Raw genomic sequence first — 54,954 nt, 5'->3', positions numbered from 1 at the left:
CCGGCGTTGCAGCGGTAGAGCGCCCGCGAACCGGACCAGGACGGCGGGTCGGCGTAGATGTAGCCGAGGAAGCCGAGCGACTGCTGGCCCTCGCACTTGCCGCTCTGGTCGGGCGAGGTGAACCAGTCCTTCTGGTCCTTCACCTTGCAGGCGAACAGCTTCCGCGTGCCGGGCTCGGCCGTCGCGACCAGTTCCCCGAAGAGGCCTTCCATCTTGAAACCGCCCGGCGGGCCGACCTTCTTCGTCCCGCTGAAGTGGCCGCCGTCCGGGTGGTGGAAGCGGACCAGCGGCACCTTGACCGGATCCGGTTTCGCCGTGGTCGACGTCGGCGCGGTGGAACTCGCGGACGTGCTCGGCGACGGGCTGGGTTTCTTGCTGTGCTTCGTGGTCGTCGGTGTCGCGGAGGACGTCGGCGTGGGCCCTGGCGCGCCCACCGCGACCGGCGTCGTGGCGTCCGGCTTGAGCAGGAAGACCGCGGCCAGCGCGGCGACCAGCACCACCGCGGCACCGGACAGCACCCACGGCAGACGTCGTTTCCGAGGCCGCTGCCAGTCCACTGTGGTCGGTGACGGCGCGGCGACCATCGCCGTCACCGGCTCGAAGACGACCGTCGGCAGGTCGCTCGGGTCGACGGTCCGCGTCGGCGCGACGGTGATCGTGGTGCGCGCGGTTTCCAGCAGCCCCCGCAGCCCGGCCGCATCGAGACGGTCCGAAGTGGACTGGTTCAGCAGCCCGAGCACGGCGTCGGCGAGCGGGCCGCGGCAGCGCTCCAGCACCGGGCGGTCGTACATGATCGCGTGCAGGGTCGCGGCCGTCGTCGTGCGCTGGAACGGCGCCCGGCCTTCGGCGGCGTGGAACAGGGTCGCGCCGAGCGACCAGAGGTCGGACGCGGGAGACGGGCCGGCCCCGGCGAACAGCTCGGGCGCCATGTAGCCGGGCGAGCCCATCACCCCGCCGGTCTGGGTCAGGCCCGGGTCGTCCATCGCCCGCGCGATGCCGAAGTCGGCGAGCTTCACCCGGTCGCCGGGCAGCACCATGATGTTGCTGGGCTTGACGTCCCGGTGCACGATCCCGGCCGCGTGCGCGCTTTCCAGCGCGCTCAGCACCTGCAGGCCGATCTCGGCGACGCGGTCGTTCGCCAGCGGCCCCTCACGCCCGACGACGTCGGCGAGCGTCGGCGCGATGACCAGCTCCATCACGATGAACGTGGCGCCGTCCTCGCTGACGACGTCGTACACCGTGACGACGCCGGGGTGGTTGAGCCGCCCCGCGGTGCGGGCTTCGCGCAGGACGCGTTCGAGGTGCACCGGCGAGGCGCCCGGCGGCGTGGCCAGCTCTTTCAACGCCACCGGCCGCCCGAGGAACTGGTCCTCGCCGCGCCAGACGACGCCCATCCCGCCACGGCCCAATTCGGCCGAAATCGCGTACCTGCCCGCGACAATTCTCATTCGTCGCCCCCTGAGCTCGGGGGCCGATGCTAGAAGACGACCAAGGAGACGCCGGGAGAGGGCCCGGCGCCTCCCCGGTCTCAGGCGGCGTCCCAGAGGGTCAGGAACGCCGAGGCCTCGCTGCGGGCCCAGGGCCGCAGCCGTTCGCGGTCACGCGCCGAGAGCTGGTACTCCTTCGCGCGGCGGACGTCGATCACCAGCGCCTCGCCGTCCGGGAGGATGTCCGGCATCGCCTGTTCCAGCACCCACAGCGCGAGCTGGGCCGACGCCTTGCTCAGCGGCTCCTCCTTGAAGTAGAGCCAGGTCGCGTAGCGGCGGCCGTCGCTCTTGCGCAGGCCGAGCTGCGGGCTGACGCCGATCTCGAGGTCGCCCAGCCGGCACCGGCCGCGGCCGACCTCGACCAGCCGCGGCGACCTGCGGCCGAGGTACCGCAGCCAGCCCTCGGCGATGGCGCTGTAGTGCGGTTTCGTCTTCTCGTCCGCCGCGTTGACGAGCGCCCGGAGCGCCACTTCGTCCTGGTTCGCCGCCCGTCCGGAGCGCACCGCGTTGGCCGCCCGCCGGTAGTAGTTGAACGCGGCCCGCGCCGGGTCCTCGTACAACCGGCGCTGCCGCCGGACGAACGACGACCGCGACGGTCCGGTGCTGGCGCTATAGCCCACGAACGTGGGCAGGGTGATGTAGGCCATGGCCCTGCCTTCCTCCATCACGCCACCCGCGGTCGCGGGCGGCATCTCCCCTGTACAACGCCCATTTTAGAACATATGTACGACAGTTTTCGGGGGCTTGACGGGTGACAGTCGCCGGTCGCGGTGGTCAGGGGTCGGCCAACCGGGGGTCGGCTATGGTGAACGGGTGTCGGTGCACTTGAGGGACGGGAAACCGGAGAAGCCGGAGAAACCGCCCCAGCCCCTCACGGTCCACGAGGCCTGGCTGCCCAGGGACCACTCGATGTACCGCCCGCGCCACGGCCGCCAGCGGGCCGCTCTGATCTGCGCGGTCGTCTTCTTCCTGACGCCGGTGGTGTCGCTCGGCCTGTTCGGCCGCCCCGCCGAGTTCGAGAACCACCAGCTCCACGACTTCCCGAGCCTGTCCGACGGCTGGGGCTTCTTCGCCGGGCTCAGCCAGTGGGCCACCGACTGGCTGCCCGGCCGCCAGGCCGCGGTGCAGGCCGAGGACGGGATCAGCCGCGGCGTCTTCGGCGAGCCGCCGGCGCTGGGCGCCAAACCGGCCCAACCCGGCGTCGGGCCGGTCACCGGCCAGCCGCCCGCCCTCCCGGAGACCGGCCAGTCCCAGGGGCAGACGAACAGCAACTACCCGCCGGTGGTCGAAGGCCGCGACGGCTGGCTGTACCTGGGCAACGACCTGTACGCCAAGTGCAACCCGATGATCCCGGCGGCGACCGTGATCGACGAGCTGATCGGCTTCCGCAAGGCCGTCGAGGCGTCGGGCCGCCGGCTGGTGCTGATCGTGCCGCCGGACAAGTCGGACATCTTCCCGCAGTTCCTGCCGGACCAGTACGCCGGGAAGGACTGCGCGCCGGTCGCCGCCCGGACGATGTGGCAGCGGCTGAACACCGACGTCGGCTACCTGGACCTGCGGCAGCCGCTGCTCGCCGAGTCGCAGCGGCGGGGCGCGCCGATCTACTTCAAGCAGGACACGCACTGGCAGTTCCACGGCGGCCTGACGATGGTCCGGGCCCTGGCCGAGGACCTGCGGCCCGGCGTGACGAGCACCTGGCGGACCGCGCCCAAGGAGAAGTTCGACAAGCAGACCGACCTGCCGCCGCTGATCGGGCGCACCGGCAGCGAGCCCGCCGAGCTGGAGAGCCTGGCCCCGGACGGCGGCGCCGACCGGACGCGCACGTTCTTCGGCCAGCCCAACACCGTGCCGATCGAGCTGCACGGCGGCGCGACCGTCGGCACCGTCCCCGACAAGGTCGCGATGATCGGCGACTCGTTCACCGGCTTCGCCAACATGTACCTCGCGGCCACGTTCACCGACATGACGATCATGCACTCGGACTACGTCCAGCAAAGCACCGACGCGGCCGCGGCGAAGCTCGCCGGCAGCGACGTGATCGTCCTCGAAATCGCGGAACGCAACCTCATCGGCGGGCAAAGCCCTATCCTGGCCCCGGCCGTGGTGAAGACGCTGAGCGAGCAGCTCGCGAAACACCCCAGGCGATGAGCGCTTCGCAGCGCAGGAACGAAGGAATCGGATGATCGTGCGGGAGCTGCCGTGGCTCGCCGGTGTGGACGCCGGCAGTGCCTCGGTCACGGCCGACCGGATCTCGGTCGGCGGCTGGCTCGTCTCCCCGAGCGGCCCGGACGGCAGCACCGTCCGGCTCGGCGGGCAGGTCGCCAGGGTGCACTGGGAGCGCGGCACCACGGCCGTGCCCGGGGTGCCGGAGGACTGGCCGACCTGGGTGTGGCGGGCGGAGGCCGAGGTGGACCAGCCGGTCGGCGTCGAGGTGACGATCACCGCGCCCGACGGCACCGAGCTCGGCCGCACCGCGGTCTGGCCGGAGAGCACGTTCCGGGTGCCGTCGCCGCTGGGCGAGATCGACTTCCCGGCCGCGGACGCCGACCTCACCGGTGACCTCATGGTCGTTTCGGGCTGGCTGCTGCTCGACGGCAGGCTGCCCAGCCGGATCGAGGTGGAGGTCGACGGCGCCGCGCCGCAGCGCGCCCGGCTGATGCTGCCGCGGCCGGACGTCACCAGCGCGCTGCCCGGCGAGATCCGGCAGGCCGGGCTGAGCGGGTACGAAGCCCGCGTGCCCCTGCCGATGGCGCCGGGCGACCGGCGGAAGGTCACCTTCCGGGTGCGGGCCTGGACCCGCGACGGCCGCGAGTGGAGCTCGCCGACCCGATACGCGACGTTGCGGCGGCGGCCGGTCGACCGGCGTGACGCCGAGGCCGCGGCCCGCGCGTCGGCGTTCACCGGCGAGCTGCTGGCCCGGGTCAAGGCCGCCGTGGACACCGACCACGTCCTGGTCGTCACGCACAGCCTGCGCGTCGGCGGCGGCCAGTTCTGGCTCAGCGAGCTGCTGCGCCACCTGGCGGGCCCGCACGGCCACAAGGTCACCCTGGTCTCGCCCGAGGACGGCCCGCTGCGCGCGGAGCTGGAGGACCTGGGCGTCACCGTGCACGTCACCGGCCACCACCGCGTCCAGGACGCGGTGCAGTACGCCGCCTACGTCGGCGAGCTGGCCATGCTGGCCACCGCGACCGGCGCCGGGGTCGTGCTGGTGAACACGCTCGGCATGTTCGCCGGGGTCGACGCGGCGATGCGCGCGGGGCTGCCGGTGGCGTGGGTGATCCACGAGAGCTTCAGCCTCGAGGACTTCGCCTACCTGAACTGGGGCATGGACGGTCTCGACCCGCTGGTGCGGGAGCGCTGGGAGCACTGCCTGGCGCACGCGGACCAGCTCGTGTTCGTCGCCGACGCCACGCGCGAGATGTTCCTGCCGAGGTCGCGGTCGCGGCGGTGCGTCACCGTCCGGTACGGCATCGACCTCGTCCCGGTCGAGCAGGCACGGTACGACTCGAAGGAAGCGGTCCGGCGGGAGCTGGGCCTGCCGGAAGACGCGACCGTGCTGCTCAACATCGGCGTCAGCGAGCCGCGCAAGGGCCACGCCCCGCTGCTGCTGGCCTTCGAGCAGGTGCGCTCGACGCACCCGGACGCCCACCTGGTGATCGTCGGGATGCACGAGTCGCCGTACTGCGACGCCCTCGAGGACTACGTCGAGGCGGCCGGGCTGACCGGCTCGGTCAGCCTGGTGCCGATCGTCCGCGACCCGCTGCGGTGGCTGCGCGCGGCGGACGTGTTCGTCAACAGCTCGGACATCGAGTCGCTGCCGCGCTCGATCCTCGAAGCGATGGCGTTCCGGGTGCCGGTCGTCGCCGCCGACGTGTTCGGCACCCGCGAGATCATCAGCGACAGCGAGAGCGGCTGGCTGTTCGTGCCCAACGACCTCAGCGCCCTCACGGTCGGGCTGCTGCGGGCGCTGGACACCCCGCCCGCGGCCCGCGAGCGGATCGCCGAGCGCGCGCTGGCCGGCGTCGGCGCCTTCCTGGACTCCACGCACTACGGGCAGGAGTTCTCCACCATCCTGAAAGGCCTCGCCCGAGGCACCGGTACCGAGGAACGGGACGCATGAGCTCCGAAGAAGGCCCGAAGAACCCGGCCCCGCGCGACGACGAACCGGGCGAGCCGGTCGAGTACGCCGTTCCGGCGTCCGTGCGGGCCGAGCTGCTGCAGCTGCGGGCCGAGCGCTCGGTGCTGATGACCGAGCGCGAGCGGCTGCTGGGCCGGCTCCGCGGCGCCGACGCGGACCTGCGCGAAGCCCTCCGGGTGCAGGAGCGGCTCGTCGAGGACGCCCGCGCCAACGACGATCTGCGCCGCCAGGTCGACGAGGCCTCGGAGGCGCGCGTCGAGCTGGACGCCCTGCGCCGCGACCGCGACCTCGCCCGGCAGGAGCTGGAACGCACCCGCACCGAACGCGACCAGCTGCGGATGGACCTGCTGCAGGCCGAGCTCGCCCTGCACGGCGCCGACCTGCCCGAGGTCGTCGAGCACGACCACCGGGAGGCCGAGCAGCTGCGCCGCCAGGTCGCCGACCTCTCCCACGAGCTCGACGCGCACCGCCAGACCATCAGCTGGAAGGTCACCGCGCCGCTGCGCACCGTCCGCCGGAAGACCCGCTGACGGTGGCCGCACCCCGACTGGTGCTGGCGTCCGCGCCGGGTGGCAGCGCCTTCATGGAGGAGCTCTTCGAGGTCGTCGCCGACGCGGTGCGGTCGGTGGGCGGCCGGGCCGAGACCCACACCGGGCCACTACCCGAGTCCGAGGACGACGACGCGGTGTTCGTCGTCGTCCCGCACGAGTACCTGGTGGTGCTGCCCGAGAAGCAGCGCCCGCGCCCGGACCAGCTGCGCCGGACGATCGCGTTCTGCGTCGAGCACCCCGGCACGCGCACCTTCGACACCAGCGCCGGCCTGCTGCCGCAGTTCGGCGGCGCGGTGGACATCAACGCCGACTCCACCGGCGAGCTGGTGCGGCGCGGCCACGACGTCCGCCGGTTCCAGCTCGGCTACACCCCGCTGTGGGACCGGTGGGGCGGTGACCTCGACAGCCCGCGTGACGTCGACGTCACGTACCTGGGCACGGCCGAGCACCGCCGCTCGGCGTTGCTGGCCCGGGCCGCGCGCGACCTCGACGGGCTCGAGGTGCGGCTGCTCACCCCGCCGCACGAGCCGATGGTGAAGCCGCGCCCGGACTTCCTGATGGGCCGGGCGAAGCACGAGCACCTGGCCCGCAGCCGCGTGCTGCTGAACCTGCACCGCGAATCCTCGAAGGCGCTCGAGTGGGTGCGGGTGCTGGAAGCGGCCTGCAACGGTTGCGTCGTCGTCACCGAACCCAGCCGCGACCTCGCGCCGTTCACCGCCGGGCAGCACCTGCTGGTGGCGAGGGAGACGGTCGTCGGCGCGGCCACCGCGGCGATGCTGCGTGACGGCGCGCTCGAACGGTCGATCCGCGCCGAGGCCTACCGCTTCGTCCGCGAAGAGCTGGACATGGCGCCGTCGGCCCGTGCGCTGGTGGACCTGGCCGCCGAGCTGGCCGAGCGGCACCCGGCGCCGGCCCGCTCCGGCCGCCCGGTGCGGACGTCGGCCGCGATCGCCGTCCCGGCCGACGGGCCGCTGGCCGTCGACACCCCGAGCTGGGACCCCCGGTTCCGCGGTGCCGAGTCCCTCGGCGCCGACCCCGGCGCCGACCGGCGGCTCGCGGCCCGGCTCACCGTGGAACGCGCCGAAACCGCGCGGCGCACGGACGGCGTGGTCCGCACCCCAGCCGCGCTGCCGCTCGCGCCGAGCGGCGGGACGCGGGCGGACGACGTGGACGTGCTGATCGTGCGGCGGATCGGCGACCCCGGGGTCGCCGCGCTGGTCGACGACCTCGCCCGCGGGACGACCGTGCCCGCGGGGGTGTTCGTCTGCGAAGACGGCACGGTCGAGCCCGGCGGCCCGAAGCCCTACGACGTGCTCCACCACCCGGTCGCCCGCGGCGCCGGCCACGCGTACAACCGGCTCCTGGCCAGTTCACAGGCCGACCTGCTGCTGGTGCTCGACGCCGGTATGCGATGCTCCCCCCACCTCGTGGCACGGCTGCTCGGCGCGGTGCGGGCGGGCGCGGACCTGGCCCACTGCCCGGTCGCGGACGCCGAACTGGGGCTCGTCGGCGCCCTTCCCCCGGAGGCGCGGCGGCTGGCGCGGCTGCCCTACCTGGGGAGCGGTTACCTGGTGCGGCGGACCGTGCTCGAGGAGCTCGGTGGCTGGCCGGAAGACCCGTGGTCGGAAGGCCTCGAACACCACGGCTTCTGGCTGGGGATCGCCGACCGGGGCGACCGCACGGAGCTGGTGCAGCAGGTCCTGCTGTCCCGCGTGGTGCCCGACCCGCCGGCCCGGCCGGTCGACCTCGATCCCCAGCGCGCCTGGGCCGCGACGAACGCGAAACGGTAGGACATGGACAGCACCGAGACCACGGACGTGCTCCCGGCGATCACGCCCGAGCACCGCCCGCCGGAACCACCCGCCAAGCCGGCGGCCGCGGAGACCCGGGAAAGCGGGGCGCTGCCGTCGTTCATCCCGCAGCTGACCGGCGTCCGCGCCCTGGCGGCCCTGTGGGTGCTGGCGTTCCACTTCCGCCCGGAGCTGGTTTCGTCGTTCCCGTTCCTCGGCCGGCTGGCGCCCCTGTTCGACGCCGGGCACCTCGGCGTGGACCTGTTCTTCGTGCTCAGCGGCTTCATCATGACCTACACCCACCTCGACCGGATGACCGAGCCGTGGACCCCGCGCAAGGCGCTCGGGTTCCTCTGGCTGCGGCTGAGCCGGATCTGGCCGGTGATGTTCCTGGTGCTGCTGGGCTGGGCGCTCTACCGCGCCTACTCACTGCAGGCCAACGCCGACGCGAGCATCCAGGCCGCGGCCAGCCCGGCCCGGTTCCTCGAGCACGTCCTCCTGATCCAGGGCTGGTTCATCGAACCGGACCAGTGGAACCCGGTGGACTGGTCGCTGAGCGCGGAGTGGCTGGCGTACTTGGTCTTCAGCGTCGCGATCGCGGTGCTCGCGAAGATGCTGCAGACCGTGCGCCTGCGCTCGCTCGTCCTGTGCGCGCTGGTCTCGGTGTTCCCGATCGTCGCGATCGGGGTGACCATGGAGGACGGCAGCGACCTGCTGCTGTTCCACAACGCGCTGGTGCCGGGGATGATCCCGCTGCGCGTCCTCACGGAGTTCTTCGGCGGCGCGTTCACGGCGCTGATCGTGATGCGCTGCGGCCGCGCCGCGCGGCTGCCGTGGTTCCTGCGCCCGACGGTCGTCTTCGTGGTGATCGTCGCGGTGATCTTCCTGGTGCAGCACTTCGACCCGTTCCGCCGCTACAACATGGGACTCGACTGGCGCATCAACGGGCACCTGATGTGGGGCTCGGCCGAGACGGTGGTCGTGGTGCCGTTGTTCCTGCTGCTGATCGGCTCGCTGGCGATCAGCACGAAGGAACCGATGTCCTGGCTGCTCCGGACGAAGCTCCTGATCTGGGGCGGGAAGATCTCGTTCGCGCTGTACCTGGTGCACTGGCTCGTCATCGACGTGATGCGGCACGTCATCCAGACCAAGCTGCACATCACGGACATGCCGACGAGCTGGGAGTACCGGCTGATCGTGCTCGGCTTCCTCGCGCTGACGGTCCTGATCGCCCACGTCCTGCACCGCTTCTTCGAGGAGCCCACCCGGCGCGCGATGCGGCGGATGCTGCCGGAGTCGATGCGGGCCTGAGCGGCGTCAGTTCTCGGACGGTTCGGCCAGCCGGACCGTCCAGGCCCGCTCCAGCTCGGCGGTCCGTGCGGCCAGGTAGTCGGGGTCGCTGCGGCCCGCCTGGCGGACGGCCTGGAAGCGGGCCTCCGCCGTCACGCCCCGCAGCACCGCCGCTTCCTCGAGGCCCAGCCGATCGCACAGGTCGCGCACGACGTCCGCGACGGTCGGCCCCACCGGGTGGCCACCGCGGGCCAGCTCGTCGGCGGTGATCAGGATTCCGCGGTTCACGACGTCGTCCGCGGTGCAGCCGTCGACGTGCCATTCGAGGTCGATGGGGACCAGCCCGGACGCCGTCACGAGGACGTTCTGCGGCGTCAGGTCCCACAGCCGCGGGCCGAACTCCCCGGCACGGGCGACCACGAGATCACGCCAGCGGCCGAGCAGCTCGGTCAGCCGCTCGGGGTGCTGCCGCGCGAGACCGAGCAACGTCGGCGCGTCGACGACGTCGTCCACAGTGGACACGATGCGGACGCCGTGCGCCGGCGCGGGGTGCGCGGCCAGCGGGGCCCGGCGCACGCGCAGGGTGTCACCTTCGCGCTCCACAACGGACTGGGTGCAGAAGTCGGCGGCGCGGTCGGTGCTGAAGAACGACGCCAGCACGCCGTCCGGCCAGAGCCGCTGTTCGCCGTCTTTCGCGGCCAGCACGAGGAACGAGTTGCTGTGGTGCGCGGCCAGCCCGGCACCGACCAGCTCCGTCCACACGCGCTGCTCGTCCGCCACGCGCTCCCCCGCGCCCGCCCAGTCCGGGCTGGGGAAGCTGGGAAGCTGGGCGGCCAGCCGCGGCCGCGTCCCGAGCAGTTCGTCGGAAAGCAGGGCCCGCGTCAGCTTGTAGTCCGGGAAGGCGCCGAGCACGGTCGTCCCGGCGAACCCGGCGCGGTCCACCAGACCGAGGAGCCGCTTGCGGGAGAACGTCCGGGCGACGCCGCCCGCCGGGTAACCGGTGACGCCGTCCCACGGGATCCCGGTGTGGTCTTCCGCGGCACCGCAGAGGTACTTGACGCCCAGCTGGTTCTCGATCGCGAGCACCAGCGTCCCGCCCGGGCGCAGCCGGGCGTGCGCGGCGCGCAAAAAGCCTGCGTAGGCCTCGTCTTCGTCACCACCGGCGCCGACGTATTCGAGCACGCCGATGACGACCACGACGTCGTACGCCTCGACCGCCGGGACGTCGTCGATCCCGCCGACGAAGACCTCGACGTCACCGAGGTCGCGGGTGCGGGCCCGCGCCCCGCGCGCGCGGCTCGCCACCGGCTCGACGGCGTCCACGGACCGGCAGCGTTCGGCGAGGTAGCTCGTCACCGCGCCGGTTCCGCAGCCGATCTCCAGCACCGCCGCTTCGGCGGGCAGCCGGAGGGTGCGCAGCACGTTCGCGCGGCCGTGGTCGAGGTGGTACCGCTCGGGCCAGGTCCGCGCGGCGAGGGTCAGCTCGTCACTGAGCGACCCGCGGTCCTGCGCGTTCTCCAGCAGAGCGGTGACCAGGTCCTCGGCGCCGTCCGCGTAGTCGGAGACGCCGGTCGACAACACCGTGCAGCCGTACTCGTCCTGGTCGACCCGGGACCGGAGTGGCGTGGTCACCTGGGCTCCGGTCACGAGTTCGGAACGTTCTCCAGCATCGCCTTCATGACGCCCTCGAACTCCTTGGTCACGGCCGTGTCGGTGGCCGGGGCCTGGTTGACGTCGACGCGGATCACCGCGACGCCCGAGACGTACACCGCGCGGTAGGTCGTGTGGTCGGACTGGACCGCCTTGAAGACCGAGACCGACTGCGGGAGCCCGGAGTGGTCGGCGACCGGCTGGAGGCCGGTGCTGCCGGCGGGCTTCTGCAGGGACTGCGCCAGCCGGTTGGCGTCCGCGACGCTCGGGGTGTTGACGAGCAGCACCGTGTAGTCGAACGGGGAGTTCGTCGACGCCTGGCACGTCACGTACGAGGAGCCGGCGGCCTTGACCGAGGTGCCCTCGGCGGCGACCAGGAACTCGTTCTGCACGGCCTCGTCGACGCTCATCGTGCCGTTCTTGGAGCTGGCCTTGCCCGGCATCGGCGGCACGCGGGTGGGCGCGATGCTCGGCGGGGGCGGCGTGGTGCTCGGCGCCGCCGACGTGGGATTGCCGGACGACGACGGGTTCGCGACGTTGTTGTTCGAGTCGCCGCGCAGCCCGAACCACCAAATCGCGAAGCCGGCGAGCAGGACCACCAGCACCGCCGCGACGATGGTGATGCCCTTCTTCTTGCCGGAGCTCTTCTTGGTCTCGAAGTAGGACTCGGGCCCCTGGCGCATCCAGTTCGCGTCGTGCTGCGGCGCGGCGTCTTCGGCACCCCACGGCGGCGCGGCGGCGCCGGGCGGCACCTGGTTCCAGCCGGCCTGCGGGGGCGGGGGCTGCTGCGAGTAGCCCTGGTAGTTCGGCTGGTACTCGCCGGTGTTGCGGACGACCTGGGTGCGCTCCGGGTTGTCGTCGACCGGCTGCTGCTGCGGCGGCTGCGCGAACCCACCGGGCGGCGAGAACTGCTGCGACGGCGGCACGAACGCGGTCGCGCCGGCGTTGGGCTGCTGTGCCTGCCACGAAACGGCCTGCGTGCGCTCGGCGTCACCCGGCTGTTGTTGCTGCTGCTGGTGCGGCTGCGGGATTCCGCCGGGCGGGCTGACCGGCGCGATCACCTGCGTCTCGTCGGCGCCGGGTGACGGCGGTTGCTGCGGTTGCGGGTCCTGCACGCCCACCGCGGACGAAAGCACCTGGTCACGTCGGGTCCGATACTCGTCGGCGGACAACTGTCCCGCCGCGAGCTCCTCGTCCAGCCGACGCAGCTCCTCCTGCCAGGACACCAGGAGCCCCCTTTTTCCAGTCTGATCGATCGGCCACGAGCCGACCGAAACGGCCTCGCCTGTTCAACTGACATGCACATTGTGCACTTCTGAGGTGCCCGCCCGCCCCGCGGGTCGGATTGTCACCTGACCTTCGCAAGCGACCGCTCAGCCGGGCGGCAGAACGGCCGTCACGCTCTCCTGGATCGCCTTGAGCCGGGACCGCAGACCGGTCGAATCGGCGGTGCCCGCCTGGGACACGCCGATGCCGACGACCACCGCTCCCGAGGAGTACCAGAGGATGCCGACCCAGCTGTCGTTGCCGCGCTGGGTGTACATCAGGTCGTCCTCCGTCGGCCCGAGGCGGGTCGCGGCCAGCTTCGCGCCGGAGAGGTTCTGCCGCAGGCCGGCCGCGAGGTGTTTCGCGTCGAAGACCGACAACGTCGGGATCGCCATCATCAGGTTGCCGTCGCGGGGTTTCCCCGTGTCGGACGACGCCCGGAAGATGATCTCCTTGGCGTTGTTGTTCCGGATCTGCTTCGCGTCGGCCTCGGTGATCACCTTCGCCTCGAGCGCCTTGTCGATCGACATCGTCGAGTTGTCGGCGTTCGGCTTGCCCGGCAGCGCGGGCAGCCGCTGCTCGAGGGAGAGCGAGGGGTCGATCGCGCCGTTCGTCGCCGACGGCAGCGTCAGCGACGGCACCGGCGACGACGCCACCGGCGGCAGCGCGGTGTCGGCGGGTTCGTCGGACCGGGTGCCGAGCCAGTAGGTGCCGCCGACGACCAGTGCGAGCACCAGTACGACACCGAGGGTCAGGAACAGCCAGGTCGGCCGGCGCGACGATCCCTCGGCGTCGTCGGCTCCGAGGTGCTCCCACCGGTGCTTGCCGCGGGCGTCCGGTTCCGGTGGGTCCACCGGCGGCGCCGAGCCCGCCTCCGCCACGACGGGCGGGAACCGGCTGGGCGTGCCGGGGTGCGTGATCTGCCCGTCGACGCGCAGGTAGCGGGTCGGGACGATGTCGGCCGGGCTCGGCGCGGTGGTCATGTGGTCCGGCAGCGCCGGGATCCCGCTCGGCGGGTGCGTCTTCGCGCCCGGCGGCTGGGTGCGCATCCAGGGCCGTTCCGCGGGTGTCGGCTGCTTCGGCAGCGGACGCGGCTCCGAGACCGGTTCGGACAGCCTGCCGAACCCGGGGTTCGCGCTCTGCCAGGTGCGTTCCGTCGGACGGCGCAACGGCGACGGCACCGGTGACGGCACGGTGGAGCCGGAGGCCGCGGCGAGGAGCTCGTCCCGTTGCTTGCGGTGCGCGGACGGCTCGATCCGCCCGGCTGCCAGGTCCGCGTCGAGTCGGCGCAGATCTTCCTGCCAGCTCATGTTCGACCCCCATCCACCGTTCGGGGCATCAGTCTGGCACGGAGGGCCGACCTGCGAGATTGCGGTTTGTGGTTGATCCGCAACGTAGCGGAAGAAGCGGTCTTTGTGGAGACTCCCAGCGGGTAACCGGACGACCGGCCGCCGATTCCGGTCGTTAGCCCGAAGGTGTGACGTCCGCCGTGTCGATGAACGCCGTCCCACCCCCGGACGCCTACTGAGCAGAGCATCGGCCGGGAAGGAGGCGCCGTGATCTGGATCTGCCTGGTCGCCGTCCTCGCCGTCGTGTTCCTGGTGCGGGCGTTCCGCGTGGTGCGACGGGTCCGGCGCGGCTGACCTGTGGTTGGGTCGACCGCGTGCCCCAGCTCGTGACGCGCCGGATCACGCCGGCCGGTTTCCTGCTCGCTCTGCTGCTCTTCCTCTTCCTGCCGTGCCTGGCCGCGTCCTGCGACGCGCCGGACGGCACCCGGACCGAGGTCGGCTACTCCGGCGCCGACCTGGTCACCGGCCAGCAGAAGATCACCGGCGTCGACGGCCTCGGCCTGACCCCGGCGCAGCAGGCGGCCGTGGCGGACAAGTTCGACATGCCCGTGCTGGTGCAGGTCCTGGCGATCGTCGCCGCCGTGCTGCTGGTCCTCGGGCTCGGGACGGCGTTGCTGCGGACCCCGAAGGCCCGGGCGCTGACGGCGGTCGTCGTCTCCGGGACGGGCGCCGTGCTGCTCGTGGTGACCGAGGTGTTCGCGCTGGGCAACCTCACCGACAACGCGCGCCTGATCTCGGCCACCGTCTCGTCGCTGTCGTCGGGCCAGGGCACCAGCGTCGAGGACGAGGCCGTCGCCGCCGTCGAGCTGCGGCTCGGCTTCTGGCTGTCGGTGAGCTTGCTGCTGCTGGTCTTCCTGCTGAACGTCCTGGTCGCGCTGCGCCGCGCGCCCGTCACGGCCGACGCGGAGTGACCAGCCCGGACTCGTAGGCGAGCACGACCAGCTGGGCGCGGTCGCGGGCCCCGATCTTCGTCATGATGCGGCTGACGTGGGTGCGCGCGGTCGCCGTCGAGATCACCAGGTGGGCGGCGATCTCGTCGTTCGACATGCCGCCCGCGACCAGGCCGAGCACCTCGCGTTCGCGGTCGGTGATCTCCCGGACGGCGCTGGTGTCGATCCGCCGGTTCTCCGGGCGGCCGACGAACTCCTGGATCAGCCGTCGCGTGACGGTCGGCGCCAGCAGGGCCTCCCCGCTCGCGACGACCCGCAGCGCGCGCAGCAGCTCGACCGGCTCGGTGTCCTTGAGCAGGAACCCGCTGGCGCCCGCGCGCAACGCCTCGTAGACGTACTCGTCGATGTCGAAGGTGGTCAGCACCAGCACCTTCGTCCCGGCCAGCTCCGGGTTCGCGGAGATCCGGCGGGTGGCTTCGAGGCCGTCGACGCCGGGCATCCGGATGTCCATCACGACGATGTCGGGTTTGTGCTCGATCGCGAGCGCGACGGCCTGCTCGCCGTCGCCGGCCTCGCCGCAGACGTCGAAGCCGTCCTCGGTCTCCAGCAGCACGCGGAACCCGGCGCGGACCAGCACCTGGTCGTCGGCCAGCAGGACGCGGATCATGCTTCTCCCTCGATCGGCAGTTCGACGAACACTTCGAAGCCGGTTCCGGCCGGCTGGGCCGTGAACCGCCCGCCGAGCGCCGCCGCGCGTTCCGCCATGCCGCGCAGGCCGTGGCCCGGCGTCGGCGGGGCGGCGCCGCGGCCGTCGTCGCGCACCCGCAGCGTGAAGGCGCCCGGCCGGCGCTCGAACCGGACGTCGACGTGGCTCGCCTGGTCGGCGTGCCGCACGACGTTGGTCAGCGACTCCTGCAGGATCCGGTACCCGGCGGCGTCGACCGGGGCCGGGAGCTCGCCGGGCTCGCCCTGGACGTCGACGGTGAGCCCGGCGTCACGCGCGTGGGCCAGCAGCTCGGCGGCCTGGGCGAGGCTCGGCGCGGGCGCCTTGTCCTCCCCGGACCGCAGCACGGCCAGCGTCGCGCGCAGGTCCTTGAGGGCGGACGCGCTGGCCTCCTTGATGTTCAGCAGCGCCTCCTTCGCCTGCTCGGGCCGCCGGTCGGCGACGTGCGCGGCGACGCCGGCCTGGACGTTGATCATGGCGAGGCTGTGCGCGACGACGTCGTGCACCTCGCGGGCGATGCGCAGCCGTTCCTGTTCGGCGAGCCGGTGCCGGTGCTCGTCGGCCTGCCCGCGCCGGGCGGCGAGCGCGTCCAGCTGGTAGCGGACGGCCGTGCCGATCCCGACCACCGCCGTCAGCCAGACGACGAGGAACCCGGCGCCGAACTCCAGGGCGAACGACCCCGAGGTGACGATGTGCCCCAGGTAGAGCGCGGCCAGCGCACCGGCGCCGGTGATCCCGGCGACGAGCGGGCCGCGCTGCCGGGTGAGCACGAACAGGGCGATGGTCGGCACGACGATGACCGGCCCGCCGGGGAACCCCGAGGCGTAGTAACCGAACGCGGACGCCGTCGTGACCAGGAAGAGCGTCAGCGGGAAGCGGTGGACGAGCAGCAGCGTCAGCGTGGTGGCGACGAGCCAGGCCGCGGCGGGCGGCGTCATCTGCGACACCCCGGTCTGCCACCGCGACGCGCCGCTCGTCGCGCCGAGCACGAAGGCGGTCACGACGACCGTGCGGACGACGCGCCCCACCCACGGGGACAGGCGGGTCTGCGGCGGCCTTCTCATGCTGCGAAAACTACCGGTCGGACGGCCGGGGCGCGTCCGTCCTGAAGCGACTCCCCGCGTACGTCCGGTGTCGTAGTCAGCCGAACACGAGCGGCAGCTTGGCCGCCGTCTCCTCGTCGGCCGGGGTGTAGGTCGACACGGTGATCTCCGAGCGGCGGCCGTAGTAGAGGTAGGTGAAGTTGAAGCACAGCAACCCGGCGTCCGGGTGCAGGTACCGCTTCGTGCGGATCGGCTCGGAGTTGACGTCGTGGTGCGGCCAGAGCTCGGCGAACAGCGGCGACTCCGCCTTCAGCCGCTTGACCAGCTGCTTCCACGCGGGTTCGGCGACGTGCTCGGCCATCGCCGCGCGGAACGACGCGATGACGCGCGGGATGTTCGTGTCCCAGTCCAGCATCCGCTTGCGCCACTCCGGGTTGAGCAGGCACTGGACGAGGGTGTTGCGGTCCTCGAACGGGATCGCGTCGACGTCGCCCATCAGCCAGCTGTACGCGCGGTTGTAGCCCAGCAGGTCGCAGCGGGCGTTGCGCACCGCGACCGGGTACGGCTCGAGCTTCTTCAGCATCAGCTCCAGCTGCGGCGAGAGGACCTGGCAGTCCTTCTCGCCGTCCGGCTCCGGGGCGCCGGCCAGCCGGAAGAGGTGGGTGTGCTCGTGCGGGTCGAGGCGCAGCGTGCGCGCGATCGCCTGCAGCACCTGCTCGGACGCGTTGATGTCGCGCCCCTGCTCGAGCCACGTGTACCAGGTGACGCCGACCCCGGCGAGCTGCGCGACCTCCTCGCGGCGCAGCCCCGGCGTGCGGCGGCGGCCCATGAGCGGCAGGCCGACCTGCTCGGGCGTGATCCGCTCACGTCGGCTGCGCAGGAACCTCGCCAGCTCCTGGCGGCGGAGTTCGGATTCGACGGCAGCGGTCATGGTGCCAGGATGACACGCTCCCGAAACTGGTACCAGGTAGTGGCGGTACCCGGATAAACAACAACTGGTACCAGGTTGGATCGAGGCCGATCGTAGTACTCATGACCACGACCGAACTCGCGCCGCACACCACCGGCGTCCCCTCCCGGCCGGGACTGACCCCCGCCGGCCTGGTCACCGTGCTGCTGGGGGCGGCACTCCCGATCATCGACTTCTTCATCGTCAACGTCGCCCTCCCGACGATCGACGCCGACCTCCACGCGTCCACGGCGACGCTGGAGCTGGTCGTCGCCGCCTACGGCATCGCGTACGCGGTGCTGCTGGTGGTCGGCGGCCGCCTCGGCGACTCGTTCGGCAGGCGGCGGCTGTTCTTCGCGGGCCTCTGGCTGTTCACCCTGACGTCCCTGGCCTGCGGGATCGCCCCGACGGCGACCACGCTGGTGATCGCCCGCGCGGCGCAGGGAGCGGCGTCCGCGCTGCTGCTGCCGCAGGTGCTCTCGATCATCCAGGCGACGACGTCCGGCGAAGAGCGGTCCCGCGCGCTGGGGCTGTTCGGCGCGACGGGCGGCCTCTCGACGGTCGTCGGCCAGCTCGCCGGCGGCGCGCTGGTGGCGGCGAACCTGTTCGGCACGGGCTGGCGGCCGATCTTCCTGGTGAACGTCCCGATCGGCCTGGTCGTGCTGGTGCTGGCGCGCCGCCTGCCGGAGAGCCGCGCGCACAACCCGCTGGGCGTCGACCGGCTCGGGACGGCGCTGCTGGCCGTGACGCTGCTGTCGTTCCTGGTGCCGCTGATGGAGGGCCGCGCGCTGGGCTGGCCGGTGTGGACCATCGTGCTGCTGGCCCTGTCCCCGTTCGCCGCGGCGGCGTTCGTGCATGTCGAGCGGCGAATGGAACGACGGGGCGGGACGCCGCTGCTCCCGCCGTCGGTGATGCGCCTGCCGAGTGTCCGCCGCGGCCTGACGGTGGGAGTCCCGTTCTTCGGCGCGTTCGGCGCGTTCATGTTCGTGTTCGCGATGACGCTGCAGGAGGGCCTGCACTTCGGGCCGCTGGGCGCGGGCGCCGTGCTGACGCCGATGGCGGTCGTGTACTTCGTCGTGTCGATGCTGAGCAGCCGCCTGGTGACGCGCTACGGCCAGAAGGTCGTCGCGGCCGGCGGCCTGATCACGGCGGTCGGCATGGTGACGCTGCTGTGCACGTCGCTGGCGCAGTGGCCGAACCTGACCATCCTCGACCTCGCGCCGTCGATGGTGGCGATCGGTGTCGGCAACGCGCTGGCGATGACGACCTTGTTCCGGATCGTGCTGTCCCACGTGCCGACGGACCTGGCCGGTGTGGGCTCCGGCGTGATGACGACGACCCAGCAGACGTCGCTGGCGCTGGGCGTGGCCGTGCTGGGGAGCCTGTACGCCGCGCTGTCGGTGCCGGGCGCGATGGGCGTGCGTGACGCGTTCGCGCTGGTCATCGGCCTGGTGGCGGTGCTGGCGGCGGTGGTCGCGATCACCGCGCGGCGGCTGCCGGACCCGCGGGTCTGAGACCGGCGCAAATTCACCCGTCGGAAAAGTGCGCTCCCGAGCGACGATGAGGGTGTGACGGAACCTCGGGTACGACCGGACCCGGCCTTCGCGCTGCTCGGGCTCTACGAGACCGCGCTGCCGGAGGTCTACGGGTACCTGCTGTCCCGGTGCGGCGACCGCACGCTCGCCGAGGAACTGACGTCCGAGACGTTCCTCGGCGCGGTCGCCGCCTGTCGCAAGGAGTACGCGCCGCCGGTGAGCACCGGGTGGCTGATCGGCGTCGCCCGGCACAAGCTCGCCGACCACTGGCGGCGCCGGGAACGTGAGGAACGCGGGTTGCGGCTGGTCGCCGACACCGCTGCCAGTGACCAGGGCGTCGTGGACCCGTGGGACGAACGGCTCGACGCCCTGCGCGCGAGACAGGTGCTCGAATCCCTCGGGCCGCACCACCAGGCGGCGCTGACCCTGCGCTACGTCGACGGCCTCGGGGTGCCCGAGGTCGCCGGCCACCTGGGTCGCAGCGTGCACGCCACCGAAGCGCTGCTCACGCGGGCCCGCGCCGCGTTCCGGCGGGCCTACCAGGAGAAGGAGGGTCGCGATGCCTGAGCCGTTCGACGCGCTCCGCCGTCCCTCCGAGCGGGTCGACCCCGACCCGGACTTCGCCGCCGAACTGCGCGACAACCTGCGTCGCGCGATCCTGAACGGAGCCGACATGACCACCACCGAAGCACCGGCGACGAACGCCGAACTGCGTTCGCTGGCCCCCTACCTGGCCGTCTCGGACGCCCGCGCCGCGCTCGACTTCTACGTCGACGTCTTCGGCGCGACCCGGCGCGGCGAACCGATCGTGATGGACGACGGCCGCATCGGGCACGCCGAACTGGCCATCGGCGACGCCGTGCTGATGCTCGCCGAGGAGTACCCCGAGATCGGGCACGTCGCGCACGAGGGTGGCGCGTCGGTGCGCGTCGAGGTGCCGGATGCGGACGTCAGCGTGACCCGGGCCCTGGAACTGGGCGCAACGCTGATCCGCGCGGTGAGCGACTCGCCGTACGGCCGCGGCGGCTCGTTCCGCGACCCGTTCGGCCAGCGCTGGCTGGTGTCGCAAGCCGTGGCGAAGCCCGAGCCACAGCCGAAGCCGGGCGAGTCGATGTACTTCACGTTCCAGGTCCCGGACGCGGAGCCGGCGAAGACGTTCTACGGCGCGGTGCTGGGCTGGCAGTTCACCCCGGGTTCGGTCGAGGGGGCCTGGGGCATCGAAGGCGACGGCCGCCCGGGCGGCCTGTGGGGTGGCCCGGGCCGTCAGGTCGGCTGGAAGCTGATGTTCGCGGTCGACGACCTCGACGCCGCCCGTGCGCGCGTGCGTGAGCAGGGCGGCCAGGCGGGCGAGGTCGAGGACCACCCGTACGGCTTCACGGCGGACTGCACCGACAACCAGGGCATCGAGTTCTGGCTCTGGCAGCAGCCGAACTAGCGGCCCGCGGCGTAGCCCTGCATGCCGCGGGCGTTGGCCGCCGCGTGGAGCAGGCCGTCCGAACGAGAGACCGCCGACAGGCGGCCCAGGGCCCAGTCGCCCGCGTCCACCAGCTCGTGGCCGCGGGCGCGCAGGCCGTCCAATGTGGACGCTCCGAGACGGGACTCCACCACCAGCTCGCGCGGGTTCCAGGAGCGCGGGTAGAACGAGCTGGGGAAGGCCGTCGTGTGCCAGGCCGGGGCGTCGATCGACTCCTGGAGGTTCAGGTCGCCGTAGACGTGGGCGAGCCAGAAGCACAGCTGCCACTGGTCCTGCTGGTCGCCGCCCGGGGTGCCGAAGGCCAGGGCCGGGACGCCGTCGCGCAGGGCCAGGGACGGTGACAGCGTGATGCGCGGGCGCTTGCGCGGGGCCAGGGAGTTCGGGAGGCCCTGCTCCAGCCAGAACATCTGCCCGCGCGAATCCAGGCAGAAGCCCAGCGACGGGATCGCCGGGCTCGACTGCAGCCAGCCGCCGGACGGGGTCAGCGACACCAGGTTGCCCGCCGCGTCGACGACGTCCAGGTGGACCGTGTCGCCGCGGGTCTCGCCCTGGGGGCCGACCGTCGGCTCGCCCGTCGCGCCGCCTTCGGCCTTCACTCCTCGCAGCGAGTCCAGGATCGCCGGGAGGCGCGCGGGTCCACGGGCGTCCCCGGGTCGAAGCGCAGGGGACGCCTCGTCGGTGATCAGCGCACGCCGGGAATCCGTGTAGGAGGCGGAAAGCAGCACGTCCAGCGGGACGTCCGTGTCGCCGTACCAGGCCTCGCGGTCCGCGAAGGCGAGCTTCGCCGCTTCGACGGCCAGGTGCACGGTGCGCTCGGACGCCACGCCGTCCACAAAGGACAGCTCGTCGCGGAAGCCGTGCATCAGCAGCGCCTGCTGCAACAGCGCCGGGCCCTGCGTCCAGCCGCCCATCTTCACCAGGCGCCAGTCGTCGACGTCCACGAACGCCGGGTCCTCGTACGACGCCGACCACGACGCCAGGTCGTCGCCGGTGAGCAGGCCCGCGTGGTCGCGGCCGGAGTCGTCGCGGAACGCCTGACGGCTGAACGCGTCGATCTCTTCGGCGACAAAACCCTGTGACCAGGCACGACGGCCCGCGTCGATCTGCGCCTCGCGACCGGAGACGGCCTCGGCCTCGCGCAGCAAACGCTCCCAGGTGTCCGCCAGCGCCGGGTTCCGGTGCCGGCCGGCCGCCGGTTTGCCGTCCGGCAGCCACAGCTGCGCCGACGTCGGCCAGTGCTCGACGAACAGCCGCTCGACGGCGCGGATCGTGTCCCCGACCCGCGGGACCAGCGGGACGCCGTTGCGCGCGTAGCCGATCGCGTACGACAGCACCGTGCGAAGCGGCTTCGTGCCGTAGTCACGCAGCAGGAGGAGCCAGGCGTCCCAGGCGCCCGGGACGGTCGCCGGGAGCAGGCCGCTGCCTGGGATCAGGTCCAGGCCCAGCGAGGCGAAATGCGACGGCGTGGCCCCCGCGGGCGACGGGCCTTGACCGGCCAGCGCCCGCGGGGTCGGGTCGTCCGCTGTCACGAAGAGGCCGGGTACCTGGCCCGCCGGCCCGCAGAGGTGCGGCTCGGCGACCTGCAGGACGAACCCGGCGGCGACCGCCGCGTCGAACGCGTTGCCGCCGTCTTCCAGCACCGCCATGCCGGTGGCCGAAGCCAGCCAGTGGGTCGATGCCACCATCCCGAAGGTGCCGGCCAGCTCGGGCCTAGTCGTGAACATGCCCCGATAGTACGCACTGCTAACGAATTACCAAGAGGACGGACGACGCCGCTCCGGCTCGTACGGCTGCGTGATGATCTCCATCCCGTTGCCGCCGGGATCGAGGAAGTAGACGCCACGGCCGCCGTGGTTGTGGTTGATTTCGCCGACCTGCTTCCCCTGCGGATCGGAGTGGTAGGTCACGCCGGTTTCGACGAGCCGCGCGAAGAGGGCGTCGAAATCGTCCTCGGGAACCAGGAAACAGTAGTGCTGCAGGCGAAGGTCCTGCTCGGGGATGGTCGCGAAGTCCAGGCGGACGCCGTTGCGGACCTCGACCGGGACGAACGGGCCCCATTCCTCCCCGACCTCGAGGCCGAGCAGGTTCGCCAGGAATTCGGCGGATTCCCGGTTGTTCCGGGACGGGACGATCAGATGGTTCAGTTCAACGGAAACGGATACTGACACGGTTGAAATGCCTCCGGGGCACTCCCGCCACCTCCATGCCTCACCCAGCCGGTGACCGACACGCGATGCCGTGCCGACGATCTTAACCAGCGAGACGCCCTCAGGCGACCTTGATTCGCGCCGCCGCCCGCGGCCGCCCGACACCCTGCCAGGACAGCCCGGCCTCGACGATCACCCGCGGGTCCAGCAGGTTCCGCGTGTCGACGACGTCGATGCCGTCCATCAGCTCGGCCATCGCGGTCCAGTCGAGGCGCTTGAACTCGTCCCATTCGGTCAGCACGACGACCACGTCGGCGTCCTTCGCGACCTGGTAGGCGTCGTCGACCACGGTCATCCCGGGCAGCTCGCTGTCGACCGCCGGGTCGTAGGCGACCAGCTCGGCGCCGAGCGCGCACAGCACCGAGGACACGGCGAGCGCGGGCGAGTCGCGCAGGTCGTTCGTGCCCGCCTTGAAGGCCAGGCCCAGGACGCCGATCCGGGCGCCGGCCAGCGTGCCGCCGACCGCGCCGGCGATCTTCGCGACGATCCGGTCGCGCTGGGCGATGTTCTCGTCGATGGCCGAGGTCAGCATCTTGAAGTCGTAGTTCACCGACTCCGCGACCTTGACCAGCGCGCTCGTGTCCTTCGGCAGGCACGAGCCGCCCCAGCCCGGGCCGGGCTTGAGGAACGTCCGCCCGATCCGCCGGTCGTAGCCCATGCCTTCGGTGACGAGGTTGATGTCCGCACCCAGCCGTTCGCACAGCTCGGCGATCGAGTTGACGTAGGACAGCTTGAGCGCGAGGTAGCAGTTCGCGGCGTACTTCACGAGCTCCGCGCTCGCCGCGTCGGAGACGACGACCGGGGCCGCGAGGTCCGCGTACAGCTCGCCGACCCAGCGCGCGGCCGCGAGGTCGTCCGAGCCGACGACGATCCGGTCCGGACCCAGGAAATCGGCGACCGCGGTGCCCTCGCGCAGGAATTCGGGGTTCGACACCACCGGGACGTCGGTGCGGCCGAGCATCTCCTCGATCCGCTTCGACGTGCCGACCGGCACGGTCGACTTGGTGACGAGCGCGCAGCCGGCGGGCAGGACGTCGCCGATCTCGGCGGCCACCGCCTCGACCGCGCGCAGGTCCGCGGAGCCGCCGGCCCCCATCGGCGTCGGCACACAAAGGAACACAGCGGCCGCGTCGCGGACCGCGTCCCGGGCGCCGACGACGAACTGGAGGCGCCCGGCCGCGACACCGCGGCCGACCAGATCCGCCAGCCCCGGTTCGAGGATGTCCACGCGCCCGGCCCGCAGTCTCGACACCTTCGCGCGGTCGACGTCCACGCAGGTGACGTAATGACCGAGACTGGCCAGGCAAGCGCCCGTGGTCAGTCCGACGTAACCCGTTCCCACCACCACGATCCGAGCAGGCGTCATGCTGCTGAAGGTGACAGCCGGAGTTGACCACCGCGCTAACGGAACCGGTCGCCCTCGGGAGCGGTGAGCGAAGACACGAACCCCGCCGATGCGAACGAGCGTTAACCTTGGGCGAATCGAAGGACGAAGGGACCGCATACATGCAGATCACGGACACGGCCGCACTCGTCACCGGGGGCGCGTCCGGCCTCGGCGGGGCGACGGCGAAGGCCCTCGCGGCCAAGGGCGCGCGGGTGTTCGCGCTCGACCTGGCGCCGTCGATCGAGAAGGCCGAGCAGGTCGACGGCATCACCTACGTCGAGGCCGACGTCACCGACGTCGAGCAGGTCGAGGCCGCCGTCGCGACCGCGGCCGGGTCGGGTGTGCCGCTGCGGACCGTGGTGAACTGCGCCGGCATCGGGCCGTCCGCGCGGATCCTGTCCAAGAAGGGCCGCCACGACCTCGCGCTCTACGCGAAGGTCGTCCAGATCAACCTGATCGGCTCGTTCAACGTGCTGACGATCGCCGCCGAGGCGATCGCGCAGACCGAGCCGCTCGACGAGGGCGCCCGCGGGGTCATCGTGAACACCGCGTCCATCGCCGCCTTCGACGGCCAGATCGGGCAGGTCGCCTACTCGTCGTCCAAGGGCGGGATCGTCGGCATGACGCTGCCCGCGGCCCGCGACCTGGCCTCGCACGGCATCCGCGTGCTGACCATCGCACCCGGCATCGTCGACACCCCGATGCTCGCCACGGTCAGCGACGACTTCCGCGCGTCGCTCGCCGCCGGCGTCCCGTTCCCGAAGCGCCTCGCGCGCCCGGACGAGTACGCGCAGCTCGCGCTGTCGCTGATCGACCACGACTACCTGAACGGCGAGGTCGTCCGCATGGACGGCTCGCTCCGCATGGCCCCGCGCTGACCCCAAGGGCGGCACTTTCACGTGAAAGTGCCGCCCCCAGGTGGGCACTTTCACGTGAAAGTGCCGCTTTGGTCAGCGGGTGAGACGGACCTCCAGGCCAACTCCTGCTTGGGTGACGGAACAGCCGCCGAACTCGCTCTCCGCGGCCAGCGCCTCGAACTGCGCCGGGGTGAACGCGCGGCGCCGCAGCCAGCCGAGCGTCTGGCGCACGGTGAAGCCGCTGATCGCGCCCACGTTCATGCCGTCGACCTCACGGTTGATGTCCGCGGCGGTGGCCTCGTGGTTGAGGTCGTGGATCACCGCGAACCCGCCCGGCCGCAGCACCCGGCGCATCTCGTTCAACGCCGTCACCGGCTGCCGGAAGTTCTTGAACGCGGCCTGGCAGACCAGCAGGTCGAACGACTCGTCGGCGAACGGCGCCGTCGTGACGTCCCCCTGCCGGAAGTCGACGGCCATCCCGGCGCGCGCGGCCTCCTCGAGCGCGATCTCGACCATCGTGTGGCTGATGTCGAGGCCGGTGACGCGGTAGCCGAGCTTCGCCAGTTCGACGGCGAAGAAGCCGGGGCCGGGCGCCACCTCCAGGATCTCGGCGCCGGCCGCCAGCCCGGCCGTGACCTCGGCCGCCTGCCGCCGGTACTGCTTCAGCTGGGCGTCGGTCCCCCGGTTCTTCGCGTACCAGCGGGCCTGGAAGCCCTCCATCTCGGGCACTTTGTGCTTGCGGGTCGTCTCCATGGATCTCTCCTCTTCGGGTTCAGCCGAACCGGAGAGCCGCCCGGTTATCCTTGCCGGTGCCACCTCGTGGCCGGGCGTGCTCGGTTCGGGGTCGAGGACCCCGGGCGGTGTGCCAGCACCTCCCGGGGTCCGTGCTATTCCTCTTTCTCCACGAGCTCCCCCAGGTCAGCGGGAAGTTCGCCGGTCTCGTAGAAGCGCCGCCAGGCGTCGATGCCGGGCAGGGCGCCGCCGGTCAGGTCGGCCAGGAAGGCCCGCGTCCAGTCCACCTCGGCGAGCGTCATGGCCAGGTTGTACTCGACCTCGACCAGGAACAGCCGGGGCATCATCGGGCGCAGCTGCTCGAGCGTCGCCCGCTGTGCCTCGACGTGGTCGTCGAGCTGCGTGATCCGCTGCCGCAGCAGGCTGATCGTCTGGTCCGGGCCGAGCACGCCCAGCATCGACAGGCCGGACTGGAACCGCGGGGGCTCCTGCTCGACCGTGCCGACGAGCTCGCGGACCCAGTCCTCGAACTCCGCGCGCCCGGCGTCGGTGAGGCCGTAGACGGTCCGCTCGGGCCGCCCGCCGTCCTTGACGCTCTCGACGGTCTCGAGGAAGCCGTGTTTCTCCAGGTTCGCGACGACCGTGTAGAGCGAGCCCCACTTGATCGGCATATCGGCTTCCTTGCCGCGGTGCTTCAGCACGGCCGCCATCTCGTACGGGTGCATCGGGCGTTCGAGCACGACGGACAGCACGGCCAGCCCGAGCATGTTGCCGACCTTCCGCCGCTTCATGCTGCCTTCCTCGTCAACGAATACTCGTGGACGAGTATACGCAAGACGTGCCAGCAGGCAAGTGTCTTAGTCGACGAAATAATCAGATGTCGAACATGAACGGGATCTCGGCCTGGGCGCGCTCGCTGATCCACTCGCGCAGGGCCCGGGTCGCGAGGACGTCGTCCTCGTTGTAGCGCAGGAGCCGCTCGCGCTGGCCGTCGTCCGGCACCTCGCCGTCCATGCCGACGGCGTCGCGGTACCAGCGCATCGACGCCTCGCCGCCCGCCTCCGGGTCGCGCCAGGAGAACCCGGCGGCCGGCGCGATCACCTTCAGGCCCTTGCCCTGGGAGCACAGGAACTGGTCGGTGACGCTGCGGAAGAGGTCGACCCACTCCTCGGAGTCCACAAAGGACTGGACTTCCTTCTTCGCAGGAATGCCCGGGTGGTCGCCGAAGCGCTCGACCGAGCCGAAGAGCCAGCGGTTCTCGGCGAGCGCGTTGTAGCAGTAGGCGCGGAACGTCAGCCCCGCCGCTTCGGTGCGCTCGCGGACGTCGGTCAGCCAGGCCCAGAACTCGGCGAACGAGCGGGCTTCGTCACCGGTCGGCAGCGGGTCCCACGTCGCGAACGCGCGGTAGCCCGGCTCGAGGCCGATGTCGGCGCCGGTGAGCAGGCAGCCCCAGAGGTACGCGCCGGCGTCGCCGAAGCTCTCCATGTCGACGTCGACCTCGACGTCGCCGCGGGGCACGTCGACCCGGTCGACGCGGCGGACGAGCGTGAGGCCGGCCAGCCAGGCGCGGGCGAGCACCACGGCGTCCGGGAACGTCACGCCGGTCCAGTTGATCACCGGCGCTTCGCCCGCCGGGTCGAGCGCGGCCAGGTTGTCCACAGTGGACACGCCGGCCCGGCGCAGCTCCATCGCGTCCTCGCCGCGCACCACGAGGCTGACGTCCCGGGTCTCGGTCAGCAGCGCCTCGCACGTCGGCCACCACGGGCAGCGACGGCACTCCAGCACCCGCGACGGCTCGGCCAGCGGCTGTTCGCCGTTCGCGGCGGCGTTGGCGATGGCGAGCCGGTCGGCGAACCGGGCCTGGTACTCGGTGATCGCGCTGCGCCCGTTCGGCCAGGTGCCCGCGGTGAGGTCGTGCCAGACGACGACGTCGGCGTCGAGGCCGATCACGCCGCCGAGGACGAGGCTTTCGTCGGCCTGCCCGAGCGTCTGCAGCATCCGGCGGATGTGCACGAGCCGGAGCTGGTCCCGCGGCTGCGAGCGCACCTTGCGGCTGCCGTCGGACGCGCGGTGGGCCGGGTCGAGGTCGGTCATCTCCGTGACGATCGCGCCGGTGCCGCGGTCGGTGATGCGGTGGCGCACCACGAGCACCGGGGTGTACCCGCGTTCGGTGCGGACGAGCAGGTCGATGCCGCCACGCCGGTGCCCGGCCGGGTCGACCGGCAGCAGCGCGCCCCAGATGTAGCGCGCCCCGGCGGCGAAGGCCTGCTCGGTGCGTTCGACGCGCTCGCCCGCCGAAAGGTCGCGGTCGATCTTCACCCACTGCTCGGGACCGCCGGACGCGGCCATCAGCCGCTGCACGATGTCCTCGCGATGGGCGGTGGCGTCGGCGATCCGCTGCTGGGCCGTCGGATCCGGCGGGGGCAGCGGGACCTCACGCATCGAGGGATCGTGTTCGAGGTGGACACGCCGGCGGCAGCGGCTGACCGCGCCCGCGTCGAGTACCACCTCGCCCTTCATGGAGATCACTCTAGAGGCCACCGCCGAGCCGCCATGCCCGCCACGGGCAAGACCAGTAAGTTCGACCTCGACACGTCGCAGGAGGTGCCATGGCGCGCAAGGCCAAGGTCGAGGGTGAAGGCCGATTCACCCCCAAGAAGGCGAAGAACGCGGTCGCGGTGGCCAAGGTGCTCGGGCCGGTCGTGATCCCCGTAGTCGCGCCGTACGCCGTGCGCGCGGCGGGCGCCGCCCGGGAGGTGTACGACCGCTACCAGGCTCGCAAGCTCGGCGTCGCGGTCGACCAGCTCGGCAACTACACCGGCCGCGGCGCGGCCCTGCACGCCCGGATCGCGGGCATCGCCGAGGGCTGCCGGGATCTGCAGAAGTCCGAAAAGGCCACCCCCGCGGACGTCGAGTTCGCGAAGGACTCGCTCGGGACGCTGGAACAGCTGTCGGCCACGGTCCGCGCGGCCGAGCGGATGCCGGCGGCGCGCCGCAAGGCGGCGCACCGCGCGGTGGCCGGCGAGCTGGAACGGTTGGAGGGCCAGCTGCTGCACCGCCTCGGCATCTAGCCCTCAGCGCATCCCGACCTGCTGGCTCTCGGGCTCGATCAGCGCGACCTGCCGCTCCTGCTCGCGCGGGTACGGGCCGCCGGTGTACTTCTTCGAGATCTCGTCGATGATGGCCCAGCCGGCGTCGCCGTCGACCCATTCGACGACCCTGCCGCGCAGGATCACCGGCTGGAACGGGTTGTCCGCGGGCGTCAGGGAGATGGCGACCCGCGGGTCGTGGCGCAGGTTGCGCGCCTTGCGGGAGTCCGGGCCGGTGAAGACGGCGATGTGGTCGCCGTGGGTGCCGATCCAGAGCGGGACGGCGTGCGGGCCGCCGTCGGGCAGCACGGTGGCGAGGTGGGCGATCGGGGTGCCGGCGAGGATTTCGCGGACGTCGTCGTTGATCATGGTGCTGGGCTCCTTCAGTTTTCGACTGCGTAGTGAAGATGGGTGACGCCGGGCGCCGGGACAACTTCCAGGAGGCGCAACCCCACGTGCGCGGGCAGCGCCTGGAAGAACGGACGGCCGCCGCCGAGCAGGATCGGCACCTGGTGCAGGACGACTTCGTCGACCAGACCCGCTTTGAGCGCTTCGGTCAGGACACCGCCGCCCATCAGGCCGACGTCCTTGGTGCCCGCGAGTTCGCGGGCTGCCGCGATCGCGTCCTCGACGCCGGTGGTGACGAGGGTCTGCCGGGCGGTCAGTTCGGGCGCCGGGCGGTGGCTGAGCAGGACGAGCGGGGCGCTCGGGTGCGGGCTGCCGCCGCCGAAGTGCTCGGAGTCCTCGTAGGTGTTCCGGCCCGCGACGATCGCGCCCACGCGCCCGGCGGCGGCGTCGAAGACCCGGGCACTGGGCTCGCTCAGCTTGAAGCCGTCGAACACCGCGCTGGGCGTGTCCCCGCCGAAGTACCAGTCGAAGAGCATCCCGCCGTCGCCGAGCCCGTGACCGGGGCGCGGCCCGGTGCCGGTGATGTACCCGTCGACCGACACCGCGTGAGCGCCGAAGACCTTGCCCATCTCGTCATCCTCCCAGAGTTCCTTCAAGAGACTCCAGAACCGTAGCAGTCAGAGTTCCCTAAGGGAACCCCAAGGCGTAGACTGGGGTCATGCAGCGCACGAACTTCGGCGGGATGGCGTGCTCGATCGCGCGCACGCTCGACGTCATCGGAGAGCCCTGGTCACCGCTGATCCTGCGGGACGTCTGGGTCGGCTTCACCCGGTTCGAGCAACTCCAGGCGGACCTCGGCATCTCGCGCAAGGTCCTGACCGAGCGGCTCAACCACCTCGTCGAGCACGACGTGCTCGAGCGGCGGCCCTACGACCAGCGGCCGCGCTACGAGTACGTCCTGACCGAGCGGGGCACCGACCTCGTCGACCTGCTCATGGTGATGGCCGGCTGGGGTGACAAGTGGCTCGCCGGCGAGGACGGGCCGCCGGTGGTCTACCGGCACCACGCGTGCGGCGAGATCAGCGCGGCCGGCGTGCGGTGCACCCACTGCGGCGAGCCGATGCACGCCCGCGACGTCGACCCGCTGCCCGGTCCCGGCGCGGCCGCCTGAGACGGCGAAACGGCCGGGCAGCGTGCGCCGCCCGGCCGTTTCCCGTGGTGGAGGGTTACTTCACGAAGCCCTTCTTGACCATCCAGTCGTGGGCCACCTTGCCCGCGTCCTGGCCGTCGACGTCGACCTGCTTGCAGAGCTGGACCATCTGCTCGTTGTCGATCGCCGCGCTGATCTTCTCCAGCGGACCGCGGATGTCCGGGTGCGCCTTGAGGAAGTCCGTGCGCAGCGTCGCGACCGCGTTGTACTGCGGGAACGCCTTCTTGTCGTCCTCGAGCACCCGCAGGTTCAGCCCGGAGATCCGGCCGTCGGTGGTGAACACCTCGCCGACCGGGCACGTGCCGCCCGCGACCGCCGAGTAGATCGTGCCGATGCCGAAGTTCTCGATCTTCGGGCTCTGGAAGCCGTAGGCCTTCACCGCGGCCGGGAACCCGTCCTGGCGGCTGGTGAACTCCGTCTCCAGGCAGAACACGTTCTGGTCCGGCTTCTGCTTGAGGAACGCCGCGAGGTCCGACGTCGTCTTCAGGTTGTTCTTCGCGCCGTACGCCTCGGTGACGGCGAAGGCGTACTGGTCGTTGAGCGGCGAGTAGTTCAGCCAGCTGACGCCGAACTTCTCTTCGTCCGCCTTGGCCGTGGCGTCGTACTGGGCCTTCTCACCGCCGGGCACCGGGAGCTCGTTGCCCTGGTAGTTGATCCAGCCCGTGCCGGTGTACTCCCACGTGACGTCCGTCTGCCCGGACAGCAGCGCCTGCCGCGACGAGTTGGACCCCTTGATGTCCGACAGGTCGACGACGTCCGCGCCGGACGCGGTCAGGGCCATCTCGGCCATGTACGCCAGGATGATGTTCTCGGTGAAGTCCTTCGACCCCACCGTGACCTTCAGCCCCTGCAGCGACGGGATCGGCTGGATCGTGCCCGGCTGGATGTCGTAGGGCACCGCCTGGTTGACGGTCAGCCCGCACGCCGAGAGCGACGCGCCCAGCACCGCCGCGCCGAGGACCGCCGTAAAACGCCGGAGTTTCATCGCAGCCCCTTCGGTCCGAAGAACTGTTCGGCGACCGCGCCGAGCCAGTCGACCAGCAGCGCGAGCGCCACGGCCAGCACCGAACCGGTGACCAGCACCGAGGTCAGGTTCAGCTTGTACCCGGTGTCGATGAGCAGCCCGAACCCGCCGGCGTTGACGAACATGCCGAATGTCGCGGTGCCGACCGCCAGCACCAGGGAGGTGCGGAGACCGGCCAGGATCAGCGGGACGGCCAGCGGCAGCTCGACGCGGAACAGCACCGCGGTCGCCGACATCCCGATGCCGCGGCCCGCGTCGATCAGCGACTCGTCGACCTGCTGGATGCCGACCATCGTGTTCCGCAGCACCGGCAGCAGCGAGTAGAAGGCCAGCGGCAGCGCCGCCACCCACAGCCCGCCGGTCGCGCCGGTGACGATGAACCACAGCACCAGCACGCCGAGCGCGGGCGCGGCCTGGCCGATGTTCGCGATCGCCAGGAAGATCGGCGCGAGGAAGCGCGCCCACGGCCGCGTCACGATCACCCCGAGCGGCACCGCGACCAGAACGACGATCGCGGTCACCACCAGGGTCATCAGCACGTGGTCACCCAGGGCCGTGAACAGCGACGTCGCGTTGAGCGTCTCCTTCTCGGTCGCGTTCAGGCCGCTGGAGAACACCCAGATCAGCGTCACGGCGACGATCAGCAGGACGACCGCGGGCTGTGCGAACAGCCGGACGCGTTCCGCGCGCTTGGAGCCGGATTCGGTGGAAAAGCCGGTATCGACGGCAGCCGTCATGCGGACACCTCCTCACCGTTCGTGTGCTCTTCGCGCAGCTGCTGGATGGTCGCGATCACGGTGTCCAGCTGGATGGTGCCCGCGTACTCGCCGCGCGCGCCGGTCACCGGCACCGAACCGCCCTCGGCGAGCATCGCCTCGAGCGCGTCCTGCAGCGTGGACTGCAGGCTGACGATGTCGCGCAGCGGCCGGCCGGCGGTCGCCAGCGACGACCCCGCCGTCAGCTCGCGCGCGTGCGCCCAGCGGATCGGCCGCTTGCGCTGGTCGAGGACCAGAGCGAAGTGCTTGCGCTGGTCTTCGAGCTTCTTGCGGACCTCGGCCGGGTCGTCGTCGACCGTCGCGGTCAGCGCGTCCTGCTGGAGTTCGACGTCGCGGACCCGCAGCAGGGTCAGCTGCTTCAGGGACGCGCCGGCGCCGACGAAGCCGGCGACCGTGTCGTTGGCCGGGTTCGCCAGGATCGCTTCGGGGGTGTCGTACTGCAGGATCGACGACTGGTTGCCCAGCACGGCGATCTTGTCTCCGAGCTTCACGGCCTCGTCGAAGTCGTGCGTGACGAAGACGATGGTCTTCTTCAGCTCCGTCTGCAGCCGCAGGAGCTCGTCCTGCAGGTTGCCGCGGGTGATCGGGTCGACCGCGCCGAACGGCTCGTCCATCAGCAGCACCGGCGGGTCCGCGGCCAGCGCGCGGGCGACGCCGACCCGCTGCTGCTGGCCACCGGAGAGCTGCCGCGGGAAGCGGTCGCGGAAGTCCGACGGGTCGAGGCCGACCAGGTCCATCATCTCCTCGACCCGGTCGCCGACCTTCTTCTTGTCCCAGCCGAGCAGGCCCGGCACCACCCCGATGTTCTGCGCCACGGTGAAGTGCGGGAACAGCCCGGCCTGCTGGATCGCGTAGCCGATCCGGCGGCGCAGGGTGTCGACGTCCAGCTTGAGCGCGTCGTCGCCGCCGATGGTGATCCGGCCGGACGTCGGCTCGATCAGCCGGTTGATCATCCGCATCGTGGTGGTCTTGCCGCAGCCGGACGGACCGACGAAGACGACGATCTTCCCGGCGGGCACGACCATCGAGAAGTCCTCGACGGCCGCTTCGCGGGTGCCGGCGTACTTCTTGGTGACGTGCTCCAGTTCGATCTCGACGCCGGAGACTCCGTTTTCCTCTGTCACAGCGTTCTCAGCCACGGACACCCCTCGAGATGGTGAAGCGCTTGATCAGGACGTAGACGCCGTCGAGGATCAGGGCGAGGATGACCACCCCGACCGTGCCGGTGACGGCTTGGTTCAGGGAGTTCGTGCTCCCCGCGTTAGTGAGACCGGAGAAGACCTCGGCGCCGAGGCCGGGGCCCTTCGCGTAGGCGGAGATCACCGCGATACCCATCAGCATCTGCGTGGAGACCCGCATCCCGGTGAGGATCGCCGGCCAGGCCAGCCGCAGCTCGACGCGGGTGAGCACGCCGAAGCGGCTCATCCCGATGCCGCGCGCGGCGTCCGTGATCGCCGGGTCGACGCCGTCGAGCCCCACGATGGTGTTCCGGACGATCGGCAGGAGGCCGTAGAGCACCAGCGCGATGACGGCGGTCGTCGGACCGAGCCCGGAGATCGGGATCAGCAGCCCCAGGAGGGCGAACGACGGCACCGTCAGGATCGTGCTGGCCAGCGCGGTGGCGAGCGCCGAACCGATCGGGCTGCGGTAGACCGCCACCCCGATCAGCACGCCGAGCACCGCCGCCAGGATCGTGCACTGCACCACCAGGCTGGTGTGCAGATAGGCCTCCAGCCACAACTTGCTCGCCCGGTCCGAGATGTACTCGAAGAGATTCATCCGTGTCCGCACTCCCGCCCGCGTCCGTGAGGCTTCACCCGAACGGGCTAGCTCCTGACCGACGGCTCAGTACCCACCGTGCGCCGAAGCCAAACCCCCGTTCCCGGCCTCATTGATTCCGACACCGTTCCGTATCCGAGCGTGATCGGCAACAAAAAGGCTGAACCGATCCCGTCAGGGAACCGTGAACTTCGTGTGTGCTCAGTTGACGGGATCACCGGATCACCCGTCGGGGCGTCACTTAGGCTGCTCGGCATGAGCACTCCAGGACGGCGTCCCGCCGTGCTGGGTGCTACTCGCGGGGGGTTGCTCGGCGTGAGCGCGGGAGCGCTCACCGTCACCGCGCACCAGCTCGCCGACGGCGGGCTGCCGGACCCGGCGATGACCGTGCTGCTCAGCGCGCTGTTCGGCTGGACGGCGACCGCGCTGGCCCGCAAGGCGCGCGGCCCGGTCGCCACGATCACGCTTCTGGGTGCCGCCCAGCTGGTGATGCACCTGCTGCTCACGACGCTCGCCGGGCACCACGACATGTACGCCATGCCGGGCACCGAAAGCCTGGGCATGGTCACCGCGCACGCCGTCGCGACCGTGCTCACCGCGCTCCTGCTCTCCCGCGCGGACGAGACGCTGCTCTCCCTGCTCGCCGCGTTGCGCGCGATCCTGCCGCGGCTGCTCAGCCCGCTGCCCGTGCCGGTCGCGCCCGCCTCCCTCGTCCCGGCCCGCACCGCGGCGCCGAGCCACCTCGTCGGCGTCGACCTGCGCCGGATCCGCGGGCGGCGCGGCCCGCCCGTCCACTCCTGACCTGCACTTTTCCCCCTTCACGGCCCGGTCCCCGAACCGCGCCGTCCCCTTTTTGAGTTCATCAGGAGTGAACCCATGTCCCAGCACGTCTTCAAGCGCGCCGGTTTCCTCGCCGCCACCATCGGTGTCGCCGGCCTCCTCGGCACCGGCGTCGCCTCCGCGCACGTCACGGCCAACGTCTACGGCGCCCAGCCCACCAAGGGCGGCTACGCGGCGATCGTGTTCCGCGTGCCGAGTGAAGAGCCGACGACCATGACGACCAAGGTCGCCGTCGACTTCAAGGCCGACTACGGCATCGGCAGCGTGCGGACCAAGCCGGTCCCCGGCTGGACCGCGCAGGTGACCAAGTCGAAGCTGCCGACGCCGATCACCAAGGACAACGGCACGCAGATCACCGAGGCCGTCACCGCGGTGACGTGGACCGCGGCGGCGGGCAGCGAGCTCAAGTCGACGGACTACCAGGAGTTCGAGGTCAGCTTCGGCCCGCTGCCGTCGAACGTGGACGAGGTCGAGTTCCCGGCCCACCAGACCTACAGTGACGGCAAGGTCGTCGACTGGAACCAGGCGACCCCGGCGGGTGGCGAGGAGCCGGAGCACCCGGCGCCGGTCGTCAAGCTGGCCGCGAAGGCCGCGGAGGGCGACGACCACGCCGCCATGGGTGCCAACACGGCGGCGACCACCGGCGAGCACACCGAGGCCGCGGCGGCGACGTCGGACAGCACGGCGCGCTGGCTCGGCGGTGCCGGGCTGCTCGTCGGCGCGATCGGCGTCGGCGTCGGTGCCGGCGCGACCATCCGCGCCCGCAAGGCCACGGCGAAGTCTGGAGGCGCCAGCTAAATGCGAAAGGCGCTCGTCGCGCTGGCGTTGACGGTGGTGGCCGTGCTCGGCACGGCCACCCCGGCGCTCGCGCACAACGTGCTGATCTCGGCCGACCCGGCGAACGGCTCGTCCGTCGCGGCCGGGCCGCAGAAGGTCAGCTTGACGTTCGACCAGTACGTGCAGGGCGCGGACGTCAACCAGATCGCGGTGACCGGACCCGGCGGCGGCCAGTGGGCCGAGGGGCCGATCAGCGTGGTCGACAACGTCATCAGCGCGCCGCTGCGGCCGCTCGGACCGGCCGGGAAGTACACCATCGGCTACCGGGTGCTCTCCGCCGACGGCCACCCCGTGACGGGTGAGCTCAGCTTCACCCTCACCACCGCGGGCTCCGGCACGCCGGCGACCGTGGACGCGGCGAAGTCACCTGGCGGCTCCACCGCGCAGGCGACGTCGCAGTCGTCCTCGACCGGGGTGCCGATCTGGGTGTGGATCGCCGGTGCGGTCGTCCTGCTGGCGATCGGGCTGACCGTCGCCCTGCGCGCGGGCGGCTCGTCGGAAGGCGCGGAAGCCAAGCCGGTCGAGGAAAAGAAGTAAGCCGATGACGCAGGCCGAGACCACCACCACGAAGCCCCGCTACGCGACGCTGCTCTGCGTCGTGACGGCGGGGCTGCTCGGCGCCCTCATCGGCGTCGCGCTCACCGCCACCACCCCGGTCCCCGGTGTGGTGCAGCCCGCCGCGGTGGTCTCGGCCGGCATCCCGATCGTCCGGGTCCTGCTCGACCTGGCCGCGGTCACCACGATCGGCCTGTCCCTGCTCTCGGTCCTGGTCGGCTACGACCGGCCGAAGCTCACCGAGCCGATCATGCGGCTGGCCCGCCCGGCCGGCGTCGCGGCCGCGCTCGTCTGGGCCACGACGTCGGTCGTCGCGCTGGTCCTGCAGACCGCGGAGTACAAGCCGGGTTCGTCGACGCTCTCGGCGGCCGACATCGGCGACTACATCGCGAACGTCGGCGCCGGGAAGGCGCTCGTCATCGTCGCCGCGCTGTCGCTGGCGCACGCCGGGATCGGCGCGCTCGCCCTGCGGTTCGGCGAAAAGGTCCCGGCCGAGGTCCGCGTCGGGCTCGGGCTGTTCGCGCTCCTGCCGCTGCCGGTCACCGGCCACGCGTCGAACTGGAGCTACCACGACTACACGATGATCTCGATGGAGCTGCACGTCATGAGCGCCGTCGCCTGGACCGGCGGCCTCGGCGCGATGACCGTGCTCCTGGTGGCGAACCGGACGCTGCTCGCGCACGCGATGCCCCGGTTCTCGAAGCTCGCGACGCTCTGCCTGGTCATCTCCGCGGCGACCGGGCTGTTCAACGGCCTGATCGAGATCTCGCTGAACCCGACCATCAGCTTCTGGGCGGCGATCTTCACCACGCCGTACGGGCAGCTGCTCATCCTCAAGCTCGTCTGCACCGGCGCCATCGCACTGCTCGGCGCGAACCTCCGCTGGCGGCTGATGCCGCAGATCGTCCGGCACAACCGCACGGCGCTCGCGTCGTGGGCGACGCTCGAACTGACCGTCATGGGATTGGCGTTCGGATTCGCCGTCGTGCTGACGCGGGCGCCGGTCGTCGCCTCCTGATCGCCCGTCCACGCAGGTAGAACCGGGTGTGGAGTCACGGCGTGTAGCTGCAACTTGCGCATTGGAATGACCGGGCATCCATTGGAGGTGACCGGTCGGGCAGAACTTTCTACCCAGAGCAGGCCCCATTCCTGAAGCGGCGAACGGTCTTTTGCAGGGGTCGAATGCACGTGCAGATTGTGGCGCCGGTCACACGAAGTGACAGTTCCGGCTCAGCGGTAACGCGTCCACCGAGCGTCCGTTCGGCCGTTCCGGAGGTCGTCCAGACGGCGGAACAGCTCCGGCCGCACCTGGGGCCGGCTGCGCAGGATCGGCAGCACGCTGGTCGTCAGCTTCAGTTCACGGATCCCCCGGAGCACCGCGAAACCGGGCCAGGACGTCACGTCGAAGCCGTACGCCGCGGCGAACCTCCGGTACTGCACCGGCGGGTCCCCGAACCGCTCACGGCCGACGGCGAGCGGCGTCAGGTCCCATTCCGGCGGGCCGACGCACGAGGAGTCGAAGTCGCAGAGCACCGGGCCGTCCGGGCCGGGGATGACGTTGCCGGGGTACGCGTCGCCGTGGACCAGCCCCCGGGGCAGCGGGAACTCCAGTTCGGACAGTGCGGCCTCGAGCTCGGCGCAGCGCTCCAGGAGGAACGCGCGGTCCTCGGCGCTGATCTCCTCGGCGTCGGACACCCGGGCCCGCACCGCGGCGAACGGTGCCCACTCGGCCAGGCCGTCCGGCGCGGGGAGCGCGTGCACCTGGCGCAGCAGCCGGGCCAGGTCGGCGGTCGTCGCCGGACGGCCGATGGTCGGTACCTGGTGCCAGACGGTCACGAGGTGCTCGCCGACCGCCATCGGCTGCTCCACGCCGCCGAGCAGCCGGATCGCCGGGACGCCGTGCTCCTCGAAGTGGCGGGCGACGCGAACCACGGTCCCGACGCGGTGCCGGAGCCGGGTCGAGCCGACGATCCGGACCACGACCGGGGCCGTGACCAGCGCGTACACCGCGTTGTTGGTGAAGCGCAGCAACCGCGCGCCTGCCGGGTCGAGGTCGAGCAGCGCGCAGGTCTCGGCCAGCACGCCACGCAGCTTCCCGGGGGTGAACCGTCCGTCCAAGACGGTTACGGCGTTACGCGGCGTAGAAAGCGTGGAGGCGGTCGGCGAGGTCACGGGCGTCGGCGTTGTTGCGGCGGCGCTCGGCCTCCTCCTGGAGGGGCCGCATCCGGTCCTTGACGCGCTCGGACTTGATGCCCTCGGCGCAGTCGATGGCCTTGCCACCCACCTTGGACCCGTGGTCGAGATCGCCGTCCAGCAGGTGGTTCGTGGCCAGCGCGCTCAGCATGAAGGTCTTGGAGCGGGCCATCTCGTCGTCGTAGGAGTCGACGGCCCTGGTCAGCGCCGGGATCGCGAACTTGGTGTGCTCGGCGTTCTTCTGCGCGAGGACGGTGTGGACGGTGCCGACCATGGCGTAGACGTCGGTCTCGGTGAAGAACTTCACCCAGGACTCGGCCTCGGCCAGGTTGGCGCGCTCGAACTCGTCCTTGCTCCGGCCGAGCAGCTTCACCGCCTGCTCCTCGTTGCCCATCATCGCGTAGGCCCAGGCCTCGTTCGCGCAGAGCACGGAGACCGCCAGCTCGGAGCCCGATTCCTGGGCCGCGATCTGGCCCAGCTGGAACAGCTTCAGCGCATCGTTGGGGGCGTCCTGGTGCAGGTAGACGCGGCCCATGCGGTACAGCACGTTGGCGACCAGCGGGTGGTTGTCGCCCTGCTTGGCCAGGTCCAGCGCGTTCGCGAAGTGGCCGCGGGCGGAGTCCATCAGCCCGGTGTCGAACGACGTCCAGCCGGCCAGCGAGTGCAGGTCGGCGAGCGCGACGTACAGCCGGTTCTTCACCACGTCGGTGCCGTTGGACTCGAGCATCTGCTGTCCCCAGGACAGCTGCGCCACGACGGCGTCGCGGCAGAACCCGCCGCCGTACTGGTAGTCCAGGGCGCGCAGGGCGCGCGTCGCGGCCTCCACCTGGCGCACGTCGGTCATGCCGATGCGCCCGGGCGCCGGCGTCCGCGCCGGTCCCGCCGACCACGTGCCCGATTCCGGACCGAACACCGCCGCACCCATCGTGACCTGGGCGGCGTGCGCGAGGAACCTCCGTCGCTTCACGGACTCGTCCTCCTCAGCCTGCTGGCCGTCGGCGGAGCCGACGACGCGTATCGCCGTGGCCTCGTCGTAGGCGAGGCCCATGTATCCACGTTGGACACCCAGGCCGTCGGCGATCCGCGTGAGGACGTCGTAGGCCATGACCTGGCGACCCTTGAGGATCTCCGACACCTCGGACTGGGACTGGCCGGTCATCGCGGCGATCTGGCGCTGCGAGACACCGTGCTTGCGAAGGAGCCGGTAGACGGCGCTGATCTCGCGGCTGGCGAGAGCAGCTCTCATCTCGGGCTGCTCCCACGCGTCAGCGGGAACGGCGTGGCTCTGCCGGGCTTCGGCACCGCCACCGTTACTGGCGTCCATCGCGCCCCCTCCACTGTCCGGTCGGGCGTCTGTGAAACAGCGTAAGCAAAGCTGTCGAACCATGTGAACCGAGCGAACGACGCCCTGATCGGTCCGGGCGAAGTCCGTTGACCGCTTACCGTGGAACCGAGTCCGGTCACCGCTATGACGCCATTTCGACCTTCTATCGCACCCGGTTTCACCTCACTGTAGTTGTCAGATCTCCGTCACCGCCCGAACACCGGTAGCGATCACGGAGAGCTACGAAAACCGCAGTGCTGTGACGAAGCGATGTTGCAGAAGGCAGTTCGAAGAGGACGACAGAGCGGAGAAGGGCGTGGAGTTCGTGGACTCGTTCGCAGGGGGACATGCCGGTACGGCCACTCGCGCCGTGCGGCCGGTGGTCTCTCCCATCTCCGCCGTCCGTCCGGTCACCCCCGCCGCCGCGGTGGACCCCCGCACCGCGGCCGTCCGCCACTACGAAGGCGGACAGCTCGTGTGGCGGGTGCAGTGCGGAGACCTCATCGAGCGCGAACGCGCGGTGACGGTCTTCGTCGAGGACAACCAGGTGGTACTGGTCTCGCCCCCCGGCGAGACCGCGCGGTTGACGTCCGGCCAGCTCGGACAGCTGCGCGCCGCGCTCAACGAAGCCGCCAAGATGGCGGAAAGGTAACGGTGAGCTGATCATGGATCAGGTACTCGGGCAGGTCCTCCGCAATGCGGTCTGGGAGCGCCTCGACATGCTGACCGACCTGGCGAACCGCGCCGACGCCCAGTCGCTCGTCTCGGTCGCGCGCTCGGAACTCCCCCGCTTGACGGAGGCGTGGCGCGCGATGCTGAAGATGCACGAGCCCGACGAGCGCGGCGACTGCCCCACCTGCTCGACCCGGTGGCACCGCTGCAAGGCGCCGTGCTCGGTCTGGCAGGTCGCGCACGAGCACCTCGTGGCCGGCGGGCTCGCCCCGCAGCAGGCTCCGGCGGCCCGCGGGCTGCAGGGCCGGCGCACGAGCCCGGTGCCGACGCAGGGTCGTCCGGTCCCCGCCCCCAGCCCGGCCGAGACCACCGGGCGCCACGCCCTGGTGAACCCGCGTCGCGCGGTCACGGCCTGATCCACCCCAGTCCGGCGAGCCGCGGCCGACCGATCGCCCCATCGGACCCGCGCCGGCTCTCGCCCCGGCCGAGGACTGTTTCGCCCGCACCCCCGAGCAGCGCGAACCAGTCCTCGGCCCACCCCCTGGGCGTCTCCGCGATTAATCGAAAAAAATACGCGTTAGCCCTAGCCCGGGCGGTAATCGCCCGCTAGATTGATCATCAAGCACAGCGTGATCACCTCGTTGGTCCGCTGCGCGTCCCGCCCCGTACGTGCGGCCCCGAATTCCGCGGGCCGGTGCCGTTGCACTCCCCTCCCCCGACCGGCACCGGCCCGCGGTTCCACGTCCAGGTGCCTACCGGACCGCCTTCACCCGCAGGACCAGCACCGCGGCCAGCAGCGTCGCGACGGCCGAAGCGGCGAAGAGTCCCGAATAGCCGCCGAGGTACGCGAGCACGAGCGGCGTCAGCAGCGGGGCCACCACCTGCGGCAGCGAATTCGCGATGTTGATGACGCCCAGGTCCTTCGCGCGGTCCTGCGCCGTCGGCAGCACCTGCGTCAGCATCGCGAGCGCGACGGCCATGTACGCACCGAAACCGACGCCCAGCAGCGGCGACGCGGCGAGCGCGACCGGCCAGCTCTGCCAGATCACCAGCAGCAAAGCGGCCAACGCCATCACACCGGAGGCCGCAAGGACGTACGGCTTACGCCGTCCGGACTTGTCGGAGAAGTGCCCGGCGAGCACCGCGCCGATGACGAGCGCGACGCCGTACAGCCCCATCATGATCAACAGGCCCGTGTCGGGGTCCGCGTAGTGCACCGCGTCCTTGAGGAAGAACAGCAGGTAGAGCGTGCCGAACGCGTTGCCGAGGTTGATCATGAAGTGGCACGACCAGGCCCACGCGAAGTCCGGGTGCCGCCGCGGCGAGACCCAGAGGTTGCGCAGCACCTCACCGGCCGCCGACGACGGGCGGTGCTCGACCGGCAGCCGCGCGTCCGGCGTCCGGAGCACGAAGAAAGCGGCTCCGACCAGCACGATCCCCGCGCAGACCGCGTAGGCCAGCGGCAGCCCGGCGATGCCGAGCATCACGACGACCACCACCGCGCCGAGCACCGTGCCGAGCATCTGCGCGATGCCGACGAGCCCGCCGACCTGCGCGCGCTGCCCGACCGGGACGCGGTCGGCGATGGCCGACATCAGGGTGGCGAGCATGCCGTTGAGCCCGGCCTGCACCAGGCACCAGCCGGTGATCAGCAGTCCGACGTTCGGCGCGAAGGCCAACACCAGCAGCCCGATCGCGGCGACGATCGCACCGACGACCGTCCACGGGTGGCGGCGGCCGAACCGGGAGCACGTCCGGTCCGACAGCAGCCCGACCGCCGGGTTGACGACCAGCGCCACGACCGCGCCGGCCCCCATCACGATGCCGAGCACGAACTCCTTGTTGACCTGGTCGAGCATCTCGGCCTGCTGCGGCAGCAGCACCTGGATCGGCGCGTAGATCCCCAGCCAGAGCGCGATGTTCGCGAAGAACAGCAGGGTCATCCAGCCGGGCCGCACCCGCACGACCGGCTCGGCGAGGGCTTCCGGCAGGGCCGTGACCTCGGTCGTCTCACTACTCATCCCGCACCAGCTTCCGGTACCAGTGGAACGAGTCCTTCGGCGTGCGCCGGAGGGTCTCGTAGTCGACGTGCACCAGGCCGAAGCGCGGCGCGTAGCCCTTGGACCATTCGAAATTGTCCATCAGGGACCAGCAGAAGTACCCCCGGACATCGACCCCGGCGTCCATCGCCTCGCGCAGCGCGACGAGGTGGCTGTGCAGGAAGTCGATCCGCTCGGGGTCGTGCACGGCGCCGTCCTCGGCGACGACGTCGGCGAAACTGCAGCCGTTCTCGGTGATCTGGATCGGCGGCAGCTTGTCGCGGTAGCGCCGGTGGAAGTCCAGCAGCAGCTCGCGCAGCGCGTGCGGGACGATCGGCGAGTCGTTGGTCGTCATCGGGTAACCCTCGATCGGGCGCAGGTCGAACGGCAGCGGGTTGCCCGGGCTGGGCGCCGCGACCCCCTGCGGTTCGTAGTAGTTGACGCCGTAGAAGTCGAGCGGCTGGGCGATGGTGGGCAGGTCGTCGGCGAACCCGGCGGGAAGGTGCTCGTGGAGCTGTTCGGGGTAGGTGCCGAGCAGGACGGGATCCGCGTAAAGCCGATTGAGCAGCGCGTCGAGCCACTCGGCGGCCGCGTCGTCCTCCACACTGTCGGCGACGGGCCAGATCGGCGAGTGGTTGTTGGCCGTGCCGATGTTCGTGGCACCGGCCGCGCGCAGCGCCTGGACGGCCAGGCCGTGCGCGAGGTTCTGGTGGTGCGCGGTCGGAACGGCGTCGAGCAGGAGGGTCTGTCCGGGTGCGTACTCGCCGATCGCGTAACCGAAGATCGACATGACCATGGGCTCGTTCAGCGGAATCCACAGCTTCACCCGATCGGCGAAACGTTCACCGAGAATGTGGGCGTACTCGGCGAAGCGCTCAGCGGTACCGCGGGTGAGCCAGCCGCCCTCGTCTTCGACGGCTTGCGGGGTGTCCCAGTGGTAGAGCGTGACGGCGGGTGCGATGCCGGCCGCGCACACGGCGTCGATGAGCTTGTCGTAGAACCCGAGGCCCTCGGGGTTGGGCGCGCCCTTCCCGTCGGGCTGGATGCGGGGCCAAGCGATGGACATCCGGTAGGCGCCGACGCCGAGCTCCGCCATCAGCGCGATGTCTTCGGGGTAGCGGTGGTAGTGGTCGGCGGCTACTTTGGCTTCTTCACCGCGGGCGATCTTGCCTTCGGTCGCGGTGAACGTGTCCCAGATGGACGGTCCGCGCCCACCTTCGGTGGTGGCGCCTTCGATCTGGAACGCCGAGGTCGAAACACCCCAAAGGAAGTCGGGCGGGAAGTTCGGGTTCTGCACCGGCTGCTGACCCCTTCGTCAGGCCACCCGCATGGGTGAACATGAAAAGTTCTCATATACTAGGTCTTCACTCGTCCGTGGGGAAGCCCGTCGGCGCGATAAAGTCCCAGATCAGACGAGGAGGAGTGCCGTGTCCGACATCCAGGCCGCGAAGGTGCCGGCAGAAGCGACCCCCCTACGCCGGCAGCCGGTCCAGCAACGCAGCGCGAAACGGGTCGAGCAGATGCTCGACGCGAGCGCGGCGCTGATCGACGAGCTCGGCTACGACGCGCTGACGACCACCCTGATCGCCAAACGAGCAGGGGTCGCCGTCGGTTCGCTGTACCAGTTCTTCCCGGACAAACGCGCCGTCGTGCAAGCGCTTACCGCCCGCAACCTCGAACGGTTCGTCGGCGCGGTCAACGAGCGCCTCAAGCAGCTGGGCCCCGAGCACTGGTGGGACGTCGTGGACTCGATCCTCGACATCTACCTGGAGATGCACCGCTCGGTACCGGGCTTCTCGAAGGTCCACTTCGGCGACATCATCGACCGCCAGCTGCTCGACGAGACCCGCGACAACAACGCGGTGATCGTCGATTCCCTGACGGACCTCCTGGCCTCCCAGGTCGACCGCCCGGTGGAGGACCTCCGCTTCGCGATCACGATCGCCAACGAGGTCGCGGACGCGCTCCTGAAGCTGGCGTTCCGCAAGGAGCCGAGCGGCGACGAGAAGTTCGTGGCGGAGGCGAAGTACGTGGTGAAGGGGTACTTGGCGGCGCGGTTCGGGGAGAAGTCCTAGCTGTCCACAGAAGTTGTCCACAGGCTTCCACAGTTGTGGACAACCCTGGGGTTTGGCCTGTTCTCAGCCGGGTTTGTCCTGGGGCGCCGATAGACTGGACCTGGGGACGCCCCCCTGGGAGAGGCGGGGGCTGCTTTCCGGGCGGGGGCCTGGTGGAAGCAGGTTTCTGCGGTTGGTTCCGGGGCCTGCGGGGGCTTGATCGGCGATCGATGCTCGTTGGTCTCTGCTCGCGAGTGCGGCGAACCCGGCGGTCGGCCGGTGGACCCGGAGCTGTGGGCTGCGGTTGATTCGGAATGCTTGCCCGATGGGTTCCCGCGGCGGGCGGTTGGTGAGCCGGGTTCGCCCGTCCGGGGACGGGGACGAAGCGGGTCCGTGCGGCGGAATCCATGTTCTGCCGCACGGACGTGGTACCCGGGTGCCTTGGTCAGCCGAAGTTCTGGTGCTCGCCTCGGTACGTCGGGACCGTGCGCTCCACTCGGTCGCCCAGGACCAGGTGGTAGTGCGTGAAGCGCTCGGCCAGCTCGCCCGCCTTGGCGTGGCGGAGCCAGACGCGGTCGCCCAGTTGCAGGGTTCGGGCCGCCCTCCCCGTCACCGGGGACTGGACCTCGCCCGCTCCTTCGAAGCCGAGGAACTTCAGGCCCGTTGGCAGGTAGGGCGTCGGCTGGCGGGACGGGCCCGTCGGGCCGGAGGCGATGTAGCCGCCCGAGTACAGCGTGGCGATCTTGCGGGTGGGGCGGCGGACCACCGGTAGCGCGAACAGCGCCGCCGGGCGGGGCTTGAAGCGGGTGTACGCGTCGAAGAGGGTCGGGCCGATCAGGCCCGAGCCGGCCGCGATCTCCGTGACCACCGCGTCCGCGCCCGTCGACTCGATGCTGCCCGTGCCGCCGCCGTTGACGAACTCCAGGTTCGTCACCTCGCGGACCTCGCGGACCGCGGCGCCGCGGCGGCGGGCCAGTTCGGCGGCCGAACGGCGTTGCATCCAGCCGACCACCAGCCGGTTGACGCGGCGGCCCGCGGCGTCGCCGAGGCCGGCGATCTGGCCTTCGTAGGCCATGACGCCGACCAGGTTGAAGCCCGGGCGGGCCACGACCTGGCGGGCGAACGTCGCGGCCTGCTTCGGCGTGAAGATCGGGGACCGCCGGGTGCCGACGTGGATGCCGGGCACCGGGCGCCACGAAGCGTCCAGCTCCAGGCAGACGCGGATTTCCGGGTGGCCGTGGCCCAGGGCGGCGTCCACGAGGTCCAGGTGCTCCGGCGAGTCGACCATGATCGTGATCGACGCGCGGGCTTGGTCGGACGCGGCCAGGCGGCGGAGGGCGTCGTGGTCCGCGGTCGGGTACGCGACGACGACGTCGTCGGTCGTGCCCTGCTCGACGTGCCAGATGGCTTCGGCCAGCGAGTAGCACATCAGGCCTTCGAAGCCCGGCATCGCGAGGACGCGCTCGAGCAGCGCCCGGCAGCGGACCGACTTGCTCACCACCCGGATCGGCTTGCCGGCCGCGCGCCGGTGGAGGTCGTCGGCGTTCGCGTCGAAAGCAGCCAAGTCGACGACGGCCAAGGGTGGATCGAGGTCCTTGGTCGCCAAGTCGTACACCGTCGCACTGGTCACGAGGTCTAAAGTACGACAACAAAGCTTGAAACGCGAATACTGTTCACATACTGTCTCGGACAATCGACCGATGGAGGGGGCGCGCATGACCCGGTGGACCAACTGGGCGGGCACGGCGTCCGCCTCGCCGCAGCACGTTCACCAGCCGCGGAGCGCGGCTGAGATCGCGGCGACCGTCGCGAGCATCGCCGCGGCCGGCCGGACCGTGCGCCCCTGGGGCAGCGGCCACTCCTTCACCGCGATCGCCGTCGCCGACTCCGACGCGCTCGACCTGCGCGGCTGGACCGGCATCGAGCGGGCCGACCTCGAAACCGGGCACGTCACCGTCCGCGCGGGCACCACGATCAAGCAGCTCAACGCCGCGCTCGACACGCTCGGGCTCGCCATGACCAACCTCGGCGACATCGACGCGCAGACCATCGCGGGCGCGATTTCGACCGGCACGCACGGCACCGGCGCCCACCTCGGCGGCATCGCCACCCAGATCGTGGCGCTCGAGCTCGTCCTGGGTGACGGCTCGGTCGTCACCTGCTCGGCCGGCGAGCGCCCGGACCTCTTCTCCGCCGCCCGCGTCGGACTCGGCGCGCTCGGCGTGATCACCACCGTGACGCTGAAGTGCGAGCCGTCGTTCGTGCTGCGCGCGCAGGAACGCCCGGAGCCGCTGGAGCAGGTCCTCGAGGGGTTTGACGACTTCGCCGCGGACAACGAGCACTTCGAGTTCTACTGGTTCCCCTACGGCAAGAACGCGCTGGTCAAGCGCAACAACCGCTGCGAGACGGCAGAGCCGCTGAGCCGGGTCCGCCAGTTCGTCGACTACGAGATCATGGAGAACGTCGCGTTCGGCGGGCTCTGCCGGACGGGCCGGCTGATGCCGCGGCTCGTGCCGTCGCTCAACAGCTTCGCGTCGAACATGCTCTCAGCGCGCGAGTACAGCGACCTCTCGCACCGCGTTTTCGTCACCGCGCGCAACGTCCGGTTCACCGAAACGGAATACGCTGTTCCACGTGAATCAGTGCACGAAGTCCTCGCCGAGCTGCGCGCGCTGGTGCCGAAGCTGCGGGACCCGGTGATGTTCCCGGTCGAGGTCCGCGTCGCGGCCGCCGACGACATCTGGCTCTCGACCGCGCAGGGCCGCGACTCGGCCTACATCGCGATCCACCAGTTCACCGGCATGCCCTACCGCGAGTACTTCGGCGCGTTCGAGAAGATCGCCGGCGCGGTCGGCGGCCGCCCGCACTGGGGCAAGATGCACGACCTCGACGCCGGCGTCCTCCGCTCGCGCTACCCGCACTTCGACGACTTCCTGCGCGTGCGCAAGGAAACCGACCCGAGCGGCGTCTTCACGAACACCTACCTGGACCGCGTTCTCGGCCCCGTCGGCTAGAAGAGGGCGGACACCGATTCGCCGTTGTGGATCCGGCGGATCGCCTCGGCCATCGCCGGGGCGATCGAGAGGATCTTCAGCTTTTCGGTGCGTTCCTCTTCCGGCACCGGGACGGTGTTGGTGCAGACGATCTCCAGCACCTCCGGCCGGTCGCCGATGCGCTCGATGGCCTTCGCCGCGAACAAGCCGTGCGTGCAGGCGACGCGGATCGAGCGCGGCCGCAGCTCGGCCAGCCTGTCGAGCAGTTCGAGGACCGTGCTGCCCTTGGCGATCTCGTCGTCGAGGACGATCACGTCGCGGCCGGTGATCTCGCCGATCACCGAGGTGATCTGGACGCGGTCGTCCGGGAAACGTTCCTTCGCGCCGGCCGCGACCTGGACGCCGAGGAGCCGCGCGAAGTGCGACGCCTCCTTCGCGTTGCCCAGGTCGGGCGAGACGACGGTGGTGCGCGAAAGGTCGTACTGCCGGAAGTGCTTGGCCAGCTCCTGCAGCGCGTGCAGGTGGTCGACGGGGACGCTGAAGAACCCGTGCACCTGCGGTGAGTGCAGCGTCATCGCGAGGACGCGGTTCGCGCCGGCCGCCACCAGCAGGTCGGCGACGAGGCGGCCGCCGATGGAGATGCGCGGCGCGTCCTTCTTGTCCGAGCGCGCGTACGAGTAGTGCGGCATCACGGCGGTAATCCGGGACGCCGAGGCTCCGCGCGCGGCGTCGAGCATCAGCAGCAGCTCGACGAGGTGCTCCTGCACCGGGCGCACGAGCGGCTGGATGATGAAGACGTCCCGCTCGCGGCAGTTCGCCTGCAGCTGGACGCCGAGGCAGTCGTTCGCGAAGCGCTCGATCTCGACGGGCCGCAGCGGCACGCCGAGCTGCTCGCAGATCTCTTCGGCCAGCTCGGGGTGCGCGCTGCCGCTGAAGACGGCGATTTCTCTGGATTCTTCGTTCACAGTGCTGAAATCGCCTCGTCGATCGCGGTCTCGCCCGAAATCAGTTCCAGGGTGCGACGCGCGGTCGACGGCGTGTCGAGCAGCGCGACGAGCATCGCGGCGACGTCGTCACGCGGCACCGGACCGCGGCCGGTCTTGTCGGCCAGCAGGACCAGGCCGGTGCCGGGGTCGTCGGTCAGCGCGCCCGGCCGGAGGATCGTCCAGTCGAGGTCGCGGGCCTTGAGGTCGTCCTCGGCCGCGCGCTTGGCGCGCAGGTAGACGCGGAAGTCCTCGGTGGCGTCGGGGTTCTCCGGGTTGTCGGCGCCCATGGAGCCGACCTGGATGTGACGCCGCACACCGGCCTGCAGGGCCGCGTCGGCGAAGAGGGCCGCGGCGCCGCGGTCCACAGTGTCCTTGCGCGCGGACCCGCTGCCCGGGCCGGCACCCGCAGCGAACACCGCGGCGTCGGCGCCCTTCAGCACCTCGGCGACGGTGTCCACATCGGAGTTCTCCAGGTCGAGCACGACGGCCTGGGCACCGGCGGACTCGAGGTCCGCCGTGTGGGCGGGATTCCGGATGATCCCGACCCCTTCGTCACCTCGTGCGGCAAGCAGCCGCTCGAGCCGCAACGCGATCTGACCGTGTCCACCAGCAATGACGACTCGCATGCCACCGACCCTAGTAGGGATCGATCAAGACCGTCAGTCGAGTTCGGCGGGGGCCTCGGCAGTGCGGAGCAGGTGGTCGTAGACGATCTCGTTCACCAGACGGGAAACCGGGTCCTCCGCCAGCACGACGCGCTCGGTGCGGCCCTCGAGGTCGAGGTCGACGACCGAGTTCGGGTCGGCGGTGACGATCCCGAGGCCGTACGCGCGGGCTCGCGGCAGGCAGTTGCCGACGTAGTCCTCGGTCAGCACGGCCGGCGACGGCAGCACCATCGCGGCCTCGCCGTAGCGGGCGAACGGAACCGCGGAGGCCATCGCGGTGCGCCAGTGGCGCGCGACGGCCAGGACGCCGATGATCTCGGCGGCCGGGGCGGGGGCGGTTCCGGCCAGCTCCGGCCAGGTCCAGGTGTCGACAGTGGCCCGATCGGCCACCGGGCCGGCACCCATCGCGATGCGTTCGGCGTGCACGTCGGTGCGAAGCTTGGCGACCACGCAGACCTTGCGGCCCAGGATCGTGATCTCGGGAAGGACGACGCCGTTCCAGCCCAGCTGGGCCGCGGCGGCGCGGGCGAGTTCGTCGACGCTCGCGGGGAGCTCGATCGGCGGCACCACCCGGCTCGGCATCGACCGGCTGCGCTTCGCGCCACCGGCGACCGTCGAGCGATCGGTGTTCTGAGGTGTAGCCGCCACGTGTCCGCCTCCTTCTGAACTGCACCGCGTCGTGACCGGTGAAACCGGCACCTCACTTGTCTAACAGCGCGGCGGCGCGGCGTCGCCGGGTAGTGCGAGTGGCTGCGATCGGCGGCGCCCAGCGGTCGATGACCGGTCGGTAGGCGGTCATGGGACTTCGGTCGAACGGTGCGGCCAACCGAGTGATCGCGAGGTGAGTGGCACTACCGTCCGCCCGCGAACGACTACCCAGGGCGCGAATCCGGACGTCGGGACCACCTTCGCCCGACTAGCCCGTTCGGCGCAACCCGGGGAGAATCCACAGTGGACGCAGGGCGCTGAGCTGCGGTTGTCCACTGTCACCCACACGGCGGTGAGCTACGCCGCAGCGGACACCGGCGCCCGCGACTAAAGTTACCGACCAGTCACTTAGTCGTCGCCGTGGAGGACCGATGCGCTCCCCGAAGGACTTCTTCGCCCCGCTCGCCCTGGGCGCGCCCGCCCCCGTGCGGGAGATCCCGGTGACGCCGTCCCGGATGATCCACTTCTTCGACCCGAGCAACGAGAAGATGGCCGCGAAGGCGCCGGACATCGCGAAAAAGGTCGATGTCCTGCTCGGAAACCTCGAAGACGCCGTGCGCGCCGACCGCAAGGAGGCCGCGCGCGACGGACTCGTCGCCATCGCCAAGGCGAACGACTTCGGGAAGACGCAGCTGTGGACCCGCGTCAACAGCCTGGACTCGCCGTGGGTGCTCGACGACCTGGTGACGCTCGTCACCGAGATCGGCGACAAGCTCGACGTGATCATGGTGCCGAAGGTCGAGGGCGCGCAGGACATCCACTACGTCGACCGGCTGCTGGCCCAGCTCGAAGCGCGTGCCGGGCTGACGAAGCCGTTGCTGGTGCACGCGATCCTCGAGACGGCGAGCGGCGTGGCCAATGTGGAGGAGATCGCCGGCGCCAGCCCGCGGATGCAGGGCATCTCGCTCGGCCCGGCCGACCTGGCCGCGAGCCGCCGGATGAAGACGACCCGCGTCGGCGGCGGCCACCCCGGATACCTGGTGCGCACCGACCCGACCGGGGAGGACCTGAACGAAGGCCGGACGACGTACCAGCAGGACCTCTGGCACTACACGGTCGCGCGGATGGTCGACGCGTGCGCGATGCACGGGATCCTGCCGTACTACGGGCCGTTCGGGGACATCCGCGACGTCGTCGCGTGCGAGGACCAGTTCCGGAACGCGTTCCTGCTCGGCTGCGTCGGCGCGTGGAGCCTGCACCCCGTGCAGATCGACATCGCGAAGAAGGTGTTCTCGCCCGCACCGTCCGATGTGGCCTGGGCGCGTCGCGTCATCGCGGAGATGGGCGACGGCACCGGCGCCGTGATGATCGACGGGAAGATGCAGGACGACGCGTCGGTGAAGCAGTGCCGCGTGGTCGCCGAACTGGCCGACGCCCTCGCGGCGGACGACCCCCAACTCGCGGCCGCCTACGACGCCGCCACCAAGGAGATCCTCGGATGACCACGCCTAGACGCTCTGTCCTCTACATGCCCGGCGCCAACGAGCGCGCGCTGGAGAAGGCCAAGACCATCCCGGCGGACGCGCTGATCCTCGACCTCGAGGACGCCGTCGCGCCGGACGCGAAGGAAGCCGCGCGCGAACGCGTCTGCGCCGCTGCTTCGTCGGGCGACTACGGCGACCGCGAGGTGACGATCCGCGTCAACGGCCTCGACACCGAGTGGCACGACGCCGACCTGCGCGCGGCCGCGTCCGCCGGGCCGGCCGCGGTGGTCGTGCCGAAGGTGAACTCGGCGTCCGAAGTGCACAACATCGAGCGCGCGCTGGAGCTGGGCGGCGCCCCGGACCACACGAAGATCTGGGCGATGGTCGAGACGCCCGTCGCGATGCTGCACGCCGAGGAGATCGCGGCGGCGTCCGAACGGCTGACCGTGCTGGTGATGGGCACGAACGACCTCGCCAAGGAGCTGCACGCGGAGTTCGTCCCGGGCCGCGGCCCGCTGCTGGGCGGGCTTTCGCTGTGCCTGCTGGCCGCGCGCGCGACCGGCAAGGTGATCCTCGACGGCGTCTACAACGACGTGAAGGACCTGTCCGGGTTCGAAGAGGAGTGCGTCCAGGGCCGCCAGTACGGCTTCGACGGGAAGACGCTCATCCACCCGTCCCAGGTGGAGCCGTGCAACCGGGTCTTCGCACCGTCCGAAGAGGAGATCGACCGGTCGCGCCGGATCATCGAGGCCTTCGAGAAGGCCGGCAGCGGCGTGGTGACGGTGGACGGCCGGATGATCGAGAACCTGCACGTCGACAACGCGCGGCGGGTGCTCGCGCTGGCCGAGGCGGTCAAGGCCTGACCTCCGGTGGCCGGGCGCAGGCCCGGCCACCGGTCGGTTCAGCTCGGCAGTGAGTCCGTCCATTCGGCACTGATCCCGATGGTGGTGCCCTCGGCCGCGCTGTACCTCGCGCCTTCCGCGGTCACGAACGTCGAGGTCTTGTTCACCCGGCCGGTCGCCGGGTCGACGACGAGCAGTCCCTCTCCCGCCAGTGGCAGCTGCAGGCCTTGCCCGCCCGGCACCGCGCCGACCGCGCGTACCCCGGGGTACGCGGCGATCGCCCGGAACGACGCCGCGCGGACCGCCGGGGGCGCGGGCAGCGTGGACACGAGCGAGACCAGTCCTTCCAGCACCGCCTGCTGCCGCTGGTCCGCGGTCAGCGGGCCGGCACTCGTCCGGATGTCGCTGTGCGCCACCAGGTTCGTGATCCAGTCCCGCAGTGCCCCCGGCTCGGCGGGGAGTTTCTGGATCCGGTCCATGGTCACTTCCGCGCCACCCAGCCTGAAGGGCAGCTCCCCCAGCGGCATGACCCGGCCGCCGGTCTTCGCGGCACGGAACCACACGTGCGCGTCCGCCTTGGTCCAGTATTCGTAGGTCTCGGACGCGTTGATCTTGACGTGCCAGTAGGTGCCGGTGCTCGCCGGCGCCTTCGCGGCCACCGTGGCCGCGGCGAGCAGGATCTCCTGGCCGGTGACGGCGACGGGGGCCGCGGCCTGCGGGGCCGGCGCGGGGGCCGGGGTTCCGGGCAGCGTCGCCACCACGACGGCGGCCGCGGCCGCGACGGCGACCAGTCCGGCGCCGATCGCTAGCGGGCGGACGTGCCGGCGACGGCGGGCGGCCAGCATGTGGTTCTGGAGCCGGTGCCGGCTGCGGTCGACGACGTCCTGGGCGGGCTCGTCGGGGGTCAGCGCCGCGCGCAGTGTCTGCAGGTCATTCATCACGCGCCTCCTGGGCGAGTACGGGGGTGAGCTTCTTGCGGGCGCGGCTGAGCCGGGAGCCGACCGTGCCCGGGGAGATGCCGAGGGCCTCGGCGACTTCCGCGTAGCCGAGGTCGGCGAGAGCGACCAGCAGCAGGACGTCACGCTCCCCCGCGGTCAGGCGTGACAACGCTTTTCCCAGCCGGCCGGCGTCGAGGACACGGTTTTCGTGGCCCTCGGCGGGCCGGGGCGTCTCGAGCCGCGCGAGCGCGCGGTAGTGCCGGGCCTCCTTGCGGCGGTGCCGGGACACGAGGTTCGTCGCGATGCCGAACAGCCAGGCCCGCAGATCGCCGCGGGTGGCGTCGAACGTCTTCCGGCGGTCGAAGGCGACGAGGAACGTCTCGGCGGCGACGTCCTCCGCCACCTGGGCGCCGAGCCGGCCGGCGACGTACCGGTAGATGGCCGTGAAGTGCCGGTCGTGCACCTCGGTGAACAGTTCGGTGCCGAGCACCGGGGCCGCCGTCATGGGGCTGCCTCTGTCATGGGGATCCTTTCCCGTCGGCGACAGCTTCACCACCACTTCGCCGCGGGCCCGGATCTTCTTCCCTCTTCTTTACCCGACCGGCCAGGGGCGCTGCGGCGGCCGAAGGCCCTCGTACGCCGCGGCCGCGCGCAGCACGCCGACGTCGTCGAAGCGGCGGCCGCTGATCTGGAGGCCGATCGGGCGGCCGTCGTCGGTGTAACCGCAGTTCACGGACACCGCGGGCTGGCCGGACATGTTGTAGGGCACGGTGAACCCGATGTGCTCGAACGGCCGAGCCGGGTCGTTCGTCGGGGATGCCCACTCCGCGGGCGGCGCCGCGACCGGGCAGGTCGGCGAGAGCACCACGTCGAACGACGAAGTCGCGCGCAGGGCCGCGACGCTGATCGTGTCGATCTGCGCGAAGCCGCGGTAGACGTCCACACCGGACAGGTTCGCGCCGCCCGCCGCCCACTCCGCGATGTAGGGCAGCACCTTCGCGCGCCGGTCGAGCGGCAACGACGTCATGTCGGACCAGGCGCGGGTGCGCCAGAACGTGTCGAGTCCGCTGAGCATCTCGCGGGTGAGGAACGGCCCGACCGGCTCGACGACCGCGCCCGCGGCCTCGAACGCGCGGGCCGCCGCGGTGACGGCGTCGCGGGTGGCCGGGTCGACCGGGAGACCGGGACCGGAGTCGAGCTGCAGGCCGACGCGCAGCCCTTCGAGCGAGCCGTCGAGCGAAGACCACGGCAGGTCGGCGGGCGGCAGGCTCAGGTGGTCACGCGGATCGGGCGCGGACAGCACGCTCATCAGCAACGCCGTGTCGGCGACCGTGCGGGTCATCGGGCCGGCGACGCGGCCGAGGAACGGCGGGTCGACCGGCACCCGGCCGAAGCTCGGCTTCAACCCGACCAGGCCGCACCAGCCGGCCGGCAGCCGGATCGAGCCGCCGATGTCGGTGCCGACGTGCAGCGGGCCGTACCCCGCGGCGCCCGCCGCACCCGCGCCCGCGCTCGATCCGCCCGGCGACGCCGACGGCTGCCACGGGTTGCGCGCGGTGGTGTGGAAACTCGACAGGCCGGAGGTCAGCATCCCGTAGTCCGGCATGGTCGTCTTGGCCAGCAGGACACCGCCGGACTCGCGGATCCGCGCGGCCGCCGGAGCGTCTTCGGCCGCCGGGACCAGCGCGGTCGCGGCCGTGCCCAGCGGGACCGGGGTGCCGCGGGTCGCGATGTTCTCCTTGAGCGTCAGCGGGACGCCGTCGATCGGGCCCAGCGGTTCACCCGCGTGCCAACGTGCTTCGGCACTCTTCGCGTCGTCACGCGCGGCCGACGGGTCGTACGCGTACAGCGCGTGCAGCTCGGGTTCCCGAGCCTCGATGCGCGCCAGGACGGCTTCGGTCACCTCGACCGGCGAGAGCGTCTTCGCGCGGTACTGCGCGACGAGTTCGACGGCGGTCAAGTCGGGCAGCTCGGTCATGAGCCCTCCTTCACGAAGCGGGCGGTACGAAGCGGCCGTCGACGGCGGTCCAGCCACCGTCCACCGCCAACACGGAGCCGGTGACGAACGTCGAGGCGTCCGAAGCGAGGTAGACGACGGCGCCGGCGAGCTCGTCGGGACGCGCCCAGCGACCCAGCGCGCCCTTCTGCGCGTACGCGTCGTACCACTCCGGGTTCGCCTTGATCTGCGCGGTCAGCGGGGTTTCGACGACGCCGGGCGCGATCGCGTTGACCCGGACGCCGGCCGGGCCGAACTCCGCGGCGGCCGTCCGGAACAGCTGGACAAGACCGGCTTTCGTGGCCGCGTACGGGCCCTGACCAGGCTCGACGGTCGTGCCGCG

The 54,954-nt window shown here is 71.3% G+C and carries 54 protein-coding genes (2 of these 54 cut by a window edge); 22 read left to right on the top strand and 32 right to left on the bottom strand.

What is annotated here, in order from left to right:
* Nucleotides 1–1,448, bottom strand: partial view of a serine/threonine-protein kinase gene (locus tag VA596_RS10465; RefSeq protein WP_323325474.1) — the 5' portion only. It extends 79 nt beyond the left edge of the window; only the first 1,448 of its 1,527 coding nucleotides appear in the window; it begins with the start codon at nt 1,446–1,448; the stop codon falls past the left edge of the window.
* Between the two features lie 80 nt (nt 1,449–1,528).
* A complete protein-coding gene (locus tag VA596_RS10460) occupies nt 1,529–2,152 on the bottom strand; it encodes a hypothetical protein (protein WP_458364005.1) in 624 nt (207 codons plus the stop codon).
* Between the two features lie 148 nt (nt 2,153–2,300).
* On the opposite strand from VA596_RS10460, the gene VA596_RS10455 reads away from it, so the two are divergent.
* The 5 genes from VA596_RS10455 to VA596_RS10435 are packed head-to-tail and all read left to right on the top strand — an operon-like array spanning nt 2,301 to nt 9,277.
* Entirely contained in the window at nt 2,301–3,635 is a 1,335-nt protein-coding gene (locus VA596_RS10455; protein ID WP_323325472.1) for an alginate O-acetyltransferase AlgX-related protein, read from the top strand.
* A gap of 31 nt (nt 3,636–3,666) precedes the next feature.
* A complete protein-coding gene (locus tag VA596_RS10450; RefSeq protein WP_323325470.1) occupies nt 3,667–5,607 on the top strand; it encodes a glycosyltransferase family 4 protein in 1,941 nt (646 codons plus the stop codon).
* The gene (locus tag VA596_RS10445; RefSeq protein ID WP_323325468.1) at nt 5,604–6,155 is read left to right on the top strand and encodes a hypothetical protein; all 552 of its coding nucleotides are present in this window, start codon (nt 5,604–5,606) and stop codon (nt 6,153–6,155) included. The genes VA596_RS10450 and VA596_RS10445 overlap by 4 nt, the downstream gene beginning before the upstream one ends.
* 2 nt (nt 6,156–6,157) lie before the next feature.
* Entirely contained in the window at nt 6,158–7,966 is a 1,809-nt protein-coding gene (locus VA596_RS10440; RefSeq protein WP_323325466.1) for a glycosyltransferase family protein, read from the top strand.
* A 3-nt stretch (nt 7,967–7,969) separates the two neighbouring features.
* Complete coding sequence (locus tag VA596_RS10435) at nt 7,970–9,277, top strand: acyltransferase family protein (protein WP_323325465.1); 1,308 nt, start codon at nt 7,970–7,972, stop codon at nt 9,275–9,277.
* A gap of 6 nt (nt 9,278–9,283) precedes the next feature.
* Here the strand turns inward: VA596_RS10435 and VA596_RS10430 are convergent, their stop codons facing one another.
* The 3 genes from VA596_RS10430 to VA596_RS10420 all read right to left on the bottom strand — a co-directional run bounded on the left by VA596_RS10430 (nt 9,284) and on the right by VA596_RS10420 (nt 13,482).
* Nucleotides 9,284–10,888, bottom strand: coding sequence for an SAM-dependent methyltransferase (locus VA596_RS10430; protein ID WP_323325463.1), 1,605 nt, complete (start codon nt 10,886–10,888; stop codon nt 9,284–9,286).
* A gap of 11 nt (nt 10,889–10,899) precedes the next feature.
* Nucleotides 10,900–12,132: a DUF1707 domain-containing protein gene (locus VA596_RS10425; protein WP_323325462.1), complete on the bottom strand. Its 1,233-nt coding sequence runs from the start codon at nt 12,130–12,132 to the stop codon at nt 10,900–10,902.
* 147 nt (nt 12,133–12,279) lie between these two features.
* Nucleotides 12,280–13,482, bottom strand: coding sequence for a hypothetical protein (locus VA596_RS10420; protein ID WP_323325460.1), 1,203 nt, complete (start codon nt 13,480–13,482; stop codon nt 12,280–12,282).
* Nucleotides 13,483–13,835: 353 nt separating this feature from the next.
* Here VA596_RS10420 and VA596_RS10415 point away from each other — a divergent pair, with 353 nt between their 5' ends.
* Nucleotides 13,836–14,432 carry a hypothetical protein gene (locus VA596_RS10415; protein WP_323325458.1) on the top strand — a complete coding sequence of 199 codons (597 nt, stop codon included), beginning with the start codon at nt 13,836–13,838 and terminating at the stop codon, nt 14,430–14,432.
* On the opposite strand, the gene VA596_RS10410 is transcribed toward VA596_RS10415, so the two are convergent.
* The 3 genes from VA596_RS10410 to VA596_RS10400 all read right to left on the bottom strand — a co-directional run bounded on the left by VA596_RS10410 (nt 14,413) and on the right by VA596_RS10400 (nt 17,109).
* Nucleotides 14,413–15,078, bottom strand: coding sequence for a response regulator transcription factor (locus VA596_RS10410; RefSeq protein ID WP_323325457.1), 666 nt, complete (start codon nt 15,076–15,078; stop codon nt 14,413–14,415). The two genes, VA596_RS10415 and VA596_RS10410, sit on opposite strands and share 20 nt — an antisense overlap.
* The gene (locus VA596_RS10405) at nt 15,075–16,199 is read right to left on the bottom strand and encodes a sensor histidine kinase (RefSeq protein WP_323325456.1); all 1,125 of its coding nucleotides are present in this window, start codon (nt 16,197–16,199) and stop codon (nt 15,075–15,077) included. The genes VA596_RS10410 and VA596_RS10405 overlap by 4 nt, the downstream gene beginning before the upstream one ends.
* A gap of 76 nt (nt 16,200–16,275) precedes the next feature.
* Nucleotides 16,276–17,109, bottom strand: a complete 834-nt coding sequence (locus tag VA596_RS10400) for a helix-turn-helix transcriptional regulator (protein WP_323325455.1) — start codon at nt 17,107–17,109, stop codon at nt 16,276–16,278.
* A 101-nt stretch (nt 17,110–17,210) separates the two neighbouring features.
* On the opposite strand from VA596_RS10400, the gene VA596_RS10395 reads away from it, so the two are divergent.
* From VA596_RS10395 to VA596_RS10385, 3 genes are read left to right on the top strand one after another with little or no spacing between them, the layout of a single operon-like run.
* Nucleotides 17,211–18,641: an MFS transporter gene (locus tag VA596_RS10395; RefSeq protein ID WP_323325454.1), complete on the top strand. Its 1,431-nt coding sequence runs from the start codon at nt 17,211–17,213 to the stop codon at nt 18,639–18,641.
* 54 nt (nt 18,642–18,695) lie between these two features.
* Nucleotides 18,696–19,229, top strand: a complete 534-nt coding sequence (locus tag VA596_RS10390) for an RNA polymerase sigma factor (RefSeq protein WP_323325452.1) — start codon at nt 18,696–18,698, stop codon at nt 19,227–19,229.
* On the top strand, nt 19,222–20,097 hold the full coding sequence (locus VA596_RS10385; protein WP_323325450.1) for a VOC family protein: 876 nt from the start codon (nt 19,222–19,224) through the stop codon (nt 20,095–20,097). Before VA596_RS10390 ends, VA596_RS10385 begins: the two co-directional genes overlap by 8 nt.
* On the opposite strand, the gene VA596_RS10380 is transcribed toward VA596_RS10385, so the two are convergent.
* The 3 genes from VA596_RS10380 to VA596_RS10370 all read right to left on the bottom strand — a co-directional run bounded on the left by VA596_RS10380 (nt 20,094) and on the right by VA596_RS10370 (nt 23,709).
* Nucleotides 20,094–21,860 (bottom strand): gamma-glutamyltransferase family protein, encoded by a 1,767-nt coding sequence (locus VA596_RS10380; protein ID WP_323325448.1) that lies wholly within the window; start codon nt 21,858–21,860, stop codon nt 20,094–20,096. The genes VA596_RS10385 and VA596_RS10380 overlap by 4 nt on opposite strands.
* A 27-nt stretch (nt 21,861–21,887) precedes the next feature.
* Nucleotides 21,888–22,304, bottom strand: coding sequence for a VOC family protein (locus VA596_RS10375; protein ID WP_323325446.1), 417 nt, complete (start codon nt 22,302–22,304; stop codon nt 21,888–21,890).
* A gap of 100 nt (nt 22,305–22,404) precedes the next feature.
* On the bottom strand, nt 22,405–23,709 hold the full coding sequence (locus tag VA596_RS10370) for a UDP-glucose dehydrogenase family protein (protein ID WP_323325445.1): 1,305 nt from the start codon (nt 23,707–23,709) through the stop codon (nt 22,405–22,407).
* Between the two features lie 140 nt (nt 23,710–23,849).
* On the opposite strand from VA596_RS10370, the gene VA596_RS10365 reads away from it, so the two are divergent.
* On the top strand, nt 23,850–24,608 hold the full coding sequence (locus VA596_RS10365; RefSeq protein ID WP_323325443.1) for an SDR family NAD(P)-dependent oxidoreductase: 759 nt from the start codon (nt 23,850–23,852) through the stop codon (nt 24,606–24,608).
* A gap of 72 nt (nt 24,609–24,680) precedes the next feature.
* On the opposite strand, the gene VA596_RS10360 is transcribed toward VA596_RS10365, so the two are convergent.
* The 3 genes from VA596_RS10360 to VA596_RS10350 all read right to left on the bottom strand — a co-directional run bounded on the left by VA596_RS10360 (nt 24,681) and on the right by VA596_RS10350 (nt 27,839).
* Entirely contained in the window at nt 24,681–25,340 is a 660-nt protein-coding gene (locus VA596_RS10360) for a class I SAM-dependent methyltransferase (RefSeq protein ID WP_323325442.1), read from the bottom strand.
* 134 nt (nt 25,341–25,474) lie between these two features.
* A complete protein-coding gene (locus tag VA596_RS10355; protein ID WP_323325440.1) occupies nt 25,475–26,110 on the bottom strand; it encodes a PadR family transcriptional regulator in 636 nt (211 codons plus the stop codon).
* Between the two features lie 82 nt (nt 26,111–26,192).
* Nucleotides 26,193–27,839, bottom strand: coding sequence for a TM0106 family RecB-like putative nuclease (locus VA596_RS10350; protein WP_323325439.1), 1,647 nt, complete (start codon nt 27,837–27,839; stop codon nt 26,193–26,195).
* An 89-nt stretch (nt 27,840–27,928) separates the two neighbouring features.
* Here VA596_RS10350 and VA596_RS10345 point away from each other — a divergent pair, with 89 nt between their 5' ends.
* Entirely contained in the window at nt 27,929–28,390 is a 462-nt protein-coding gene (locus tag VA596_RS10345; RefSeq protein ID WP_323325437.1) for a DUF6474 family protein, read from the top strand.
* Nucleotides 28,391–28,393: 3 nt separating this feature from the next.
* On the opposite strand, the gene VA596_RS10340 is transcribed toward VA596_RS10345, so the two are convergent.
* Together VA596_RS10340 and VA596_RS10335 are read right to left on the bottom strand one after the other, a co-directional pair.
* Complete coding sequence (locus tag VA596_RS10340) at nt 28,394–28,777, bottom strand: PPOX class F420-dependent oxidoreductase (RefSeq protein ID WP_323325435.1); 384 nt, start codon at nt 28,775–28,777, stop codon at nt 28,394–28,396.
* Nucleotides 28,778–28,791: 14 nt separating this feature from the next.
* Nucleotides 28,792–29,385: a dihydrofolate reductase family protein gene (locus VA596_RS10335; protein WP_323325764.1), complete on the bottom strand. Its 594-nt coding sequence runs from the start codon at nt 29,383–29,385 to the stop codon at nt 28,792–28,794.
* Nucleotides 29,386–29,474: 89 nt separating this feature from the next.
* Between VA596_RS10335 and VA596_RS10330 the strand changes: the two genes are divergently transcribed.
* The gene (locus VA596_RS10330) at nt 29,475–29,927 is read left to right on the top strand and encodes a winged helix-turn-helix transcriptional regulator (protein WP_323325433.1); all 453 of its coding nucleotides are present in this window, start codon (nt 29,475–29,477) and stop codon (nt 29,925–29,927) included.
* A 55-nt stretch (nt 29,928–29,982) separates the two neighbouring features.
* Here VA596_RS10330 and VA596_RS10325 read toward each other — a convergent pair whose 3' ends face one another.
* Genes VA596_RS10325 through VA596_RS10310 form a run of 4 tightly spaced genes read right to left on the bottom strand, consistent with a single transcriptional unit; the run spans nt 29,983 to nt 33,545 of the window.
* On the bottom strand, nt 29,983–30,951 hold the full coding sequence (locus VA596_RS10325) for a glycine betaine ABC transporter substrate-binding protein (RefSeq protein ID WP_323325431.1): 969 nt from the start codon (nt 30,949–30,951) through the stop codon (nt 29,983–29,985).
* Entirely contained in the window at nt 30,948–31,727 is a 780-nt protein-coding gene (locus tag VA596_RS10320; RefSeq protein ID WP_323325429.1) for an ABC transporter permease, read from the bottom strand. The genes VA596_RS10325 and VA596_RS10320 overlap by 4 nt, the downstream gene beginning before the upstream one ends.
* On the bottom strand, nt 31,724–32,911 hold the full coding sequence (locus VA596_RS10315; RefSeq protein ID WP_323325428.1) for an ABC transporter ATP-binding protein: 1,188 nt from the start codon (nt 32,909–32,911) through the stop codon (nt 31,724–31,726). Before VA596_RS10315 ends, VA596_RS10320 begins: the two co-directional genes overlap by 4 nt.
* A complete protein-coding gene (locus VA596_RS10310) occupies nt 32,898–33,545 on the bottom strand; it encodes an ABC transporter permease (RefSeq protein WP_247059756.1) in 648 nt (215 codons plus the stop codon). Before VA596_RS10310 ends, VA596_RS10315 begins: the two co-directional genes overlap by 14 nt.
* Before the next feature lie 306 nt (nt 33,546–33,851).
* Between VA596_RS10310 and VA596_RS10305 the strand changes: the two genes are divergently transcribed.
* The 4 genes from VA596_RS10305 to VA596_RS10290 all read left to right on the top strand — a co-directional run bounded on the left by VA596_RS10305 (nt 33,852) and on the right by VA596_RS10290 (nt 36,795).
* Nucleotides 33,852–34,346: a hypothetical protein gene (locus VA596_RS10305; protein WP_323325762.1), complete on the top strand. Its 495-nt coding sequence runs from the start codon at nt 33,852–33,854 to the stop codon at nt 34,344–34,346.
* Between the two features lie 75 nt (nt 34,347–34,421).
* A complete protein-coding gene (locus VA596_RS10300) occupies nt 34,422–35,183 on the top strand; it encodes a YcnI family copper-binding membrane protein (RefSeq protein WP_323325426.1) in 762 nt (253 codons plus the stop codon).
* The gene (locus VA596_RS10295; protein WP_323325425.1) at nt 35,184–35,759 is read left to right on the top strand and encodes a copper resistance CopC family protein; all 576 of its coding nucleotides are present in this window, start codon (nt 35,184–35,186) and stop codon (nt 35,757–35,759) included. It begins immediately after the preceding gene.
* Between the two features lie 4 nt (nt 35,760–35,763).
* A complete protein-coding gene (locus tag VA596_RS10290) occupies nt 35,764–36,795 on the top strand; it encodes a copper resistance D family protein (protein ID WP_323325423.1) in 1,032 nt (343 codons plus the stop codon).
* Nucleotides 36,796–37,007: 212 nt separating this feature from the next.
* Here the strand turns inward: VA596_RS10290 and VA596_RS10285 are convergent, their stop codons facing one another.
* Nucleotides 37,008–37,895: a phosphotransferase family protein gene (locus tag VA596_RS10285; RefSeq protein WP_323325422.1), complete on the bottom strand. Its 888-nt coding sequence runs from the start codon at nt 37,893–37,895 to the stop codon at nt 37,008–37,010.
* Nucleotides 37,896–37,908: 13 nt separating this feature from the next.
* Nucleotides 37,909–39,294 (bottom strand): helix-turn-helix transcriptional regulator, encoded by a 1,386-nt coding sequence (locus VA596_RS10280; RefSeq protein ID WP_323325420.1) that lies wholly within the window; start codon nt 39,292–39,294, stop codon nt 37,909–37,911.
* Between the two features lie 316 nt (nt 39,295–39,610).
* Here VA596_RS10280 and VA596_RS10275 point away from each other — a divergent pair, with 316 nt between their 5' ends.
* Nucleotides 39,611–39,946, top strand: a complete 336-nt coding sequence (locus VA596_RS10275) for a hypothetical protein (protein ID WP_323325419.1) — start codon at nt 39,611–39,613, stop codon at nt 39,944–39,946.
* Between the two features lie 13 nt (nt 39,947–39,959).
* On the top strand, nt 39,960–40,382 hold the full coding sequence (locus VA596_RS10270) for a hypothetical protein (protein WP_323325417.1): 423 nt from the start codon (nt 39,960–39,962) through the stop codon (nt 40,380–40,382).
* Nucleotides 40,383–40,718: 336 nt separating this feature from the next.
* Here VA596_RS10270 and VA596_RS10265 read toward each other — a convergent pair whose 3' ends face one another.
* Together VA596_RS10265 and VA596_RS10260 are read right to left on the bottom strand one after the other, a co-directional pair.
* Nucleotides 40,719–41,987, bottom strand: a complete 1,269-nt coding sequence (locus tag VA596_RS10265) for an MFS transporter (protein ID WP_323325415.1) — start codon at nt 41,985–41,987, stop codon at nt 40,719–40,721.
* Nucleotides 41,980–43,302 (bottom strand): GH1 family beta-glucosidase, encoded by a 1,323-nt coding sequence (locus tag VA596_RS10260; RefSeq protein WP_323325414.1) that lies wholly within the window; start codon nt 43,300–43,302, stop codon nt 41,980–41,982. The genes VA596_RS10265 and VA596_RS10260 overlap by 8 nt, the downstream gene beginning before the upstream one ends.
* Nucleotides 43,303–43,432: 130 nt before the next feature.
* Between VA596_RS10260 and VA596_RS10255 the strand changes: the two genes are divergently transcribed.
* Nucleotides 43,433–44,080 (top strand): TetR/AcrR family transcriptional regulator, encoded by a 648-nt coding sequence (locus VA596_RS10255; RefSeq protein ID WP_323325412.1) that lies wholly within the window; start codon nt 43,433–43,435, stop codon nt 44,078–44,080.
* 424 nt (nt 44,081–44,504) lie between these two features.
* Here the strand turns inward: VA596_RS10255 and VA596_RS10250 are convergent, their stop codons facing one another.
* Entirely contained in the window at nt 44,505–45,689 is a 1,185-nt protein-coding gene (locus tag VA596_RS10250; protein WP_323325410.1) for an amino acid deaminase/aldolase, read from the bottom strand.
* A gap of 85 nt (nt 45,690–45,774) precedes the next feature.
* Here VA596_RS10250 and VA596_RS10245 point away from each other — a divergent pair, with 85 nt between their 5' ends.
* Nucleotides 45,775–47,073 (top strand): D-arabinono-1,4-lactone oxidase, encoded by a 1,299-nt coding sequence (locus VA596_RS10245; protein ID WP_323325408.1) that lies wholly within the window; start codon nt 45,775–45,777, stop codon nt 47,071–47,073.
* Here VA596_RS10245 and VA596_RS10240 read toward each other — a convergent pair.
* From VA596_RS10240 to VA596_RS10230, 3 genes are read right to left on the bottom strand one after another with little or no spacing between them, the layout of a single operon-like run.
* The gene (locus VA596_RS10240; protein WP_323325406.1) at nt 47,070–48,017 is read right to left on the bottom strand and encodes a ribose-phosphate diphosphokinase; all 948 of its coding nucleotides are present in this window, start codon (nt 48,015–48,017) and stop codon (nt 47,070–47,072) included. The genes VA596_RS10245 and VA596_RS10240 overlap by 4 nt on opposite strands.
* Nucleotides 48,014–48,664, bottom strand: a complete 651-nt coding sequence (locus VA596_RS10235; RefSeq protein WP_323325404.1) for an NAD(P)H-binding protein — start codon at nt 48,662–48,664, stop codon at nt 48,014–48,016. The genes VA596_RS10240 and VA596_RS10235 overlap by 4 nt, the downstream gene beginning before the upstream one ends.
* A gap of 33 nt (nt 48,665–48,697) precedes the next feature.
* On the bottom strand, nt 48,698–49,351 hold the full coding sequence (locus tag VA596_RS10230) for a hypothetical protein (protein ID WP_323325402.1): 654 nt from the start codon (nt 49,349–49,351) through the stop codon (nt 48,698–48,700).
* A gap of 431 nt (nt 49,352–49,782) precedes the next feature.
* Here VA596_RS10230 and VA596_RS10225 point away from each other — a divergent pair, with 431 nt between their 5' ends.
* The gene (locus tag VA596_RS10225; protein ID WP_323325400.1) at nt 49,783–50,853 is read left to right on the top strand and encodes an HpcH/HpaI aldolase/citrate lyase family protein; all 1,071 of its coding nucleotides are present in this window, start codon (nt 49,783–49,785) and stop codon (nt 50,851–50,853) included.
* Entirely contained in the window at nt 50,850–51,698 is an 849-nt protein-coding gene (locus VA596_RS10220; protein ID WP_323325398.1) for an HpcH/HpaI aldolase/citrate lyase family protein, read from the top strand. Before VA596_RS10225 ends, VA596_RS10220 begins: the two co-directional genes overlap by 4 nt.
* A gap of 38 nt (nt 51,699–51,736) precedes the next feature.
* Here VA596_RS10220 and VA596_RS10215 read toward each other — a convergent pair whose 3' ends face one another.
* The 4 genes from VA596_RS10215 to VA596_RS10200 form a co-directional block, all read right to left on the bottom strand.
* Nucleotides 51,737–52,615, bottom strand: coding sequence for a CU044_5270 family protein (locus VA596_RS10215; RefSeq protein ID WP_323325396.1), 879 nt, complete (start codon nt 52,613–52,615; stop codon nt 51,737–51,739).
* The gene (locus VA596_RS10210; protein ID WP_323325394.1) at nt 52,608–53,120 is read right to left on the bottom strand and encodes an RNA polymerase sigma factor; all 513 of its coding nucleotides are present in this window, start codon (nt 53,118–53,120) and stop codon (nt 52,608–52,610) included. Before VA596_RS10210 ends, VA596_RS10215 begins: the two co-directional genes overlap by 8 nt.
* An 87-nt stretch (nt 53,121–53,207) precedes the next feature.
* Nucleotides 53,208–54,593, bottom strand: coding sequence for an amidase (locus VA596_RS10205; protein ID WP_323325392.1), 1,386 nt, complete (start codon nt 54,591–54,593; stop codon nt 53,208–53,210).
* Between the two features lie 10 nt (nt 54,594–54,603).
* Nucleotides 54,604–54,954 carry the final stretch of an SDR family NAD(P)-dependent oxidoreductase gene (locus VA596_RS10200; RefSeq protein WP_323325390.1) on the bottom strand. The gene runs 408 nt beyond the window's last position, so 351 of the gene's 759 nt are visible here — the last part of the coding sequence; its start codon lies beyond the right edge, outside the window; it ends in the stop codon at nt 54,604–54,606.

Origin of the sequence: Amycolatopsis heterodermiae (assembly GCF_034929455.1) — a bacterium.
Taxonomy (GTDB): domain Bacteria; phylum Actinomycetota; class Actinomycetes; order Mycobacteriales; family Pseudonocardiaceae; genus Amycolatopsis; species Amycolatopsis heterodermiae.
This window is presented reverse-complemented; position numbering and strand designations above follow the sequence as displayed.

What these genes read in the sequence shown, in the direction of transcription:
- VA596_RS10460 (WP_458364005.1), bottom strand. Translation starts at nt 2,152, where the DNA reads ATGGAGGAAGGCAGGGCCATGGCCTACATCACCCTGCCCACGTTCGTG.
- VA596_RS10450 (WP_323325470.1), top strand. Translation starts at nt 3,667, where the DNA reads ATGATCGTGCGGGAGCTGCCGTGGCTCGCCGGTGTGGACGCCGGCAGT.
- VA596_RS10445 (WP_323325468.1), top strand. Translation starts at nt 5,604, where the DNA reads ATGAGCTCCGAAGAAGGCCCGAAGAACCCGGCCCCGCGCGACGACGAA.
- VA596_RS10435 (WP_323325465.1), top strand. Translation starts at nt 7,970, where the DNA reads ATGGACAGCACCGAGACCACGGACGTGCTCCCGGCGATCACGCCCGAG.
- VA596_RS10420 (WP_323325460.1), bottom strand. Translation starts at nt 13,482, where the DNA reads ATGAGCTGGCAGGAAGATCTGCGCCGACTCGACGCGGACCTGGCAGCC.
- VA596_RS10410 (WP_323325457.1), bottom strand. Translation starts at nt 15,078, where the DNA reads ATGATCCGCGTCCTGCTGGCCGACGACCAGGTGCTGGTCCGCGCCGGG.
- VA596_RS10405 (WP_323325456.1), bottom strand. Translation starts at nt 16,199, where the DNA reads ATGAGAAGGCCGCCGCAGACCCGCCTGTCCCCGTGGGTGGGGCGCGTC.
- VA596_RS10400 (WP_323325455.1), bottom strand. Translation starts at nt 17,109, where the DNA reads ATGACCGCTGCCGTCGAATCCGAACTCCGCCGCCAGGAGCTGGCGAGG.
- VA596_RS10395 (WP_323325454.1), top strand. Translation starts at nt 17,211, where the DNA reads ATGACCACGACCGAACTCGCGCCGCACACCACCGGCGTCCCCTCCCGG.
- VA596_RS10385 (WP_323325450.1), top strand. Translation starts at nt 19,222, where the DNA reads ATGCCTGAGCCGTTCGACGCGCTCCGCCGTCCCTCCGAGCGGGTCGAC.
- VA596_RS10380 (WP_323325448.1), bottom strand. Translation starts at nt 21,860, where the DNA reads ATGTTCACGACTAGGCCCGAGCTGGCCGGCACCTTCGGGATGGTGGCA.
- VA596_RS10370 (WP_323325445.1), bottom strand. Translation starts at nt 23,709, where the DNA reads ATGACGCCTGCTCGGATCGTGGTGGTGGGAACGGGTTACGTCGGACTG.
- VA596_RS10365 (WP_323325443.1), top strand. Translation starts at nt 23,850, where the DNA reads ATGCAGATCACGGACACGGCCGCACTCGTCACCGGGGGCGCGTCCGGC.
- VA596_RS10360 (WP_323325442.1), bottom strand. Translation starts at nt 25,340, where the DNA reads ATGGAGACGACCCGCAAGCACAAAGTGCCCGAGATGGAGGGCTTCCAG.
- VA596_RS10355 (WP_323325440.1), bottom strand. Translation starts at nt 26,110, where the DNA reads ATGAAGCGGCGGAAGGTCGGCAACATGCTCGGGCTGGCCGTGCTGTCC.
- VA596_RS10350 (WP_323325439.1), bottom strand. Translation starts at nt 27,839, where the DNA reads ATGAAGGGCGAGGTGGTACTCGACGCGGGCGCGGTCAGCCGCTGCCGC.
- VA596_RS10345 (WP_323325437.1), top strand. Translation starts at nt 27,929, where the DNA reads ATGGCGCGCAAGGCCAAGGTCGAGGGTGAAGGCCGATTCACCCCCAAG.
- VA596_RS10340 (WP_323325435.1), bottom strand. Translation starts at nt 28,777, where the DNA reads ATGATCAACGACGACGTCCGCGAAATCCTCGCCGGCACCCCGATCGCC.
- VA596_RS10335 (WP_323325764.1), bottom strand. Translation starts at nt 29,385, where the DNA reads ATGGGCAAGGTCTTCGGCGCTCACGCGGTGTCGGTCGACGGGTACATC.
- VA596_RS10330 (WP_323325433.1), top strand. Translation starts at nt 29,475, where the DNA reads ATGCAGCGCACGAACTTCGGCGGGATGGCGTGCTCGATCGCGCGCACG.
- VA596_RS10325 (WP_323325431.1), bottom strand. Translation starts at nt 30,951, where the DNA reads ATGAAACTCCGGCGTTTTACGGCGGTCCTCGGCGCGGCGGTGCTGGGC.
- VA596_RS10320 (WP_323325429.1), bottom strand. Translation starts at nt 31,727, where the DNA reads ATGACGGCTGCCGTCGATACCGGCTTTTCCACCGAATCCGGCTCCAAG.
- VA596_RS10310 (WP_247059756.1), bottom strand. Translation starts at nt 33,545, where the DNA reads ATGAATCTCTTCGAGTACATCTCGGACCGGGCGAGCAAGTTGTGGCTG.
- VA596_RS10300 (WP_323325426.1), top strand. Translation starts at nt 34,422, where the DNA reads ATGTCCCAGCACGTCTTCAAGCGCGCCGGTTTCCTCGCCGCCACCATC.
- VA596_RS10295 (WP_323325425.1), top strand. Translation starts at nt 35,184, where the DNA reads ATGCGAAAGGCGCTCGTCGCGCTGGCGTTGACGGTGGTGGCCGTGCTC.
- VA596_RS10290 (WP_323325423.1), top strand. Translation starts at nt 35,764, where the DNA reads ATGACGCAGGCCGAGACCACCACCACGAAGCCCCGCTACGCGACGCTG.
- VA596_RS10280 (WP_323325420.1), bottom strand. Translation starts at nt 39,294, where the DNA reads ATGGACGCCAGTAACGGTGGCGGTGCCGAAGCCCGGCAGAGCCACGCC.
- VA596_RS10270 (WP_323325417.1), top strand. Translation starts at nt 39,960, where the DNA reads ATGGATCAGGTACTCGGGCAGGTCCTCCGCAATGCGGTCTGGGAGCGC.
- VA596_RS10265 (WP_323325415.1), bottom strand. Translation starts at nt 41,987, where the DNA reads ATGAGTAGTGAGACGACCGAGGTCACGGCCCTGCCGGAAGCCCTCGCC.
- VA596_RS10245 (WP_323325408.1), top strand. Translation starts at nt 45,775, where the DNA reads ATGACCCGGTGGACCAACTGGGCGGGCACGGCGTCCGCCTCGCCGCAG.
- VA596_RS10235 (WP_323325404.1), bottom strand. Translation starts at nt 48,664, where the DNA reads ATGCGAGTCGTCATTGCTGGTGGACACGGTCAGATCGCGTTGCGGCTC.
- VA596_RS10225 (WP_323325400.1), top strand. Translation starts at nt 49,783, where the DNA reads ATGCGCTCCCCGAAGGACTTCTTCGCCCCGCTCGCCCTGGGCGCGCCC.
- VA596_RS10220 (WP_323325398.1), top strand. Translation starts at nt 50,850, where the DNA reads ATGACCACGCCTAGACGCTCTGTCCTCTACATGCCCGGCGCCAACGAG.
- VA596_RS10215 (WP_323325396.1), bottom strand. Translation starts at nt 52,615, where the DNA reads ATGAATGACCTGCAGACACTGCGCGCGGCGCTGACCCCCGACGAGCCC.
- VA596_RS10210 (WP_323325394.1), bottom strand. Translation starts at nt 53,120, where the DNA reads ATGACGGCGGCCCCGGTGCTCGGCACCGAACTGTTCACCGAGGTGCAC.
- VA596_RS10205 (WP_323325392.1), bottom strand. Translation starts at nt 54,593, where the DNA reads ATGACCGAGCTGCCCGACTTGACCGCCGTCGAACTCGTCGCGCAGTAC.